This is a genomic window from Streptomyces sp. NPDC048269 (genome assembly GCF_040652395.1).
GTDB lineage: Bacteria > Actinomycetota > Actinomycetes > Streptomycetales > Streptomycetaceae > Streptomyces.
In genome coordinates, this window is the sequence record NZ_JBEZLW010000049.1 from 1 (window position 1) to 47,459 (window position 47,459).

Here is a 47,459-nt window from a genome sequence, read left to right on the forward strand (position 1 = left end):
TGTTGCCATCCCGCCTCCCCTGCTGGTTGGAAGCGACACCGCTTCCAACCAGCACAACGAGCAACCCGGTGAACCTATGCGGTCACAGCACTAGGTGCTCTTCCCCGCGCAGGCGGTCCAGGCCTGTATGGGGACCTGCGAGCCCCGCCACCTGTGGCGGGGCTCGTTTGGTACGGGCGAGTTGTCACGCCCTACGGAACAGCTCCGATGTCACCGGCCTGATCACTGGTGAGCCCCGTGGGCTATCACAACTGGGCGACGGCGCGGCCGGTGAGTCACCGGTGAGGTTCCTTGGGCCGTTAAGGAACTCCGCCGGCCAGGGGGAGCCCCCCGTAGTGCAGTTCCAGGCGGTCGGCAGCGCCCACCACCCGCAGGACCTCCAGGACTTGGCCGCTACGGCTGCGTACCACGCGCTCGATACACAGGACCGGTACCCGCTCCCCGATTCCGAGCTCTGCTGCCTCGGCCTGAGTCGGTGGCCGGGCTGTGACCGTCTCGTCGGCGGTAGCCGGATCCAGCCCGGCCGCGGTCATGGCCCCGAACACACCGCCGATGACCTTGCCCGGTTCGTCGAGTCCCGATGCGGCAGCCAGTCCGGCCGGATAGTAGGCGTCCTGGACCTGCACGACATCCCCGTCGATCACGGCGTGCCTGCTACGGCGGACAACAGGGGAGCCAGGTTCGATTTCGAGCAGCGCGGCAAGCCCGGCGGGCGCGGAGATGCGCTCCACAGATGAGGGAACGACGCTGCCGTCCAGGCCGACTGCGGCCGTTGCCGTCTCCCATGGCCCCTTGTCCCCGCCCGGGCGCAGCACGGCCCCGTATCGGCTCAACGGGACACGGACGCGTGAGCGGTTGCGGACCACCGTCCCGACCCGTGGCTTGCGTACAACGAGACCGCGGTCGACGAGCTCCCGGTAAGCCCGTTCAATGGACGGTTTTGACTCTCCCTCAGCCATCAACTCCACGGTGGTCGGCATCTTGGAACCGGGCGGAAACTCATCAGATGTGATGCGCTCCGCCAGGCGGTCGGCCAGGTCGCGCCATCGTTGCAACGGCATGGGCATCCTCCCTGTCTTGTAAAACCAGTACACCACATTAACCATGGTTGATTTTTTGGTTCCTGAGGGAACATCACTCCGGATACGTACCGGTTGCTCATTGGGGCCTTGCGTCCAGCGCTGACGGGGAGGGCGGCCGCCACTGCCGCGCGAGTGCGTGACACTGCGGCCGGTACGGGGGCGTGTGCGGCTGCGACCCCTGTGGTCCCGCTGCGCCGCCCGGACGTCTCGGCGTCCACAGCCTCCGACACCACCCGCGACCAGGCGGTCGGCCCCGGATCCGCCGCCGACGAAGGAACAGCCCACGATTACGGCGTAATACAGGCGGCGGATGCCAGTCAGGTGAGACCGTGATCTAGGAACTCAGAGCAGGCCCGACGAAGGAGGCGAACGAACGCGATGCAGCTGACTCGTACGCACCGGATTCTCATCGGCGTCGTGGTCGCCGGAGCCGTCGTCATCGCGGCGATCGGTTTCGCGGGCTCGTACTCCGCGGTGCGCGCGCTCGCCCTGCAGAAAGGCTTCGGCGACTTCTCGCTGGTGTTCCCGATCGGCATCGACGCGGGCATCTGCGTACTGCTCGCGCTCGACCTGCTGCTGACCTGGATCCGGATCCCCTTCCCGCTGCTGCGCCAGACCGCGTGGCTGCTGACGATCGCGACGATCGCCTTCAACGGCGCCGCGGCCTGGCCGGACCCGCTGGGCGTCGGCATGCACGCGGTGATCCCGATCCTGTTCGTGGTGACGGTGGAGGCGGCCCGGCACGCGGTGGGCCGGATCGCGGACATCACCGCGGACCGGCACATGGAGGGCGTCCGCATCACCCGCTGGCTCCTCTCCCCCGTCCCGACGTTCAAGCTGTGGCGCCGGATGAAGCTGTGGGAGCTGCGCTCCTACGAGCAGGCGGTCGGCATGGAGCAGGACCGGCTGATCTACCAGGCCCGGCTGCAGGCGCGCTACGGGCGCTTCTGGCGGCGCAAGGCCCCGGTGGAGGCGCTGATGCCGCTGAAGCTGTCCCGGATCGGGGTGCCGCTCGCGCAGACGGCCCCCAAGGGGCTGGCGGCGGCGGGCATCGACTCGGCATTGCTGCCCCCGGCTGCACCGGTGGTGTCGCTGGATCGCGAGCCTGTCGAGGAGCTGGATACGGGTGCAGCTCCGCAGACAGTCCAGGCGCTCGCTGCGCTCGGGCCGTCCGGGCCAGAGGGCGCCGAGTCGTCAAGGGGTCCTGGACAGGCGGTCCGTACGTCGGATCGGTCCGCGCAGGGCCTGACCGACGAGGAGTTGTGGGAGGCGTACCGCTCCTACTCTGCGGGCCTGGGCGAGTTCGCGGACGCTGCTTCGTTCGCCTGGCACCTCGCTGAGGCGTACGGAGTGACTGACCCGAAGACGGGAGGCCCGATGTCCCGGGCAGACCTGGAGCCGACTTTGGCTCGGCTGCACGCCGGGGCACACCCGTTGACCGGGCACCGGGTCGAGCCGGCTGTGACCGACGACGACCCGCTCGTGACCGCTCGAACCGCTCGACCGGTCTCCGGACCACCCGTCTCGCCGTCCCCGCCAGGGATCGGGGAGACGGCGACGACGACCGGCCCGCCGGTCCTCGCGCCGCACGTGCCCACCGAGGTTGCGTTGGAGGGTCGTGAGCCTGCTCGGGCTCTGACCGCGGCAGCAGCCGACGACCGTCGGGCCGACGGGGGAGGGCCGGGGCAGACGTCTCGGGCTGGCCTTCTCCCCATCCAGCCGGCAGATCCCGCTTCCGGTCAGACGAACGTGTGGGAGTCGACCGGCGGGGCCGACAGCGGAGCGGCTACCGCTCGCCTGCCCAGGCAGCAGGCTACGGATGAGTCTGAGCTCGATCCCGTGCAGAGCCAGGTGGTGACCGTCTCCGGCTGGCTGGCCGAGGCTGAGGAAGCCGGGCAGAAGTTGTCTGGAGCGGAAGTGGGCCGCCGTCTTGGCGTGTCCCCGAAAACGGGTCAACGCCGTCTGCTCGCCGCAACCGCCCACCTTGCCGAGCAACGCCGACAGCAGGATCGTCCGCGCCTCCGGGCAGTCCGGGGCTGATCCCATGCATCGTCACCGGAACGGTGACCGGCGATCCTGACCATGACCGGCTGGTGACCAGTGGCGTGACCGATCGGGGTTACTGACTCAAAGGCGCGGGGCAGCCCTGACCCATGCTTGTGACCGATCCAAGAATCGGTGACCGATCCGGGCGCGGGTCCGATGGGCAGCTCGTCGGTCATCGGTCATGACCGATTCCCACGTGACCGGTCACTGAGACCCGGACCGCCGGATCAGCAGCGTGGCCGTGGGCCTGGTGAGTGGTGCGGATCGGGCCGGTGATTGGTGGCCGATCGTCGTGACTGATCCGGCGACCGGTGACCGGACCGGTGACTGATCAGGGTCCCGGTGACCGGTGACCGAATGCCTCGTCGGTCACCGGTCATGACGATTCCCACGGCACCGGTCACCAGTCCCCGAGACCCCGACCACCGCCCCCGCAGCGGCCGTGGGGCGTGGTGACTGGTGCGGGGCGGGCCGGTGAGTGCTGGCCGATCGGCGTGACCGATCCGGTGACCGGTGACTGATTCGAGTCGCGGTGACCGGTGACCGATCGACGGCCCGTCGGTCATCGGTCATGACCGATTCCCACGTGACCGGTCACCACGACTCCGGACCCCGACCGCTGACCGCGCCGTAGGCCGTGGGCCTGGTGACTTGCGGGGAGCGGGTCGGTGAGTGGAGGCCGCTAGGCTGACTCGTCGCTGACTGGGGAGGCTGCGATGAGTTCGGTGCTGCGTGTCGATCCCGACGGTGGAACGACCCTGATGCCGTGGCCCGTGGATGAGCTGCAACGGGGTTTGCTGATCCGGGCTGGGGTCGGAGGCTCGGCGGATACCGCGGTCTACCACCGCCGTGCCGTGCTCCATGTTCACGGCAATGGGCAGTCCGCGCGTCTTCCGCTGAACCTGGCCGTGTGGGTGTTGGCTTCGGTGTGGCGGGGGATTGAGCTGCCGTACGGTCTTTACGGCACGGTGATGGTGACCGGCCCGCGGTCCCAGGAGCTGGAGACGGACCTGCTGGCGGAGGTTCAGGGCGTGTGCGTGGCGGTGGCCGAGGTGCGGGCCGAGTGGCAGGACCGGCCGCCGGCCGGCGAGGGCACGGCTCGCGCCGAGCTTCTCGCCGCGGCCCGCTACGCCAGGGATGCGCTGCGCGCTCCGACGGCTTGAGCGGCTGTAGGGCCACGGGATATACCCCGCGGCTGGCATGGGCGGCCTCTCGCCGCGCCTCCCCCTCCCGGTCCAGGCGCTGCGGCGGCCCGACGGCTCAGCTGAACAGTGCCTCGCCCCAGTTGGACCCGGGCGAACGCGGACGCACGAGGGTGGCGGATATGCGGCTGCGGTGAATCCCGCTGATGCCGATGCGGTTCTCCGGACAGAATGAGGCCCTGCTGGACACCGGCAGGGCCTCAGTGCGTCTACTGGAGCGGATTCAGACCTTCCTTGGTGAACCATCTGACGTCGCCGAGGGCGTCCTCCGCCCGACCTCCGAGAACCGGGTCTTCGAGCAGCGATTCGAGCCGGCTCACCAGCTCGGCGCTCACGGTCCCGTGGATGCGCCCCAGGTGTCCCATGCAGGTGATGGCCAGGGCGGTGATCTGCGGGTCGTTGTCTGGTTCCAGGCAGTCCAGCAGGATGCGTTCCATCCTGCTGCGGTCCGGATCATTCACGGTCAATGCGAGGAGAGCCCTGGTGGAGCGACTCGTGTCACGGCCGCGGAGGTCCGCCGCCATGGCTTCTCTCCACTGCCGGAGTTCTTCATCTGCGTTGTTCACTATGTTCTCTGTCATTGGATTTGATCCTCTTGCGCAGCCTACGGGCGCGCCGCGGTGTCAGGCCCGCACCGTAAATGGCGCGGCGGGGGCGGCGTTGCCGGTCAGGGCGTGGGTGATGGTGTCCTGGGTGGTGTCTTCGAGGGTGAGGTCGTAGGTGCGTGCCATGTGCTGGATGCGGGCGATGGTCCGGCGGATCGCGGCGTCGTTTCCTGCGGCCCGTTCGATGGTCAGCAGGTCGCGGTAGAGCACTTCGGAGGTTTCTTCGATGTCCAGGCCCTTGTGCACGGTTCGGCGGGCGGCATCCAGGTCGGGCAGGGGGCCGTCGGCATGCCAGCGGGCGAGGGTGTGCGCGGTGTCCGTGATCCTGGACAGCATGTCCTGGATGATCGGATCGGCCCAGGGCAGCGTCCGGCCGTCGAACGGCTTGCCGCGCACGAGCGCCATTGCCGCTTCCAGGTCTTCGATGCCGGCGGGCGGGCCTGCTGCGAGGCCCCGGCCGGCGTATTCCTGGAACTGTGCCCAGTCGGAGGTGACGGCCGGGTGGAAGGCGTATCCAGCTCCCGTCTTGGGGCGGGGGAGCAGCGGCTGGCCGTTGGTGTGGAGGCCGATGGCGTTGCGGAGTTCGGAGAGGCGTGAGTGCAGGGTCCGGGTGGACCACGGGTGGGCGAAGTCCATCGCTGCACACAGGGCGTCGGCGCTGCGGCCGGGCCGCAGGTGGATGTAGGCGGCGACGCTGGTGGTGCGCGGGCTGTGCGCGGTCGCGGCGCCGCCGCTGATCCGCAGCGGTCCCAGAACGTCGATGCGCACGCTGGTGTCTTCGGGGCCGGGCGGCTGGGGGAGCGGCGAGGCGTGCGGTGCGGGGACTGCTGCTGCAGGGACCTTGGGGGGCTGCTCTGCTGCTGCTGGGGCTTCGGCTTTCGTGCTGCTGTGTGTGTCAGGTGTGCCCGCCCCGGTGGTGTTCGCGGTTGCCGGGGCCGTGGCGCCGGTGTTGCCGGCCGTGGGAGTTGCGGGGGCGGGGATGCTTTTGGCGAGCAGGGCGGGGAAGGGGTTGCCGGGGTCGAGGGATCCTTCGCCGACGGCGTGAACGGTCAGCGTGGCGCCGCCGGCGGCCGCCCGGCTGTGGTCCTCGGCCTTCTCCCACGGCCCGGTCGCCGCCTTGGCGTCTTGGGTGGAGACGGTAAGGGCGTGGATGTACTGCCGGTACTGCTCGTCGGTGATCCGCTGAAGGTCCACTGACGTTTCCAGCACCGCGACCGCAGTGTCCTCGTCGTCGGTGACGGTGAGGACTTCGGCGTGGGGGAAGCAGCGGCGGGCTGCGGCGGTGGCGGGCAGGACCACCGCGGTGTCCAGGGTCCGGCCAGCGGCGAGGGCGTCGGCGAGCTGCACCACATGCTCGTCGTCCGTCTCCCCGGCCAGGACCGCGAGCCACGGCAGGACCTGTTCCCCGCTCTGGTGGGCTTCCAGCATCAGCTCGCCGAGGTCGGCGGCGACGGCCGGGAGGTGCGGCATGGTGCGGATGCGGCCCTGGGGCAGGAGTCCGGCGAGGCGGGCGCCGAGCCCGCAGGTGAGGATCTCGCTGTAGTCGGTCCATGCGCAGGTGCCCAGTTCCAGGGCGAGGGCACGCGCTACTTCCAGGATCTCCTCGTCGCTGCCGTCCAGGAGCAGGATCCGGCAGGTCATGAGGTCGATGAGGACCAGCCCGTCCGTGTTGGCGCCGAGGGTGACCAGGCCGGGGTAGGGGGCCTGGACGTCGGTGAGGTCTTCGGCGGCGAGGAGCTCGGCCTGCTCGTCGAGGATCCAGACACGAGGGGCCGGCCCGTCGGCGAACGGCGTGATGGGGGCGGCGGGTTCGTCCAGCAGCAGGGTCACCCCGGCCGCATCGAGGCGGGCACCGCGCAGGGCGGGCAGGGTGAGGTCGCGGTCGGCGGCGTGGTGGGCGAGGGTGCGCAGTGCCCCGTCCAGGAGTTCGATCCCTGCCGGTTCGGAGCCTGCGGCGAGGATCTGTTCCAGGGGGGTGGGTTCCTCGTCCTGGGCGATGGTCTGTCCGGCGCGGCGTTCACGCTGCTGCAGGATGCGGCGGACGCCGAGCGCTCCGGCGAGGGAGGCGGCCAGCAGGGTCCCGATCCCGGCGATCATGGCGACGTTCACCTGGCCGCTCGTGGCTCCTTCGACCGGGCTGGCGGTGGTCGGCGGGGCCGGCTGCGGGCTCTGTCCCGTCGCCGCGGGCGCGGGCGCCGGGGTAGCGGACGGTCCAGCGGTGGGCGCCGACGCCGTGGGGGTTGGCGTTGCCGATGCGCCCGGTGACGGTGCGGCCGACGTCGGCGATGTCGTGGCGTCCGGAGTCGCCGGCGCGGGCTTTCTGCCGGGGTCGGGCTTGGCCTCCGCTGGAGGGGCGGGGGTGGTGGTGGCCGGCTGGGGGAGGGTGAGGTGCTGTCCGGGGTGGATCAGGTTGGGATCGGTGAAGGCACCGCCGCCGGGCAGGTCACTGTCTTTGTTCAGGTCGAAGATCTCGCCGTACCGGTCGGGGTCGCCGAGCTGTTGGTCGGCGATGGTGGAGAGGCTATCGCCCTCGCGGACCGTGTACGTCGTTGCGGAGGTGCCACTGTTGTGGGGGGCCGATGGGCTCGCTTGGCCGTCCGGGCCGGGGCGGGCGTCGGTGGGGAGTTGCAGGGTCCATCCGGGCTGGATGGGCCGCTCGGCGTGGAAGACCAGCCCTGCGGGCATGGTGCGGCCCTCGTTGAGTGCGGCGATCTCCTCCCACCGCTGCCCGTCCCCCAGGGTCGTCTCGGCGATCGACCACAGGCTTTCCGCGGGCCGTGTATCGCGCACCGTGTAGGTGACCTGGCCGTGGCCGGTGTCGGAGGAGGATGCTGCCGGGCCGGCGGGGGAGTTGGTGGTGGCGGTGCCGGGGACGGCGGCCGCGCTGACGCCCGTGGTGGCGGCGGTCGCGGGTGCGGCGGAGGCGGGCAGAGCTAGCGCCGTGCCGGTGGGCAGGGCCAGGAGTACGGCGCTGATGAGGGTGGCGGCGGCCCGCTGTCCGACCAGGCCGCGGATCTGGGGTGCGGCCCGGCCGCGCAGCTGGGCGGGGATCTCCAGCAGCACCGCGCACGCGAACAGGGCCCAGCCGATCCAGCCGGCGACGGCAAGGGCGAGGAGGAAGACTTGCCCGGAGTCGTCGGTGGAGAACAGGGAGCCGAGCGCGGCCATGCCGGGCGGCCCGACCACAGAGGTGGCCCACCACAGCAGCATGGGCAGACCGCCCAGCAGGGCGAGCAGGACGGTCAGGCTGAGCAGGCCGCGCAGCACGGCGGCCGCCGTCTGGACATGGCCGCGGGCCGGACGCGGGGTGCGGGCCCTGGGGGTCTTCGACATGAGCGGGTCCTTCTCCCTACAGGGGGTTGTTACTGGGGTCCGGTCACGCCGTGCAGAAGGCGTGCCGATCCGTGGCCGGACACGCTGAGGGAGCCGATGCCCACGACGGACAGGAACTTGGTGGGGTAGGCGTCGGTGACGGTGACCGTGAGCTGGGTGCGGTCCGCGGACAGGGCGACGCTGCCCTTAGTGCCGGCGCGGGCGATGTAGGCGTAGGCGGCGGCCTGCGCGGCGTCGGGGTCGACGCGTACGCCCTGGCCGGTGACGGCTGAGGCGGGGTCGATGGCCTGGCCCGCGGCGCGGGCCGCCTCCATGGCGACGGCATCCGCGCGTTCGGTGGCGCGCAGTTTCCCGCCGCCGTCGATGGCCAGGCCGATGATGCCCAGCAGGGCGATGGTGCAGATCGCGGTGTAGACGGTGATCCCGCCCTCGTCGCCGCGTAGTCGCTCGCGCCTTCGGGCGCGCGGTGTGGGCATGGTCAGCCCTCCCTGGAGCGGTAGGCGTCCACGACGGAGGTGAACGAACTGGTCATGGTCTTGCTGCCGGGGACCCCGGGCAGCAGCAGGTCGGACAGTGGCACGGTGCAGGAGATCGTGACGGTGACGGTGCCGACGTCGCCGAGAGGGACGGCCAGCCCCGACGAGTCGACGCTGGTGGAGGTCGAAGAGCAGTGGATGCCCTGGTCGTTGAGGGAGCGGGCGGCCGCGGCGGCAGCCTCGGACTGGGCGCCGGAGTAGGTGCGCGAGATGGACGCGGCGCGGGCCGCGTCTTCTGCGGCCGCGTCGACTTTCGCGCCGGAAGTGACGATGCGTCCGCCGGCGATGGCCAGGCACAGCAGCATCAGCAGCAGAGGGGTGACGATGGCGGCCGCGATGGTCTCGCTGCCCCGGTCCTCGCGGGCAGCGGCCAGCCTCCGGGCCGCCCACGACGGCAGACATGTGCGGGTCATGGCGTGGTCCACCGTTCGCGGGGCGCGCCAGCGGACTGCGATACCGAGAGACCGGAGATCCCGGGGATCAGGGACGGGGCGTGGCCGGTGACGGTCACCCGCACTTCGGTGGCGGTGCTGCCGGACGTGCTGACCGTGCTGCCGGTGAGGCTGTCGCCCGCGATGCGCCCGAGGGTCTCGCGGGCTCGGGCGGCTCCCGCGCCTTCCGGTGACTGGTAGGTGCGGGCGGCGGCGACACCCTCGCGCGCGGCGGTCAGGGCGATGTTGCGGGCGTAGACCCACATGGCAGCCTGCACCACGGCGACGGTGACCAGGATGACGAACGGGAACACGATCGCCATCTGGATGGAGGACTCCCCCCGGTCGCCCAGCCGGCCCAGGTCCGGCCACCGGTGAGGACGGCTTCTCGCCCTGCGTGCCACTACGCCCCCCTCTTCTTCCGTGTCCTGTGCTGCTGTCCGGGGCTCAGATCCCGGACAGCTTGCCGTTGTACTTGGTGATGACGACGCCGAGTGTCCCGGCGATGGCCAGTGCCCCGGCGACGACGGCGACCCAGATGATGACCGTGGTGATGGAGATGTCCCCCCGGTCCTTGGCGCTGTGCTTCTTGATGTCCTCCCAGTGCGACTTGAGGGCGATCGACAGCCGGATGGCGTGCTTGGTCATGTCCGGGACTCCCTTGTGTGCGGGTCAGGTGTTGAGCATGCGGATGACGGCGGGGAAGGCGATCAGGAGCATGACCAGGACGGCGAGGAGCGCGCCGGGGGCGGTCATCTTCTCGCTGTCGGCGTTCGCTTCCGCCGCCTGCGCGGCGAGGAGCTCGGTGCGCAGGTTTTTGGCGCGTGAGCGCAAGGTGGCGTAGACGGACGCGCCGTCGTCGGCGGACTGCCGCATGATCGCGGCGAGGTCGTCCAGGACGGGCAGGTCCAGCTCGGCGGTCAGGCGGGCCAGTGACTCCCAGTGCGGGACCTTGTCGACCCGCGAGCGGGCCAACGCCCCCTGGATCCGCACGAACGCCCAGCCCTGCCCTGTCTGGGCGGCCTGCTCCATGGCCTGCTCCGCCGACACGTTCCCGGCCCGGCGCAGCGCGACCAGGTCGAGGTAGGCGGCCATGGCGTGCGCGAACTCGGCCCGCGCCCTCTTGGCCTTGTCCCGCAGCGCCAGGTCGGGGGTGAACCACAACAGGACGCCGGCCAGGAGCCCGACAATGGCGGGCAGGTACAGCGGCAGGCCCAGCAGCAGAAGCGGGATCGTGGACAGCGGCGGCAGCAGCAGACCGCCCCCGGCCAGCGCCACCTTGGTCAGCAGGAAGCGGGCTGGGGTGGTGCCGGTCAGCGCGAGATCCTTGTGGGGGATCCGTACGCCTGGCACATCGGCGAGGTGCTCCACCAGCCACCGGCCCCACCGCTCGTCACGGTCAACAAGCTCCTCGCTGGTGCGCAGGGGTGCGGGCTCGTTCAGGCGGCGCAGCGCCGGCCCGAGCGCGGGCGCGGGGCGCAGCATTTCACGGATCAGGAGCGCCGTACCGGCGCCGATCGACGCGCCTGCCAGGACCGCAGACACCGGAATCATGCGGACACCTCCGCGCCCTCAACATCGGCACGCGAGGCCAGTGTGACCGCGCTGCGGGGGTCGGCGACCAGGAAGCGGGGGACCGGCTTGGTGTCGGCGATCTGCCGCATCAGCGCGAGGACCCCCACGAAGCCGACGGCGAGGACGGCCAGAACCAGCTGCCCGATCAGCGTGCCGTACGGGGCGGTATACGACGGGATGAGGAAACCGGCTCCGACGACGCCGAGCGTGATGATGGTCATCCACCGCATCGTCGTACGGGGCTTGGCCCTATCCGCCTCGATCGCCCGCCGACGTGAGACCTCTTCATGTACGGACTCGGCGAGGTCATCCAGCGCCTGCGCGAGCCCGGGGCCCCGGTCAGCGGCCGACAGCACCAGGGCGGCGACGACCTTGTCGGCCGTCACGTCGTCCAGGGCATCCCCGAACAGGCGCAGCGCATCAGCCGGCCGCCAACCGACGTGCAGCCGGTCCACCAGGTCCCCGACCTCGGCAGCAATCTCGTCGGGACAGCCCTTCCGGGAGATCTGCAGAGCCTCGTCCAGGCCTCGGCCCAACCGCAGCACGTTGGCCAGGCGCTGCGTCCAGTCGCCCAGCGCCTCCAGCTTCCCGATCCGGGCCGTCGCCGACTTCGTCGGCGCCAGCAGCCACGGCACCCCGACCACGGCCAGGAACACCAGCGCCCCGGCGACGAACACCCCGGTCACCAGCCACAGCAGCACCCCGGCCAGCGCGCCGCCGACCAGGCGGGTGCGGCGCGCCATGCGCTGGTCCCGCCCGGCCAGGCGACGGCCCGCACGGACACGGGCGGCCACCGTCGGCCCCTTGGGCGCAGTCGTCCCGACGATCCCGCAGACAAGCCCCACCAGACCGCCCGCGAGCGCGAGACCGGCCAGTACCCACATCAGCAGCGCGATCACAGGCCCGCCCCCTCATCCACCAGCAGCGGCAGGGCCGTGCTCCACGCCCCACCCGTAACGTTGAGCAGCGCGGCGTCGAACCCGGCGCGGCGCAGGTCGTTGATGCACCGCGGATGCATGAGCGGAACCGCCCGGTGCTCACCCCACTCCGGGCGCGGCCCGAAGATCGCGTTCGTCTCCGGCCGCCCGCCCTCCCCGATCCCGGTGACCTCCAGGACGTGGGAGACGAACCGGTGGCGGTGACCACCGATCTTCGTCTCATCGATGGAGGAGACGAACACGATGAAGTGCAGGCCGTTCGCGGCCTGCCGGTAGGCAAGGGCCTCGGACATGTTGGCCTGCGCCAGCAGGTAGAGCTCGGCGATACGGTCGAACACCACGCTCGGGTGGATGGCGTGCAGGGTGCACAAATTTCCACCAGCGCCGTTCGTCATCGCCTGCAGCATCGCCACGATCTCCGGCCCGCGCACCTCACCGACCACGATCCGCGTCAGCGTCATACGCAGCGCCCGGTACATCAGGTCCATGAGCGTGATCTCGCCGGCCGCCTGCCCTGCGACCATCTCACCGTTGGACTCGCGCGCTTCCATCGGCACGACCTGGCGGTGGTGCCCGTTCTCATGGGCGAACAGCTCGTACTCGGTCTCCAGCGTGGCGAACCGCTCGTCGGGGTCGATCTCGCGCAGCAGCGCGCGCAGCAGCGTGGTCTTGCCCGCGGCCTGACCGCCGACGACCATGACGTTCTTCTCCGCGCGTACGCACGCCCGCAGAAACTGCTCCAGAGTGGTGTCGAGCATCCCCCGGTTGACCAGCGCGGGCAGATCGGCGTGGCGCATGCTGTGCCGGCGGATCGTCACATAGGTGCCCGGCGTGACATCGATGACCGCCTGCAGGCGGGATCCGTCCGACAGCCGCAGGGCGAGGAACGGGTCGGCGGTCGACAAGCTGCGTTCAGCCTGTCCGGTCGTCCTGCGCGCGAGGTCGCGCAGAAGTTCGCGCAGCTCCTCATCCGAGTCGGCGACCGGCGCCACCCGCACGCGGCGGCCGTCGGTGAAGTCCAACCACACGTCGGCGTACCCGTTGATGAAGATGTTCTCCACCAGCGGGTTGTCCAGGTGCTGCTGGAGCCGGCCCGCACGGAACTGCAGGTCGAAGACAGCCTGGGCGATCGCCGCGTCCTCGGCCGCGCTGGTGGCCGCACCGCGCTTGACGGCCTCTGCATCCGACCACACTGCCACCTGCTCATTGATCAGATGCCGGCCCTGCTGCTCCTGCGCTGCCGGGCTCATACCCGGACGGGCCCGCAGCAGGTCGGTGAGCCGCTCCCCGACCTCCTTCTTGATCAGCCGTACCGCCCCATAGTCCACCACAACAGCCGGTGCGCCCGCAGTTGCAGGCTTGACTGTGCCGGGGAGCGCCGACCGCGCATCAACGCCCCCCGCGCCGACTGCGCCAGCCGGGGCGGGCACGGCGGGGAGGTGACGCGGGGCGACGAGGCGGGCCTGCAGCGAACCGGCAGCCGGTGCTGTGACCTGTGGATCATTGTGCAGGGGGTTAGCGCGCACCGTTCACCACCCGCCCCAGCGTGGATGCGGGAGGCGGCGGGGCGAGGCGCGAGCGGCGGATCGCCACCAGCTCCTGCACCCGCACCGCGGCCGACCGCGCCGACCGCATCAGCTCGCTCGACTCGAACCGGCGGGGCTGCTCCGCTCCGTCGGACAGCACCTTGGCTTCCTTCGGCCGCCACGGCAGCACCGCCGTGACTGGGACACCGAGGGTCCGGCGGACCTCCTCCTTGGAGAACGGGCCTTCGTCCACGAGAAGCAGACCGAGCTCGGCGCCCCCGCCGACAAGCTCGCGCAGCGCGTTCAGCCGTACCTGGGCACTCTGCAGGCTGCGCAGGGTCGTACGGGCCACCATCAAGACGACATCCGCACGCTGGGCGAGAACCGCGGACGCTCCGAACCCACCGCGCCGCCCCAGGTCCACCAGGACGTCGTGCTGGTGCGCCTCGATCCCGGCGAACATGTCCGCGAGAGGCTTCCACACCGGTTCCATCGCGGAGGCGTGCGCAGGGTCGTAGAGACCGGGCAGCACCAGCCGGTCGCGGGTCCCCTCATCGGTGACATCGACCAGCTGTCGCCAGAACGCCTCACCCAGCTGACCCTGGCGCCCCGCCACCGCGAGGTTCCGCATCCCGTGGGAATTGTCCAAAGTCCCTTGCAGCGCGCCCGGCAGGATCGCGCCGCCGTCCGGGTCTGCCTCGGCGAGTACCACCCGCTGGCCCTCCGCCAGCGGCCACGTCATCAGCAGCGCCATCGCCGCCGTGGTCACCCCCGGGGCACCCAGCCCCCCGACCAGCGCGACGACGGCCATCAGCTGCCCTCCTGCGGTGCCAGGATCAGCGCGATCGCACCCGTCGCTACCCGAGCGGCCAGTGCCGGCCCGTCGCTGGACGGCACGGCCACATCCACCACGACCACGCCTGTCGCGGGCGCGGGCGTCCCTACGGCAACCACGGTCGCCGACAGCGTCTTCGGCGCCGCCGTCGGCTCGGCGCCCTTGCCCGCAGTGCCGGCCTGGGCCGGATCTGGCGTCGACACGATCAGCACCTTCTGGCCGGGCGTGAGACGGCTCGCCGGAAGCTGTGACGGCTTCAGCGCGACACCCACCAGCTGCTCACCGGCCTTGACCAGCGAGACGGAAGTGACCTGTCCGGGGGACAGGAGCGAGCCCGCCTTCAGCGCGACCGCGGCACGCTGACCCACGACGTCGGCTTTCTTCGCGAGGGGCACCGCATTGACGGCCGGGTCCAGGGCCAGCGACGCCGGCGCCAGGTCCGCGTCGGTGACCGACGCCCCCACCGGCACGTCACGGGCCACCACCAGCACTGCGGACCGCTGCCCCGACGCGGTGAACAGCAGCGCGCCGGACAGGCCTCCCGCCGCGATCAGAGCGACGGACAGAGCGATCAGGCCAGGCCTGCGCCGGCGCTGGCGCACGACGCGCGGGGCGGCCGCCGGCTCGGCTCCCGGACCGCGGGGCGCGGGTACGGCGGCACGACCCGGTGTTGTGGGCGTGGTGGTGGTACTCACGTGCTGTGCCTCCTGGAGAGGAAAGGAAGTGCGGTCGCTCGGCCTGCTACTGGCCGACGACCTGGAGTTCTCCGATGCGCACCGGAACCTGCGAAGTGCGGGTCGTGGTCAGGTCGCCCTGCTGGCCCCCGCCGACCCAATGCACGGCCCAGGTCGTCGTCGCGGTCACGGCGTACTCGCCGACGCGGGAGTAGCCCGGCATGCCGCACTGCCCGCTGGCCGTGTTGGGCGGGTTCAGCCCGAAGGACGGGCTGTACGGCGTTCCCGGGAACGGGCAGGACACGGTGGAGCCGTTCCCGAAGTTCCACACGACGTTCTGCACGGTCGCCGTGGCCGTCACCGTCACCCCGAGCGCCGTCGCGCTCGCCGACGTCGGACCGGTGGTCTGCGGGCTGGGCCCGTTCCACACCCAGACGGGAACTCCGACCGTTCCGGTGCCGCCCTGCTTGGGGGCGACACCGATATCGGCGCCGAGCAGCCGCATCTTGGTGACCGCCTCCTCGGCCAGGGCTGCCAGGTTCGGGCCGCCGCCGTATCCGGGAGGGGGGTTCTGGAACCAGCGGAGCCCGCCCATCAGCGGCTGGCCCGGGCACTGGCCGTTGTAAACAGCGCCGTCCCCCGGCGTGTGTCCGGCCCAGACCGGATCATTGGCGGCCGGTGGTGGCTCCAGAAGGCGCCAGTAGCAGGAGCTGGACTGGTCGAACCAGCCCGACTCTTCATCGTGACAGGGAACCTCGAACGTCCCGCCGGAGCCGTCGCGAGCCATGCATTTGGCCGAACCGCCCCCGCCGCCCCCGCCGCCGTCATCTCCCGGCTTACCGTCATCGCCAGGCCGACTGGGCTTCGGGGGCTTCTTGCCGCCGGAGTAGACATCGCAGTCTGCGGCACCGGGCGGGCAGTTGGTGCCCGGCTTCGGCTCGTCTGCTGCCGCAGGAACGGCGCACAGGGATACAGCGAGTAACAGCGCGGTTGTGGCCATGCGTCCCGTGCCGCTCAGCACAGCTGGTCCCGGGAGATATCAAAGTCGCGGATCTGCCAGGCTCCGCCGACTTTCAGAGCGGTGTAGGTGGCGGCGTGGCGACGGTTCTTATCCATCGTCTCCACAGGCTTGCCGCTCTGCTTCTCCACCTGGATGTAGTTGGTGCTGTCGATGCAGTCGGTGATGCTCGCCTTGGGCGGAGCAGCCGCCGAGTCCAGAGCCGTGACCCTCGGCGACAGGTTCGGGGCGCCAGTCATGACGAAGTCGTTGTCCCTGTAGTAGATCTGGGTCGCCTGGACCTTCGCGTAGGCCTTGTCCACGCCTACGGATTCCATCCCGGTGTTCTTCATGGATCCGGTGGAGTAGGCCTTCAGCGAGGCGTCCCAGAAGGCGCGGTACACGCCGAGGAGGGCGGCCTTCTCGGCTTCCTGAGGGTCGGCCGAGGGGCTGGGCGACGCGGTGGGACTGGGCGGCGGCGGGGCCGCCTTGTCGTCCTTGGAGCAGCCGGCCGTGACGGTTGTGACGGTCGCTGCGATGGCGGCGGCCGCGAGCAGCCGGCGATGCCGTGCGGTGCGGGTGTGGTGCTGGCGTGTGGTTGTCACGTGGATACCCCCGGTTGTCACCTCGCCGGGTGGCCGGTCCGGGCCGTCCACCTGGGCCACGTCGTCGCTGTTGCAACGCGTTTGGGTCGTCGCGGTGTGTTGTACAGCGCACCCTACGACGTCAACGCCACAGCTTCTATGGGGTTCTTGAGGCACAGGTGATCCATCGTCACGCTTTGCCCATAAATGCCGGTCAGTCATATGCCAATACTCTTTCCCGGGCTGTCGCCCGTCCCGGATCGCGGGATGATTCGAGCGTGGCCCTGCACCTGCGTGCGCGTGGCCGAAACTCGACTGCCTGGCTTGTTCTTTGCTGTTGATAAGGGTTCGTGGAGTAGCGGTACTGCCCGGTTCCTGATCAGAAGGGCGGGTCCCACGCGCGTGCCTCCGCGGTCCCGCGCGGCCGGGCCGCCGGCTGGGAGCCGGGCGGTCCGGGCGCCGTCCGGGGCGGGCGGCCCCAGGTGAACGTGTACTCCGAATAGGAGTCGATCAGGCCTGCCTCGATCAGGGCTTCGCGGTCGGCGAGCTGCGCCATGAGGCCGTCGTGGTCGCGCTGGCACTCCTGCCAGTCGGCCGTTTCCGCGGCGGACAGACCCTGGTGCCGTGCGGGACGGCCGGTCACAGCTGGGTCCAGCCGCGAGGCTCGGCCGCTCCGGCGAGCGGTGTCCAGACGGCGGCGCTTGGCCCGTGTGCTTCGAGGTCTTCGAGGACGGCGGCGCCGAGGGGGACGCGGGTGGCGAAGCGGGTGACGAGGTCGTGGTCGGCGGTCATGCGGCGCAGGTCGGCGATGCGGTTGGTGAGGGTGGTGCGGGGTGCGCCGGTGAGGATGAACAGGACGCGTGGGAAGCGCGGGTAGAAGCGCTGCCAGGCGAGGTGGGCGGTCTGGTCGGCGACGGTCTGGCGGCGTCCGGCGGGCTGGGGGGTGTAGTCGTGGAACCGGGCGTAGGTGATGAGCTTGCGGGCGAGGCGTTCGCTGCTCATGGTCGTGCGGTCGATTTCTACGAAGGCCCGGTAGTGGAGCCGGCGGGGCTGGATGGCGGTGTAGTGGAAGACGGCGTCGGCGATGAGGCGGTCTTCGCCGCCGGTGTCGGGGAGGCGGTGGGTGACCTCGGGCATCCAGTCCAGAGGCTGGTACTCGTCCTTGCGGGTCCGGGCGTCGGTGAGGAAGGCGAGGTGGGCGCGGACGCCGGTGAGGGTGTGGGCGGCGCGCAGGGCGGCTGCGGTGGGTGAGGTGATGGGGTTGGCGTGGCGGCCGCGGAGCTCGGGCCAGTCGCTGACGGCCTGGATTCCGGCGGGGGTCAGGAAGTGGGCCTGCAGGCCGCTGCGGCCGCCGAGGACGGTGTGCGTGATCAGGCCGTCGGCGCGCAGGGGGCTGAGGACCTTGTGCACTTTGCGCGGTGGGGTGTGGGGCATGAGCATCTGGTGGAGCTGGGTGGTGGCCAGCAGGCGGTGCTGGGCGATCAGGGCGAGTGCCTGATGGGCGTAGGTGTCGCCGGCGGCGGGCTGGATCACGGCGGGGCTGGTCATGCGAACTGCTCCTGGCTGTGGTCGGTGGCGGGGGGTGTCAGGCCGGTGAGGAAGCCGCTGACCGTCTGCTCCTGTGCGAGGGCGAGGGCGGTGAGTTCGGACAGCGGCCGGGCGCCGGCATTTTGGAGCGCGGCCTTCTTCAGGGCGCCGGCCCGGGCCGGGCGGGCGAGTGTGCCGAAGACCTCGTCCAGTTCGGGGCCGCGGATGCGCAGGGGGCCGACGCGCGTGCCGGCGACGGTGAAGGAGGCGTAGTGCTGCCACCGGTCCAGTTCGGCGACGTCGTCGGCGGTGATGGTGGTGGCGGGCCACTGGCTGGTGATCTGGGAGATCGCTTCGGTGGAGCCGGCAGTGGTGGACAGGCAGGAGGCGTTCTGCAGCAGGGCGGCGCGGGTGGCCGGGTTCAGGCGGTGCAGGAGCTGGGTCATGCCGTGCAGGCGGCAGCCGAACTTGCGCAGCTGCTCGGTGATCTCGGCAATAACGGTGGAAGCGCCGCTGTCGAGGGAGATCAGCTCGTCCAAGTAGAAGCGGAAGGGGCGGCGCTTGGCCGTAGGCAGGTCGCGGCGGGACAGGCCCGCCCGCAGGAAGTCCCGCACGATCAGGGTGATCAGCATCCGGTCGGTGGGGCCGGTCCCCGGCGGGCAGATCCACACGACGTGTGACTCGTCCATGGCCCGGCGGATGTCGTACCCGCTGACCGGGCAGCCCAGGAACGCCCGGGTCACCGGGCTCGCCCCAAGCCGCTCCAGCGGGTTGAGGACGGTCAGCAGACCGTCCTTGGGCAGGTCGGGGAAGCTGCTGGTCCACCACCGCCGGGCCTCGTCGTCCAGCGCCCGCAGGACCAGGTGGCGGAAGGACGGGGCGGTCAGCAGCGGCCGGATCTGGAAGATGGTGGCCTGCCCCTCCGGCTTCCCGGCGGCGACGGCTGCGGTGTTGACGGCCACCAACGCCTCGACGGCCTTGGTCAAGATGGTGAGCGCACGCGGAGCTGCGATGTCGTCCCAGCCCAGCGCGGTGGCAACCGCGTCGACGACAGCGGCCGCCACGTCATACGGCCGCTGCCCGCCGGCCATGTCCAGCAGATTCCAGCAGGCCAGCAACTCGTCATCGCGCCACACGGTCAGGTCGAACAGGGCGATCCGGTCGATGATGTCGTCGTGGGCGAGGTAGCGGGCGACCTCGGCGAACGAGTCGCCGTGCGGGTCGACGAAAGCGAGCCCGCGCCCGTTGTGGGCGCTGGCGACGGCGTGGACCTGGGCGCGCATGGTCTTGCCCCATCCGGCCTTCCCGGACTGGACCTCGAAGAGAGTGTCGTCCTCGTGGGTGGCCAGCAGCCGCTCGCGGCCGTCGCCCCCCTGGTACCAGCCCTGCGGCAGCAGATCCTTGCCCCGCTCATAGGTCGGCATCTGCGTTTCCGACACCGGCATCCGCGCGGCCGCCGTGGGCGGCTTCAGCAGGCCTGCCAGTTCCTCGATGCGCGCCCACCCGCTGCGGGCGGGCCGCATCAGCGCGCGTGTCCACTGCTCGTCGAAGCGGGTCCGCCACGGCCACGCGTCGGGACCGATCCGCACCGGCCCCAAAGACCAGCCCTGCGAGTTGAGGCGGGAGGCGCCTGCGTAGACATCCATGGAGGCGTTGACCAGTGCGAGGAGTTGTTCGGCGCGGCCCGCGGTATCGGAGGCGCACCGCACCAGGACCTGCACGCGCATCAGCCCGGCGTCCTCGGCGAGGTTGCCCAGGGCGCGGTCCCGGTCGATGCGCTGGGCGCGCGGAGGCAGCAGCACAGGGCCGCGGCCGGCGGGGTCGAGCAGCTGGCCCAGGCTGCCGGCGGACTCGGTGCTCAGCGACCGCGCCTCGCGGGCGGCTTCACGCCGGGCCCGGGCGCGGGCCTGCTGCAGGAGCTGCCGCCGCCGCAGAGCAAGGTGCCAGCGCGGGGCGGGGGAGAGGTCTACGCACACCTCGGCGAGGTCGCCGAGTTCGGCCCGCAGACCGGCGACCGCGTCGACCAAGGGCTGCAGGGGGTCGGGCTCCAGCGGTACTTCTCGCAGCCTGGATCCCGGCTTCCCGTTCAGTGCCAGGACCGCCCGCACGACGTGGGTGCGCTTCTTGTCCGCGAGGGGGGCGGCCCGGGTGACGGTGACGCGCGGCCCGAACGGGGAGCGGACCAGCAGAGCGCGGGCGCCAGCCGGTGCCTCGATCCGGTAGGTGAGGGGCCAGCTGCCGTCGGCCCGCAGGCGCAGCCGCAGCGTGCGGGCGCGGCGCGGTGTCCACCACGGTCCTGATCCGGCGGCGCGGATCAGCTGCATGCCGTGGCGCCAGATCTCCTCCTCCCCGGGCGAGAACTGGCCCGACGGCACCAGCTCGACACAGGTGCGCTCGGCGAGGGCCTTGGCGGCCAGGCGGCGCTGCACGGCCTCCCAACCGCCCAGCAGCAGGCTTGCGATCAGCGCCAGCCACCACACGTTGGCGCACGCCCATGCCCCGGCCGTCCACAGGGCGGCGAGGACGCCGCCGGCCATGTCGAAGGCATCGGCCGCGGACGTCATCAGGTCCGGTTCCATGTTCCGTCTCCGTTCTGGGTGAAGTGGACGGCGGCCGGGCGGCCGTCCAGGAAGGTGCCGGCGGGGTCGGCCCCGGCCCACACCAGCCGCACCACCGCCCCAGCACCGCTGTTGGGGTCGCGGCGGGCGGTCGCGGCCTGGATCCGTACCTGCGTGTACCGGGCCGTCTCGGCCAGCCACACGGCCCGCCCCTGACGCAGCAGCAGCGCCTCGTCGGCTGCTGGGAGGTCGCGCGGTGCGGCCGCGTCCATGACCTGCTGGATGATCGGGTCAGCGGCCTCCCCGGATCCGGGGGGTGGCAGCTCCCCGGGCCCGGACGGCGTCGGCGACGCCGCGGCCGTGTTGCTGGAGCTGGGACCGGCAGCCCCGGCCCCGTCGACCTGCCCAGGCTCGCCCGTTGGGCCCGCCGGACTCGGAGTAGGCCCGGTGGCGCCGGTCGTCCCACCTTCGCCCGCCGGCTGTACCGTCACGGATGCGAGCGGCGTGGCGGTCCGCACGGCTGCTGGGGCCTGACGCAGTGGCGCCCCGGCCTCGGTGTGCGGGCGCATCCCCGCATACAGCAAGACGGCGCCGGTACAGGCCAGCAGGGCGGAGGCGGCGAGCAGGCGGCGCCCGTTGGCTTCGGTGCTCATAGGAGGCGTGTCCCTCCCGCGTAGTCGGGCAGCGCGGTGACGGGGTCGATGCGCACCGGCTTGCCCGGCCGGGGGGCGTTGATCATCTTTCCGTCGCCGAGGTAGATCCCGACGTGGTGGATGCTGGCATCGGATGTGGGGTTGTAGCCGAAGAAGACGAGATCGCCGGGGGCGAGCGCGCCCAAGCCGGCGGAAGCGGGGATCCGTCGGCCTGCCCCCGCCTGGGCGGCGGCGGTGCGGGGCAGGCTGATGCCGGCCTTGGCGTAGGCGTAGAGGGTCAGGCCCGAGCAGTCGAAGCCCCGAACGGTGCGGCCGTCCTGCCCGCCGGGGGAGCAGCAGATGCCGGTGGACGGCCCGTCGGCGTCGCCGCCGCCCCAGGAGTAGGGCTGGCCCTGCTGGGCGAGGGCGGCCTGGATGACGGTGCCCGCATTCCCCAACGGGACGGCCGCAGCAGTGCCGAGAGAGTCGTACTGGTCGATGCCCGACAGCACGTCGTCCACGTACGCCCACGACTGGTTGTAGGTGTGGACCGCGGCGCGCAGCTGGTCGCGGTCGGTGAGGTCGCGGCCCTTCCCGCACAGGTAGACGGCGGCCGATGCGGCGGCGTCGTCCGCGTTGTGCGGAGACACCTCGCCGTCGCCGTTGCCGTCCTTCCCGTACGCGCTAAACGTTTCGGGGAGGAACTGGAAGGGGCCGACGGCGCGCTCGAATTCGGCGTCGCCGTCCCAGCGCCCGCCGTCGGTGTCCCGGATGGCGGTGGTGTTGCCGCCGGCTCCGGAGCCGTCAAGGCGCGGGCCTGTGATCGGCGGGGTGATGTCGCCGCCCGCGGCAACCTGACGGCCTGCGGCGTGGTCGGACTCCACCCGGGCGATCCCGGCGAGGATCTGCCAGCGCATCCCCTTGCAGGCGGGGACGTGCGCGCCGATCTGGGAGGCGCCGGTGAGGTAGGCGGCGAACATCCTGGCGGGGATCCCGGCCGCCGCCGCATCGACGCCGCCCGCCAAGTCGCCGGCCCGGCTCCGGGCCGCCGCCGATAACAGAACGGGCCCGGTGCAGCAGGCCGCCGCCAGGATGAGGAGTACTCCGAGGCAGCCCATCTTCTTCCACCGCTTCATGACTCACCGCCACTCTCGCGCCGGCGGCGCTCGGCCTCGGCTACGCGCCGTTCGAACATTCGCCGCAGCCGTTCCCGGTTCGCCTCCTCTGCTGCCCGCGCCTCGTCCTCACTTCGGGCTCCACCCGGTGCAGGACGCTGTGCCTGCGGGCGAGGCCTCGGCTGCGGCCATGGCTGGGGCTGCGGCCGTCGGCGCGAGGCCGGAGCAGCCATACCGCTGCCCGCCGTCCTGCCGCCGGCCGTAGTCGTCCCCCCGTCGGGAGCCGCGGCCCGGCCCGGCGCCGTGTTCCCGTCCCGCGATGCCTTCGCGCGGCGGCCGGAGGTTCCCCCCGCGCCCGGCGTGGTGGGCGTGCTGCCGGACAGCGGGCGGCTGACCGAGGTCCGCGCCATTGGCCGGGCTGCGTCGGCGAGCGGGGCGGTCGCGATCGTCGCGGCGATGGCGGTGTCGCGGACTTTGCCTGCCGGGTCGTGGACCTGCCACTTGGTGGCCAGGACCTGCCCGGTGTGGTCGACCCGGTCACGGACCGCGCGCCCGCCCTGCGCCCACGCGTAGCCGTCCTCGCGGGCGTGGTTGGCGGTGACGCCCAGCTGCTGGCGCACGTCCTGCGTGAACTCCGACCCCGTGGAGCGGGCACGGTGCAGGGTGCGGGGCAGGCCCAGGGTCGCCCCGTAGGCGATACGCGCGGTGCGCGATGCGATGCGGTAGCCGCGCAGCCGGGACGCACGGGCGTGGATCCGGCCGCCGAGCAGAGGACGGTCGGTCGCCGGATCGTGCAAAACCTGGCCGGTCTCCTTGTCCACCACGACTGCGCCGCCGTTCGGGCCTTGGCCGCCGGTGCCGGCGTGGGCGTGCAGCTGGGCGGCCGCGGGATGCTGGCCTGGCTTGGGGCCGATGAGCGCGGCGTGGGCGCCGCGCAGGGCCAAGGCCAGCGGTGCGATGCCGCGCCGCCCCTCGGCCATCGCGTCGCCGAGCAGCCGGCTTGGGGAGAACTGCATCCCGGGGCCGTCGAGGGCTGCTATGCCGCCCAGGGAGCGCAGGCGTGCCCCGAACGCCCCGTGCACGGCGGATCCGCCGCCCAGAGCGCCGATGCCGGGTGTTGCGGAGGGGCCGTGCATGGCGAGCGAGGCTCCGAACTCGCTGTTGTCGCCGCGCAGGTGACTGCCGCCGATCTTCGCAAAGCGCATCCGGGTCGCCATGCGCTGGCCGAACCCGGACGTGGCGGCCAGGACCCGCCGGTGCAGGATCAGGAACGCGACGGCGAGGGCGTCCAGCAGCAGCAGCCGTTCCATCATCTGCCCGGGGCCGGCGTCAGCGAGCAGCGCGTCCACGGCGATCCCGAACATGGGCAGCACCATCGCGGCCACGAACGCGACCAGGGCGGAGACGATGAACACGCCCAGCCACCGCCACAGCAGCATCCGGGACGGTCCGGGCAGCATCGCCCACACCCAGGCGATCGGTCCGCCCGCTGCAGCGGCCGCGTCCGCGCCCTGGGCGCCGAGCATGACCACCGACATCGAAACGATCATGAGCGCGACGACGATGACGGCGACCAGCAAGGCCAGCACACCCCACACCCGGTCCCACGACGGCTTCTGCGCGTACAAGGCGGCCGACTTGCCGACGGGCCCCGCCCCGTTCAGCTCCTTGATCAAGGCCGGGAAACCCTCGTCGCTGGTGACCAGCTCGCGGCACCGCTTGGCGGACTGCGGGTCGAGGAGCTCGCAGTTCTCCAGCTTCTTCTGCCGGGATTCGCAAGTCTTCTTCGAGTCGCTGTCCAGCAGCTCGCACGCGTCCTGCCCATCCTTCGCCGCATCCGCCTGGGGCGCATTGCCCTGCACCCACTTCAGGTGCGCCTTGTACGCGGCGGCCTCGTCGGGGACTTTCGGGTCCAGGACCCGGCCGTACTGCAGGAGCATGTAGGGCCTGACGACCAGGGCGTCGGTCAGCGCGTTCTGGATCGGCGTGGCGACCGCTTGGCCCTGGACCTGCTCGTTCACACATGCCTCGTGGGCCGGGCCCACCGCACTGTCGCAGGGCCGCCCGCCACGGCCCGGGCTGTCGAAGTAGGAGCTGGTGGAGATGGACGCGACCTCGATGGCAGCCCGATGGGTCTGCGCCAGGGGCCCGTCCTGGCCCAGGAGGTAATCGGGACGCACGAACGCGGAGGCAGCCAGGGCCGCGATGACCAGGGTCAGCGCGATCTCACCCAGGCCTTGTCCGACCTTGCCGCGGACGAACGCGATCAGTCCGAACACGAACGCCCAGGCCAGCAAGAGCCCGTGCAGGCCGAGGACGTCGACGACGTTGCGCTGATAGGCGTCGGCGAGGTTCTGCGCGGGATCGGTGAACAGCGTCAGCAACGGGAAGTCGAAAACGAAGCGGAGCAGCCAGCAGCATAGGCCGACCAGCAGCCGCACCAGGGTGAACAGGCCGCCGATGAGGAGCCGCTGGGTCTCCCCGGCGATGTCGAAGGGACGGGTCCCGGTGACCACGCTCCCCACGACCTCGCCTGTCGAGGGGGCCTCCACGTTGCTCTCCAGCTGGTAGCTGGAGAGCGGCACACCTTCACGGGTGGGGATGTCCAGGGGGCTCAGCAGGCCTCCGCCGGGCGCCGATCCGTCGGCGGCGGCTGCCACCGCCGTGTTCGTCACCAGGAACACAACCGTGAGCAGGGTGACGAATCCCGCAGAGCGCAGGGTGCCGCGGTCGACCTGGATCCGCCTCATCGCATCCGCCGCTCGACGCTCAGGGCAAGGCCTACGGCCCCGCCGATCGCGGCGGTGGCGAACAGCATCAGGGCGACGCGGCCGTCCAAGCCAGCGGGTACGCGAATGACGGCGGCCGCCGCGGAGGGGCCGGCGACCGTGGCGGCCGTGTTGGGACTGGCTGCCGAGGGGGTGCGGGTGCAGTAGTCATGGGCCGGGCCGACGACCATGTCACAGGGACCGGCCTTCGCCGCCGCAGGCAGAAAGGTGGCTTGCAGTGGCTGGCTCTGGGGGCTGGCCCATGCGGCGACCGTGCAGGTGAGCAGAAGCAGGGCGAGGGCGCCGGTGAGCAGCAGCCGCAGGTGAGTGTTCATCGCAAGGTCTCCCCGTCGGCCGTTGCGGTACTCGCGCGGCCGGGTGTCGTGAAGATCGATTTCGTGAGGCGGGGGACGGGCGGGACCACGACCTTGATCCGGCCGACCTGCATGCGCGGATCGCGCAGCAGCATTTCGCCCTCGCGGCCGGCCTGGCCGATGGGGGCGAGTCCGGTGGTGACCAGCCGCAGCAGGTCCTCGTCCTCGCCGTCCAGGCCGAGGAAGGCCAGGCCGCGGGCTGCCCGGGCTTGGTCGCTCGTGCGGGCCAGGAATCGGTAGGCGATCAGCCCGGCGTCCTTGCCGAGTTCCGTCTCGTCGTGGGCGCCGAGGAACACCCCGGCGCCGTGCTTGCGGCCGTCGTGCAGGATCTCGTGGACGAGCGCGGAACCCTCTGCGGATGAGGTGAGCCAGTAGCACTCGTCCATGGAGACCAGACAGAACCGCTCCGGCTCGGTGAACGCGGCCTGCCGGGCGATCGCTGCGACCAGATACAGCACGGCCCGCCCGATCAGGGCCTCCAGCGGCTGCTGGCGCAGCACTTCGACGTCGGCGAACGCCTCACGCGGCGGCAGGGTCAGACCGGCGGTGGTGATGACGACCATGTCGGCGCCCAGGTCCCCGCCCAGGGTGACCGGCGGCAGGTCCGGGTCGAACACCATCGCGGCCAGGGGGTTCGTGCGGACGATCCGCAGTAGGTCGGCCATGGTCGCCGCCGCGTCCGCGCGGCTGGTGCCGCTGGTTTCAGCGAGGGCCGCCAGGACGTCCAAGACCTTGCCCATGGACGGCTCAGGCCCCCCGGAGACCTCTTCCACGGCGTGATGGAGGACGGCGCCGGCGGCGCTCATCGCCCCCACCCCCAGCTGCAGGGTCAGGTAGGAGAGCGCGTAGTGGGCGCCGACCGGCCCGCCGAACACACGCAGCGGGTCGATGGAGATCCGGGCCTGGGCGGCGTCGATGACCTGGCACCGCTCACCAGCCGCGGACCGGGCGAAGGTGGCCCATTCCCGGATCGGGGTCCGGTCGATGACGATGGCACGCCCGCCACGGTCCACGACCGCGGAGGTGACCAGCTTCTCCAGGACGCTCTTGCCGCCGCCCAGGTCACCGATCACCGCGCTCGACGCGCTCGCGTTGACCTGCGGAGCGTCCGCCGGATTCAGCAGGACCGGGCGGATAGTGCCGCTGTCCAGGTCGTGACCGATCATCATCCCGGCCGGATCCCCCACCCGCGACAGGGTCAGCGCACCACTGGCGGCCCAGTCCTCCGACAGCTGATGCTGGGTGAACTGCGTGAGCTTCGGGGACCGCAGCGATCCGGGAAGCGACAGCGCGAACAGTTCCTCCTGCATCCCGACCGGCCGCACCGCCCGGTAGTCGGCCCCCGACAGAGCCGCGGACAGCTCCCGGGCCCGGGCGTCGCACGTTGCGGCATCCGGCGCCCACACGGTCAGCACTGTCACGGACTGGACCTCGACCTCCACCGACGTCCGCGCCATCCGGGCATCCTGCTCGGCCAGATCCCCGGCAGCGTCCGGCAGCGAGTGCGGCATCCCGGTCGGCTGCGCCCCGTACTGCCCGGCCTGGTCCAGCAGTTCACGCTTCTTGCGCTGCACCTGCGCCCGAGCCCTGTTCGCGGGCACCACTCGCAAGTCCACGGCGACATCGACGGGGAACGGCATGCCTTCCAGCTGGGCCAGGACATCCGCGCTCGCTACCGACACTGCCGGCGGGAGCTCGGCGAGGACGAGGTGGGCCTGGTAGCCGGTACCGGCATCCGTTTCGACCTGAAGCCACTTGCGGCCGACCGGCGAAGCAGTCGCAGCCGACCGCCACCACCCGCCCGGCCCCGTCCAGCGCGCCTTCGCGCTCTGCGTGTCCTCCTTGGGCTGGCCGCCCTCGGACAAGCGGACCTGGCCCAGGTCGGCGTAAGAGGGGGAGAGGAGCTGTCCGTCGTGGACACGGCTGCCGTACAGAGGGCTTGCCACGGCGTCGGACAGGAGAGGCTCCTCCAGCCCCCGGTGCAGGGCGTGCTGGACGATCCACACGATCGCGGCCGGGGACGCAGGCCGCAGCCCCAGACCGCCGCCAAGCGAGGCCTGCAGACGCTCGGCGTCCTTCTGCGCGGCCAAGACCTCGGCCTCGCCCACCGCCACCGGCGGCACGCCCAGGACGGCGGACAGTTCCGCGTACAGGGCCCCGAAGGATCCAGCGGCCGCACCACCCTTACGCGGCAGGGGCACGGCCAGCCACAGGGTCCGCTCGTGCATCTCCTGACCGGTCAGCAGGTCCACCGTGGCCGCGCACGTCTCCGCCCACGCGGGCATCTGCTGCCAGGCCACGCCTTCGACCATCCGCTCGGCGACCTCGCCCGGATCGGTCCGCGCGGCCAGCGCGAAGATCCGCGGCTCCATCGCCGGCATCGACCGGACGAAGGAGGTGATGCGGCCGAGGAGTTCGTCGCGGACGCGGGCGGGCTGGTAGCCCCCCGAGAGCGGAGCCACCCGCCACACCGCCCACACGGTGCCGGACGTGGACCACAGCAGATGACCGGCGATGTGCCGGAACGGAAGCCTCATCACGCAGCCTCCTTGGCCGCAGCCGCCTGCTCCAGCAGACGCGACAGCCCCGACCCCGCCACCACACCCCGCCCCGCCACCGGCGTGAGCGCAGGCCTGCCCGCCGGCACCTCCTCCACCGAGGACAGGACCGAGGACACGGGGGCCTGCTCGATGACGAACTGGCCGACCAAACGCGACGGGCGCCGGTCCCGGGCCACACGGCCGCCGATCCGCCCGGCAGGATGCCGCAGCAAAACCACCAGCACCCCGGCAAGCGCCGTGAACGGGTTCTGCCCGGCAATCTGCGCACCGCGTACCGCCCACACCGCACCGACCCACAACACGACAGGCACCGGCCCCGCCCACGACCACCAGTCAAAGGTCTTGATCAGCGAGAACGCCCCACCGCCCAGCACCACCAACTGCGCCGGGGTGTACGGGCCGAACGGCACCACCCAGTCCCCGAACTTCCCCAACACCCACGGATGGCGACGCGCACTCGTGTAGACCCGCGCAACGCGCGGCTGAACCGCGGCGCTCACAGCACGCTCCCCGTCACCGGACCGGTCCCAGCCTCGCCGTCGGGGCGAGGACTGATGACGACCGTGGACGGACCGGCCCCCTTGGCCGGGTTGTTGATCTCGCTGGTGACCTTCCCCGACAGGGAATCCCGGGCGCTGTAGATACCGAGCGCGATGATCATCGCGAGCAGGGCGCCGATCGCGGCCTTCAGGGAAAACGTGCGGGCGACGATGACGAGCACAAGCAGGACGAGCACGGCTTTGAGGCCCTTGTCGGCCCAGTCAGCCACGGTTCCGATCAGGGAGTCGCCCAGGGCGTCGAGCTCGCCCGCCAGCAGCACGGAGGGGACGGCACTCATCGGGCACCGCCCGTCAGGGCCGTGGCCGTGGCCGTGGGGGCGGGTGAGGCCGTGCCTGTGGGCGGGCCGGTCACTCCGGCCTCCAGCGCACTGATCTCCCACCGTCCGGCCCGCGCGGTGACCTCCGCCCGGTAGAGCAGCGGCCAGCGCACGCCCTGCGTGTCTTCGCCGGTCACCCGGATCCGCACCCTCGCCTTCGCCCCGTCCGCGGGCACCGCCTGACCGGCGGCGACCTCAGCGTCCGCAGCCACGTCCTCGACCTCGACCCGCGCATACGGAGCAGCCTTCGGCGCCGCCACCCGCAGCCCCGGCGACAAGTACCGGTCCAGACCCGCACCCTGTCCACCGCCGAGATACGTCCGGACGAACTCGCCCAGCGACGTTCCCAGCGCCGAGGTGGCCGGGACGGGGCGGTTGAACTCCGAGGCGGGTACCGGGGGCGCGTCCGGGGCGGCGACCTCCGCCGGCCCTCCGCCGATCACGAGCGGACCGCCGTCCTTGCCACCGGTCCCGGACACGGCGAAGTACCGCACCTGCGCCACCACAGCGCCCGGCCCGCTCGCCGCCGGCGCCGGTTCGCTCTGGTCGCGGGCCGCCGCCACCATTACCGTCCACGTGCTGCCCGGCCCGTCGGCGGTACGGAGTGCCACCACCGGCGCCGGTGCAGGCGCGGTGCCGGTGGTGCGGGGCCGCTTGGGGAGTTCCACCCCAGGGGCGATAGAGCGCAGCGCCGCGGCGGCCGCGCTGTCCGGGGCGGCGGCGTCGGCGCGCAGCCACAGATCCACGAACAGCTCTGCGATGCCGCGCGGGTCGGCCGGGGGCCGGACCGCTTCGGCGGGGCGGTGCGCCGGTGCCGCCTGGGCCGCCGGAGTCCTCGGGAGCCCGACAGCGACGGCGAGAGCGAGGGGTCCGGCCGCGAGCGCGGCCCAGACACCCACCCGGGCGAAGCGCGGCCCGCGGGAGACCGCCTGCCCGGCCGGGACGGTCTCCGGACGGCTCGTACGCAGCGCCTGAGCCGCCGCGGAGGGCCTGGCCGTGCGGCGGCGGGGTGGGGGAGTGGGAGTCATGGTGACGCCTTCCGTGGGAGGGGTGATTGCTCTGCCCACGACACGGCGACGACCTCACCGGCTAGATCACCACGGCCACCCCACCGACATCACAGGTGGACAACGGGCTGCGGTGGTGACTCACCGGTGACTCACCACAACCTCCCCACCGCAGGTCACAGCCACTGCCCACCGGCTACAGGCGACGTCACTGGTGAGGTTGCGCGGCAAACGCACCCGGACTGCCCGCCTGCACAAGGACCGCAGCAAGGACCATGCAGAGGCGGCGGGCTGCGGCTCGCTTGTCGGGGGGTGGACTTCCGTGTGGGGCCGTGTCGGGCCCCGGCCCTTGGTCCAGTCTCGTTGGGGATGCCATGTGGAAGATCGTTCATCTGAACGCGGCGAGTGCCCTGGCGGCCGCGTTCGTCCTCTCGGCGGCCGGGCCACTGCCGCTGACTCCAGTGCCTGCACGCATCACCTCTCAGGCCCGCAGGTCTGAGTGAGGCTGGACCGCGAATTGCCGCAGCAGTTCGGCGCCTGGTCGACCATCCACAACCCTTCCGGCAGCCGACGGTCAGCTGACCGAGTTGCACGACTGCGCTCCACGTTGCAGTCGGCCCACACCGCAGCCGCTGAGGGTGATCCCGCGTCTGCACGCGACTTGGTGACCGAGATGTACTACGACGCCCGAGAAGCTAGCCTTCCCTGCGCTCCCGCGCTACCTGGCCCCTGCGCCGCGGACCGGCAGGCTCGCGACTATGCCAAGGACGAACTACGGCAGGTGCTTCCTGTGGACCTGCGCGAGGAACTCGACAAAATCGCGCTCTTCCTGCGCGTCACGGACCGCCGTCTTCAGACGGCCCCCGGTCTCGATGCCGCCACCCGCCGGGACACGGTCTGACCCCCTGCCACTGCCGGTCGACGCACGGACGCGGCCGCCCAGGCAGCGTTCAGGGTGGCAGCGGGGCGTACGACAGGTCGGAGCGGGGCGCCCTGCGCGGCCGGGCAGAGCGTTCGGCCCTGCGGTCGGGAGCCTGCCGTGCGTACTGAGACTCGCCCGGCGCCTCGCGGGCCGCGAGTGCGGGACGGGCCGGCGCGGAAGCACGACCGGCTTCGGGAAAGGCGCCGGCCGCAGGTGGGGCCGCAGACTCGGCCCCCGGGTCCGGTCGTGCGGGCCGGGGGTCGACGGGGTACTTGGGGTCTTCCGAGACCGCAACATGCGCGACCCCGGCGGGAGGGCGGTGTGGTGCGGGGTGGACGGTGGCGCACTGTGGGGCCGGGTTGGCGCGGGCAGGCCCTGGTGAAACCCTCCACGCCCGGCTCGTCATCGGCGCCGACGGCAGCGCCAGCCGCGTCGCCCGCTACGTCGGAGTCCCTGCACCCAAATTGATCTCGCCCTGGAAGCCGAAGTACCGGTCGACGCAACCACGGCCGACCGCTGGCGCGGCCGGATGCTGATGGAATGGGGCCCCCTGCCCGGCTCCTTCGGCTGGGTTTTCCCCAAAGGCGACGTCTGCACCGCCGGCGTCGTCGCCGCCCGCGGCAAGCCTGACGCCCTGGGCGCCTACAAGCGAGACTTCCTCGACCGCCACGGCCTTCTCGACCCCCGCCCCCTCCACGACAGCGGCCACCTGACGCGCTGCCGCCACCCCGACTCCCCCCTCGCCCGCGGACGCGTGCTGGTCGCCGGCGACGCAGCAGCGCTTCTCGACCACTGGTCACGCGAGGGAATCTCCTATGCCCTGCGCTCCGGAAACCTCGCCGGTCTCACCGCGGTGCGCATCTTCACCGGCGGCGGCGAAGCGGACGTGAGCACGGCCACCACCCACTACGCGCAGCAGATCAATGCCAGCCTCGGCGCCGAGATGCGCGCCAGCGCCCCCCTCATGAACCTCTTCACCCTCAACCCGGCATCATCCACACGGCCATCACCCGCCTGCCACCGGCATGGCGTCGCCTCGACGCCTAGATTGCCGGCCGCACCAGCGTCGCCGGCATCATGACCACGCCCCTGGCACGTACCGCCGCCGCCCTCACCTCCTGGCTGCCGCCAAGACCCGCAAAGGTGCTGGAGCGCACGCCGGACCCCGTCTGAAGCCAAGCGTCGAAACCCCAACCGTGCTGGGGCTCCTACACCGGAAACCCGGCCCGCCGCGACGAGTTGAGCTGCCCCGGGGCACGGTCTGGGTGCGCGTGTTGACGGACATGCGGACGAGTTCCACGCAGACGCGGGCTTGGGGGAGTCGATGGGCATAGCAAGGCGGGAGCCGAGGCGGAACCGCAACTCGCCGCTCTACTCTCACTGGCGAGCATCTCGCGGCGTGCGTGGGCGCCTGACGCCCGGGTCGGGTCCTCGCCCCGCCAGCCCCTGCCGTCCGCGGGGGGTGGGCGGGGTTGCGAGGATGCGCGGATGGATCTCGACACGTTCCAGATGCTGCTGACCGACGAGGGCCAGGCCGTGCTGGCCGCCGTAGGTGACTGCGACCCGGTCACATGGCCGGCCACACTCACCGCGCTGCGCTGGGACCATCCGGCGCAGCTGGTGACGGCTGCGATTGAGCAGGTCCGCCTGCGGCAGGAGGCGGAGGCAAAGTTCGGCGCGCAGGCGCGGCGAATGTACTTCACCCGGGAGGGTCTGGAGCGGGCCTCCCACTGGGAGGTGGCGGAGTACAAGCTGGGCCGGGTCCTCGACGAGATGGGTGTGGTGTTCCTCGACGTGTTCGACCTGGGTGTAGGGGCCGACGCGCTCGCGCTGGGATCGGGGCACGCCGTCACGGCCGTCGACAGTGATCCGTTGAACGTCGCGATCACCACGGCCAACGGTGAGGCCCTGGACGCGCTGTCGATGATGTGGATCAAGCAGCAGGACCTCACGGCCTACCGGCCCCGGGGCGAGGCGGTCTTCATCGACCTCATGCAGTGGGGAGCGCCGGTCGGCGGTACCGGCGCGCAGGCCGGGGCGCCGTCGCCGCTGGCGTGGGCGCTGGACACCGTCCGCGCGATGGGGGCGGGGTCGATCCGGCTGAGCCCGGAGGTTCCTTACGGGAGCATGCCGGAGGGGCGCGGGGCCGACGAGGCCGAGTGGATTTCATGGGAGGGCGAGGTGCAGGAGGCCGTCCTGTGGTGGTGGTACGGGGAGATGAACCCCGCGGTGCGGGCACCACGCCGGGCTACCCTGTTGCCCGGCGGTGCCACGCTGGTCGGCCGGGGGCTGGCGGACCCGGCCGTGCGGCCGCCCGGTCGCTATGTGTACGAGGTGGACGCGGCTGTTGTCCGGGCCGGTCTCGTGGCTGAGGTTGCCGAGGATGTCGGCGGTGGTGTGCTGGATGCGGCCGTCCCCGCCTGTGTCACCTCGGACGAGGCGCACGCCACGCCGTTCGCGACGGCCTACGAGATCATCGAAGCCCTGCCGTTCGAATCCGCCGGGTCCGCGGTGCTGCTGCGCGGGCGTGAAGTGGGCGAGTTGACCGTACTGCAGCACGGCTGCGCTGCCGAGGCCGCGGAGCTCAGGCGGGCCTTCGTCCCTGGGGGCGCGGGCGCGGCGACAGTGTTCCTGACCCGGGTGGCCGGGGAACCGACCCTGCTGCTCGTTCGCCCCGCGACTGATCCACAGGCCGCCCTTCCATCCCGAAACCGCACGTCACCTCCTAGCTGAGCGGAACAGCAAGCCGGGCGGGCTCTCGGATCATGTACGCACCACGGGGGAACTGACCCCGCCGCGGCCGCAAGGGCTGGCCAAGTACAACGCTCAGACTGTCCAACTGTGGGGTTCTGACCGCGCTTCCGTGACGACTCCGTCTGGAGCGGGATGCAGGCCGTGGAGACTTCTAAGGACATCCCAAGGCCGATGTCACCCAGCTTTCGGAGGGCGGTGCGTCTTGGGCCGCGCCGTTCACGGCCACGAATCGTTCCACTCGACGTTCCACACCTGGCCTTGCGCGTTCTCGAACTCCACGAAACTCCCCGGAGCGCCTTCGAGGAGCGAGAGCTCCCTGAGCAGCACGTCGTGCGTGGTGAACCCACGGGACGGGCCCCCACTGCCGCCATTGGTCCAGGTGTTCTCGGATCTCAGCCGCACGTATGGAACCGGGGGCCGAGAGATGATCGCCGGCCGCAGCATGCGGTTGAACCGCAGAACGGCTTCCTCCAGGCTCTCGTCTCCGCGCAACTCGCACTGGTACGCCGGGAAGACCGCTGAGACGACCTTGTTCAGGGCCTCGTTTCGCCCATGGTGATAGCCGTGCACGGGCGGCGCGGCCGCTGCCACCGCGTCGAACCGGTAGGCCCCGTAAGATGGGAAGACGCGACTGTTGCGGCGCGGGCGAGCCCTCGGCTCCCTCCCGCTACCCCGCCTTACCGGCCCGGCTGACCGCCGAGACGCCGGGGCCCGATCGCGAGGTCGCGGGCCTGCCTGACGAAGCTGGAGGCCGGGATGATGCGGCCGCCCACGTGGATTCCGGACGAGAGGCGGCAGTCGCGGCCGACCGCTAGGCCAGGGCCGAGGGTGAGGGTGCTGCCCGTCTGTGTGCGGTCGCCGATCAGGGCGCCGAAGGCGGGGGCCTTGCAGCGGTACGGCTCGTCATCTCCGTCGGCCCGCAGGACGATCTCCGTGATCGGGTGCCGCATGTCCGCGTTCAGCAGGCTGATGGCTGCCACGACGACCTGCGCGGATAGGTGGGCGCCGGCGCCGATGACGGAGTGGCCAACGCCGACGGAGTGTCCCAGCCGCGCTCCATCGCCGACGAACGTCTGCGTCACCTCGCATCCGAACCCGACCGAGGCCCCGGCACACAGCACCGAGCCCCTGCGGACCGTCGAGAACTCGTAGACCCGTACACCGGGGCCGACGATCACGTCCGGTCCGATGTTCGCCGTGGGGTGGATGACCGCCGAGGGATGGATCCGGTCCGGCAGCGAGAGCAGGGCGTCCTCGTGGATTGCCTTCCAGTCGCGCAGGAATGCGGACAGCTCGTAGTCCTCCAGCCTGCCGTAGGCGGTGTGCGCCATGCCGGCCTGCTCGGGGCTGCTGACGTAGTCGCCGATGCGGATCAAGCTGGGCATGTGCTGCTCCTTGATATGTCGTCATGGGCGGGTAGCGGTGGGCGGGTGGCACGGCGGGCGGGCTAACATCGCCTGCATTCGTCATGGAATGGGAGGGCTGCCCGTGCCCGGTCCGCGTCTCGGTGTTGCCGTCATCACGATGGGGACCCGTCCCGCCGAACTGCTCGCCTTGCTTGATTCCGTGCGCGCCCAGGACGGCGAGCCGGTCCGGATCGTCGTCGTCGGGAACGGGTGCCGGCTCGACGGGCTCGGGCCGGACGTCGAGACGGTGGAACTTCCGGAGAACCTCGGGGTCTCCGGCGGGCGGAACGTGGCGCGGAAGACGCTGCGGGCACACGGTGACGTCGATGTGGTCGTCGATCTCGACGACGACGGACTGCTGCCCGATCCGGACACCTTCGCCCTGCTGCGCAAGGCCCTGGCCGACCCGGCCGTCGGCATCGTGAGCTTCCGGATCGCCGACGAAACCGGCTTCACTCAGCGACGACACATCCCGCGGCTCCGGGCCGCCGACCCGATGGCGGCCGGAGAGGTGACCACCTTCCTGGGCGGCGGCCACGCCATCCGTGCCGAAGTCTTCGAGCAGGTTGGGGGATGGCCGACGGAGTTCTTCTTCGCGCACGAGGAGACCGATCTCGCCTGGCGGGCCATCGACGCCGGATGGCAGGTCCGCTACGAGCCCGGGCTGCTGCTCCAGCACCCGCGGACCAGTCCGGCCCGTCATGCGATGTACTTCCGGACGAACGCCCGCAACCGCGTATGGCTGGCGAAGCGGCACCTGCCCGCCCTCCTCGTCCCTGTGTACCTCGGTGTCTGGACGGCACTGACCCTCGTACGCCGACCCCCGGTCGCCGGACTGAAGGCCTGGCTCGGAGGATTCGCGGAGGGCGTCCGTACGCCGTGCGGGCGTCGCAAGCCGATGCGCTGGCGCACGGTGGCCCGTATGACGCGCCTCGGACGCCCACCGATCGTCTGACCGGGGGCCGTCAGGCGATGACGGCGCTGTCAGCCCGGTGCCGCTCGGCCTCCTCGCGGAGGAAGTCGGGCAGCGCGCCCGGGGTCTGGTCCAGCCAGGCGACGTAGCGGGCCACTCCCTGTTCGACGGAGATCCGAGGCTCCCAGCCGAGCGCGGCGGACATGCGGGTGGTGTCGGCGTAGCCGCCCAGGGGGTCGCCTTCGGGCAGCGAGCGGGTTTCCACCGGAGCGTCCGGGTAGTGCTGGACGACCATGTCCGCGATCTCGCGGATCGAGGTCGCCCGGCCGGTGCCCACGTTCAGCACCTGCCGGTGGGCTGCCGGGGCGAGCACGGCGCGGATGGTGGCCTCGGCGACGTCGTCGACGTGCACGAAGTCGCGGACTTGGCCGCCGCCCCCGTTGAGGAGCAGCGGCAGCCCGAGCTTCGCTCGCATCGCCAGCCACGCCACCACCCACGAGTGACTGTGCTCCTTCACGGTCTGCGGTTCGCCGTAGACGCTGAAGTAGCGCACGGCGGCGTGCGACACGTTCGCGGCGTTCAGCACCAGCGCGGTCTGGTGCTCGCCCCACACCTTGGTGTTGGCGTACACGGAGAGCGGAGCGAGGGGCTGCTCCTCGTGCCAGGACCGGATCTCCTGCCGCTTGGGATCGCCGTTGCCGTACACCGCCGCCGAGGAGACGAAGACGAACCGACGAACCTTGGCGGTGTGTGCCCGAACGGCTCCCAGCAGGACCTGCGTTCCGTGGACGTTGGTCTCCAGTGCGGCGAGCGGGTTGCGGGTGCAGGAGGCGACGTCGGCGAGGGCCGCGGCATGGATGACGTAGTCGCTCTGCCTGACCATCGCGTTCATGAGGGCCTCGTCGGCGATGTCGCCCACGACGGTGTCGCGGTCGCCGGCGTGGACGCCGAAGAGGTCGCTGTAGACGCGGGCCGGGTACGCGTCGAGTTTGCCGACGGCGATGACGCGGGCACCGGCGGCCCGCAGGTGGCTGGTGATCCGGCTGCCGACGAGCCCGCCGCCGCCGGTGACCATGACCGTTGCGCCGGATACGGCAGAGCGCAGGTCGTCGTCGATGCGTGAAGCGGGTGAAGAGGGTGAATAGGGCATGGTGTATCTCCCGTCCTTGAGGTGAGGGTGAGGCCCGGGCGAGGTCTGGGGGACCCAGACCGGCGTCGGGTCGGCCGGGCGGCTCGGGCGCGGGCCGTTGCTCTGGATGCGCAGGAGCTGTCGGGCCAACGCTGAGAGGAGCGTGAGCTGGGCCGCGGGGCTGCGCATGGAGCCGGCATCGGCCTGGAGCAGTACCGAGCGGCTGTGCCCGATGGTCGCGCGCAGGATGTCCGCCGTACGGTCGTCGGGCGCTGCGGCCAGTACGGCTTCGGCGGCCGGGAGCAGGGCCCTGACCAGCCGGACGGGTTGGACTGTGACCTCTCGTAACGGTTCCCGTGCCGCCGTGCACGCCCCGGCATGCCGGACTTCCTGGGCCCGCCCGGCCAGCAGGTCGGCGCGCTCCGAGGCGGCCACGACGGCGGCGGCCAGGACCTCGACGTGGGCGACCTGCCTCGCGGACGGCCCGGGCGGCCTCGTGCGTCGGTTCACTTCCATCCTGGTCATGGCGACCCCTTTGTGGGTGGGTAGGGCACCGGCCCAGGGCATGACGAATCGCCTGGCCGGTGCCGCCGCGCCGGGTGTGGCGCGTCTTCAACCGTCAGTGGGAAAAGCCCCTTTGAGGCGTTGACGAGCCGAACCTACGGCCGGTGCAATGGGGGGAACACTCACTGTGAGTACGAGATGCGATGCCGGAGCGCGATCGGGGAGTGCCATGGCAGCCAGCACCCGGGGCATGGGGCTCATCGCGGGCTTCGTGCTCCGCACCGCGCGGGAGAGTATCCCCCGTTCGCAGGAGGAGATGGCCGAACTCCTCGGCGTCGGGGTGGGGACGTACCAGGGCTGGGAGTCCGGCCGTCGGCCTGTCTCGAACATGCGCGGCGCGGACCTGCTGGGCCTGCGCCGCCGGTTACCCGCGCTGGGTGCTGACCCGGACGTCGTCGTCCTCCTGGACGCCGCGATGGACGCCGACCGCGTCATCGAAGCGGCCCTGGCATCCGCCAGGCCCGGCGTGCCCCACCCGCTCTCCGAGTGGGTCCACACCAGGGACACGGCGCACATGATCGCGTGGGCGGTTAACGGTTCCGCTCCGCCCGCCCTGCGTCGGCGGCCCGTTCCCGCCCGGCGAGGCCCCGTCGCCCCCGCTCCGCGGCTCGCCCCGACGGAGCGGACCATGTTTTTCGCGCACCTGCGCGACAGCGCCGAGGCCGCCGTGCGCAGGGGCGGCGAGGGCGCGCTCCTGCACCGCCAAGCCCTGTACCTGACCTCGTACGACCGCGGGCCCGACGCCGCGTCGTGGACGGCCCATGCCCTCCATTCCCGCCGCGGAGTCCTCGTAGGACGCGGCTGGACACCCCACTGGGCCGAGGCGCGCTCCACTGCCACGGCCCTGGCCCGGCTGGGTGATCCGCAGCCGCTGTGGGACTTCATCGAACGCTCGATTGCGGACAGCGACGATGGCGAGGTCGCCAACCTCAACTACTGGGCCCTGTGGCTCGGCGCGATACAGCGGCCGCAGGCCAGCGACGCCTTCATGCGCGACCGCCGCATGACGGACTGGGACCCGGTCACGCTGCTGCGCCGCCTGGTGCAGGGGCTCCACCAGGCGCCCGGTTTCGTCGACCTGTACGCGCACACCGTGTGGGCCCTGCTGGAGGCCCACGCATGGCTCCCGCTGGCGGCCGCCGAACTAACGCGGACCCTGGCCCGCCGCACCACCCAACTGCTGGACGGAAACGCCTTGTCGGAAAGATCCAGGCGCGAGCTGAGCACAGTGCACTACCGTCTAGGCGAGCACGACTGATCACCTCGGAGGGCACCACATGGCAGACCAGACAGCCCATGCAGAGGGCACCGCGGGCTTCCTGTTCGAGCTCGGCGTACTGAAGCGCGAGCGCCGGTCGGGATGGTGGCACACCGGGGTCCGCGATCCGGAGAGCATCGCGGAGCACAGCTTCCGCGTCGCCGCGATCGGAGCCGTCCTGGCCATGATGGAGGGCGCCGACGCCGCCCGCGTCACACTCATGTGCGTCATGCACGACACCCAGGAAACCCGCATCGGCGACATCCCCCACATCGGCCGCCGCTACCTCAAGGCCGCCTCGAACGAGGAGATCACCGCCGACCAGCTCGCCACGGCCCACCCCGCGGTCGCCGCCGGCCTCCAGGCCGTCGTGGAGGACTACGAGCACGGCACCGACCCCGAGGTCGTCATCGCCCACGACGCCGACAAGCTGGAATGCCTGATCCAGGCGGTCGAGTACCGCGAACAGGGCAACGTGAACGTGCAGAACTGGATCGACTCCAGCCTGGGCTCCCTGAAGACGACCTCGGCGAAGGCTCTGGCCGAGGCCGCCCTGAACATGTCGTCGCTAACCTGGCGCCAGACCTTCCTGCCGAGGTGACGGGCCCTGCTTCCTCGTTCCCCGCGCCTGCGGGGATGGCCCCGACGTGGTTGTGTGAAGACACACGTCTCGCGCCTGCTCCGACGACTTGGACTGGAGCATCGGATCCAGGCCGCGGTCCTCGCCTGGGAAGCCGGGATTGTCGGAGGGGACGGATTGCCGCAGGCGGCCGGACTGGCTCCCTGCGACGCTCACAGACACCCGGCCGCGGCTCATCCGTCCGGCGTTCCGCGGTGACGGCCGGCCCTTGCCCGGTCTGCGCGGCGGCGAGGGCGGAGGCGACTCGGGGATGCAACCGTCCGGCGCGGCAGGGCGCGGCGTGCGCGTGAATGGCCGGGGCGCGGTCTAGAAGTAGCCGGCGCGCGTGTGCTGCGTGAGGTTGTCGAGGATCTCACGCAGCCACGGGCTGCGGATGTCCGGCAGCCGGACCAGGGTGTGCCGGAAGGTTTCCGGGTCTGCTCGGAACAGGTGGCGGGGGCGCGGCGCGGGTGGGTCGAAGTCGTCGCGGAGGACGCCTTCGGGGAGGACGCCCGACGTAGGGACGGGCGGGTCCGGCGCAGGGAAGGCCAGCCACAGCCACACCCCGAACGGCAGCGGCACCGGGTAGGCCGCCGGGTCGGCCGGGGACCAGACCTCCCCCGTCTGCGGATGCGTCGGCACGAGGAGGATGTCGGCGTCGCCGTCGGGAGCAGGTCGTCCCGGTCCGGCCAGGACGGCGCGCCGCGTCGGCGGACCTGCGGGCAGCATGGCGTCGAGCGCGCGCCGGAACACCTCCGCGGCCAAGCCGTCCGGGACCATCACGGGCCGCCCCTGCGAGGCGGCCAGCAGGTGGGCGAGTGCTCGGCCAGCCGCTGCCTCCCACTGCGGGCTCCACGACCACCAGTGATTCGACCAGTGGCCCGCTCCCAGCCGCGACCCCCACCTGGAGATCGGCTCGAACGGGGGTGTGCCCTTGCCCTCCGCAATCAGATCCGCCCAGGAAAGCGGTGTGCCGTCGGCGCCGTCGACGGGGCGGCGACGTACGGCGTTCGGGGCGAGCCACATGGCCTGCCAGAGCGAGCAGTCGTCGATCCGGCTCGCCACGGGCAGACCACACGCCACACAGGCCACGTTGGGGCCGGCGGCCCCGTCGAGCCCGCAGCAGTAGCGGCCTCCGCGATTTTCCGGGATCAGTACGGTGCCGTGGGCGTCGCCGGGTGCGATGACGGTCGCGCCAGGCGCTCCGTCGGACAGGGCGTAGACCGGCGCGTGGACACCGCGGACGGCTGCCTCGTCCGGATGGATCTCCTCCCACTTCCGCCACGGTGGTCCCCAGGGCTCCGATTCCACGGCGAACGTGCCCGACTCCATGAGCACCGGGAGCTGGGTCCCATTCCCGTACTTCTGGTGGGCGTGGACCGGCAGGGCGACCTGGGACAGCGGGATGGTGAGCTCAGCGCCGCACCCCGCACACACGAAAACGAACAAATGCCCTCCGCCTGGGAAACAGAGGCATCATCGCAGTCCGGCAGCAGCAAGCCAACCAGTTTCGGGCGGGGCCGGAGGACAGTCATCTGTCACGCAGCGTGCGTGTCCACAGAAGTTGAGCCAGAACCACAACCAGTGAAGGGTGTGTCTCCTGCCGGACGCTGCTCGCAGCATGGGGGAAGGTATGGGGGGACACGCATGGGCGACGCGTGGGGGAGACCCAGGGAGGGATGCATGGCGGGAAGGTGCAGCGCCATCGGTCCAGTATTTCCCCAGGTAACCGCCGCTTCTGAGGCTGGTGACTGGCCAGACTTTAGGTCTGGTGGTGGGGGAGAGGCTGTGGGGTGTTGGTCGGAGGTTCTGTTCTGGGGCTGGCGTGGTCGGGCTTGGGTTTGAGCTTGTCAGGTGTTGATGAGGGTTGCTGTGGGGGCTGAGAGTCGGGTTGGTCGGGAGGGGGGGAGCAAGGGAGCGGAGGCAAAAGGAGAGTGGCAAGGGAGAGGCAGAGGGGCGGAGGCAGGAGAGGAGAGGGCGTGGGGCGAGGGAAGGCCCGGTGTGGGTGAAATAGATGTGGCCGACGCCCACTTCCGCTGAGAGCGGGTGGCAAGGGCGCCGGCCGACCGAAGAACACACCACGAGAGAACCCGCATGCGTCATCAGGGCGAGCATAGCGCCCGGGCGGGCGCGGACGCGCCCCGCGCTGCGCTTTTAGTGCGGTATATTTTTTGCATCGGTGCGGGTGAATCCGCCGGCACGCTCTGCCCATCGAGAGGTCGGACCCATGATCCGCGCTGGACGAACGGCCGTGGGGCGGCAAGAGCTCGCCGACGTCCTGGGCATGAAGTGGGCGGCCTTCCGCCGGGCCAAGCCCTACAGCGCGGAGGGCTTCCCCGCGCCGATCAGCTCCCCGGAGGCCAAGGTCCTGCTGTGGGACCTGGAGCAAGTGGAGGCCTATCGCGAGGGCCGGCCGCAGCCGGCGATCCCGGCGGGCGAGGACGAGGAGGACCTGCTCGACCGCCGCGAGGCGGCCGCCCTGCTGCAGGTGCAGGCGCGCAGCGTGGACAGCTACAAGACCGACCCCCGCCTCGCCGACCATGTCGTGGTGGTTGGCGGGGCTGAGCACTGGCCGCGTGCCGCGGTGCGCTCGTACGCAGCCGGCCGCGGCGTCATGAGCGCGCCCAGCGGCCGGCCGAAGGGATCCGGGGACATGGTCCCCAGGGACCTGCTCCCCGGCCGGATCGCCGAACTCCTCGACGCCGACCCCGCGGTGACCGCTGCCCATGCCGTCGACGTCCTTGGCATCTCGGTCTCGGCCGCGCAGAAGCACCTGCAGCAGGAGCGCGCGGCGCGCATCGCCGCGCTGATGCGCACGGAGGCGGGCCTCGGCGTTGAAGAGGCTGCGGACCGCCTCGGCTATCCGCCGGCGGTCCGCCGTACGGCCCTGAAGGTCGCTCAACAGCTCTACGACGCCCCCTAACACCCAACTTTCCCTTGAGGGGGCCATAGCCGTCCGGCTGGGGCTCCCTCAAGGGTTTTCAGCCCGGTGGGGGGCGGGCGTTGCGGGTCCGGTGCCGACGGGGTGGGCGGCTCCGCTGCGCTGCGCCGCCCACCCCGCCTGGGGTTGTGGCGGGGGCCGCGGCCGGAAGGCGTGCCGGACTCCGCTGCGCTGCGTCCGGACCGAGCGCTCCGCGCTCTCACGCCTCCCGCCCGCGGCCCCCGCCACAGCCCCAGGGCCGCGGGCCGCACTCCGCTGCGCTCCGTCACTCCGCTGCGCTCCGTAGAGCGCCCACCCGGCTCCGCTTCGCTGCGCCGGCCGTGCCCCCTTGGCGGCCCGCGCTGCGTGGTGGGGTGGCGGGCAGGCCCGCCACCCCACCCCTTGCCCTCCGCGCTGCGCGCTCCGGGGCCAGTCGGCACCGGACCCGCAATGCCCGCCCCCCACCGGGCTGAAAACCCTTCTGACCTGCGAATACATCACTCTTTTGGGTCGGTCGGAGAAGCCGTTTCGACCCCTAGGCGCGCCAAAACTGCGATAGAGTTCTCTTGTCGCTGGGGGATGTGGCAAGAACCCACCGGCACCGAAGGACAGCAACCCACCCCGACCGTAGGGAGACCCATGTCGACCACCGGCACGGCCCGGCCTTTCGCGCTGATCATGCAGACCGACGGCGGGTTCGTCCTCGCCGACTGGACCCCCACTACCAAGCCCGCCGACTCGATCGATCACGAATCGGCTTACAGCGCCTTCCGGATGCGCCCGCTCCCGGTCCACCCCACGGTGACGCTCTGGGGCGACGACCATGCCGCATGGCGCGGCCTGCCGGTCAACGATTCCGCCAGGCGCCTGCTGCGCCTGCTGGGCGCCCCGCAGTTCTTGTTCTGCGGCCCGGTCCTGCTGACCGGCGCCATGACCTACAGCATGGACGGCTACGCGGAAGGGCTGACGGAGGATCAGGCGCTGCAGCTCATCGAGCTGTACCTGAACTGCAGCCTGCACATTCCCACGCAGCGCACGCGCTGACACCCGCCACGGTCGGCCGGGCCTCCCCTCTCCCCTTGGCCGACCCGCCCCGTCTGCGGGGCCGGGAGTGGCACCCGGCCCCGCAGGCCCGCCGAAGAACCCACCATGAAGGGAACCCCCATGACGCGGAACATCTCCCCCAGGCAGCGCGCCGAGAACCTGCTGTACAGCATCTTCGACGCGGCCGAGGACGGCTGTCACGTCATCACGGCCAGCGCAGGCGGTCCCACCGCCATCATCCGCTTCCACAACGAGGGCCGCCGGACCTACCTCGCCCGGGGCGTCGACATGAACGACGTCGTCAGCACCACGGCCGCCGCCCTGATGGGCGAGGTGTGTGGCGTCGTGCTTCGCAGCAGCGAGAGGGAGGGGGAGGACCGCGCGTGGGGCTGGCGCCTGCGTGGCCTGGTCGCCACCCCGCTGACAGCCGATGAGCTGCGCTCCGCCTACTCCGTCGACGAGCAGACCGGCGGGGCTCTTTCGCCGGTGGCGGACGAGTACTACGACGACGCGCCTCACATCAGCCTGAGCTAGCAATCCGCCAGGGCTCAGTGACTGTGCTGCGGGGCCGGGAGTGGCACCCGGCCCCGCAGGACGACCGCAGAACATCCACAGAAGGAGCTTGCCCATGACCGACCTTCCGGCATCCGACCCCCGCGCACTTGACCGGCGTAAGCTCGCCCGTCGATCCATGATCCTCGTCCGGTCCATCGCGCGTGCCGCCGGTGAGGGCGTCCATCACTTGACCGTAGCTCTCGCGACCCCCGCCCAGTACGGGCAGGCCGAGTGCATCATCGACGGCCCCGTGCCGAACGAGGACGACCCGAACGATCCCCTTGTGAAGGTCGCATTTCTGCTGGCCGTGACCACGACGGGCCTCAACGCCATGCTTGTCACGCGCACGATGCACTGGGACGGCACCGTGACGTTCATGTCCTGGATGATCAGCGACCTCACCGCCTACCCGGCCACGGCGGACCAGAGCCGTATCGCGTACGCCATTGGCGAGGACCGCGACCTCACGGACCCGGCGCCGCCCGGAGTGATGTTCGTGGACGCGCCCGAACTCGTCTGAACCGCCCTCCCGGCCCGGCCGCCCCCCACCCCGGCGGTCGGCCGTCCGGGCCAGCATCCCGGCACCCCCACATCACCCACCCACGGCGGGGGAGTGGCACCCCCGCCGCATCCGCAGAACACGAAAAGGACAGATTCCCATGGCACACGAGATCGAGCAGTTCAGCGACGGCACGGCCGCGTTCGTGAGCCCGCGTGAGAGCGCCTGGCACAGGTTGGGAACCGTGACCACCGACGCCCTGACCGCCGAGGACGCGATGCGTCTGGCCGCCCTCGACGGATGGGACGTCCGCCTGGTCGGCCTGCACGCGACCGAGATGACGTCCGAGGGCACAACGCTGCTGGACGTGCCGAACCACCGGGCGAGCGTGCGTACGCACCCCAAGACCGGGCTCCCCGAGACGCTGGGCGTGGTCGGCTCCGACTACATGCCCGTGCAGAACGAGGAACACGCCGAGTTCCTGAACTACCTGGTGGACGAGTCCGGGGCGCACTTCGAGACCGCCGGATCCCTTCGAGGCGGCCGACAGGTTTTCCTGACCATGAAGCTGCCGCAGTCCCTGACCATCGGCCAGAGCGACGAGGTAGACCTCTACATCGCAGCGTTCAACTCGCACGACGGCAGCAGCGCATTCCGGATCGTCGTCACGCCCGTCCGCGTGGTGTGCGCCAACACCCTGCGCGCGGGACTCAGGAACGCCAAGAGCAGCTACACGGTCCGCCACACGTCCGGGGCACGCGGCCGCATCGCACAGGCCCGCCAGGCCCTGGGCCTCACGTTCAAGTACGCCGAGGAGTTCGAGAAGGCGGCCCAGTGCATGCTGGACGCGGAGATGACCACCCCCATGCTGCGGTCGGTCGTAGAGCAGCTGTGGCCCGTCGCCAACAACGACAGCGCCCGCAAGAAGACGAACCAGGCCACCAGGTGGACCACCATCCGCAACCTGTTCGAGCAGGCGGACACGCAGGCCGGCATTCGGGGAACGGCCTGGGCGGGCTACAACGCGATCACCGAGTACGCCAACCACGTAGCCCCGGCACGCGGAACCAGCCCGGATCTGAAGAACGCCGCCCGCGCCGAGCGGGTGATCACGGGCACCGCCGACGACGTCATGGAGCACGCGTTCCGCCTCATCACCGTCTGACCCGCAGCCAGCCCGAAAGCACACCCATGGGGCGGGAGAACCCTCCCGCCCCACCCACCCCCGGACTTCAGGAGTCATCATGAGCATCCACAGCGCGGCCCAGCTGATCGGCGGACGCTCCCACCAGTGCGACGCTACCGCGACCTACACCCACCAGGGACACCGCGCCTACGCCCTGCTCGACGGGATCGGCAGCGACGAGGACATCCAGCAGTGGACGCGCACGGCCGCGCGCCGACTGGCCCGCGCCGCCGCCCGCGCCGGGGCCCTGGAGGGCCTGCGGGAGATCCACGCCGCACGGGCCGCTGAGCTGGCCGAGGAGGGGTGGCGCGCCCGGGACATGCCCACGGCGGTCGCCGTCGTGGCCGTCGCGGAGCCCAGCAAGCCGCTCGAAGTGGCGTGGTGCGGCGACGCCCGCGCCTACGTCCTCCCGCCCTCCGGCGACCAGCTGAAGCGCTTGACCACTGACCACAACATGCGGCAGGTCCTCTTGGACCTGGGGCACGAGCCCGGACCGAACGCCCGCAACCGGGTCACCTCTTACCTGGGCGACACCAGCACCCACGCCCCGATCGGATCGGTCACGGTGCCCAACAGCGGCAGGCTGGTGCTGGCCAGCGACGGAGCATACGAGCCGCTGGAGGACGCCGAACTGGCCATCACCGACTACGTGACGGGCAGCCCGCGCCGCGCCGCCCGAGCCCTGGTCGAAGCCGCCATCGCCCACGCCGACGGCCGGGCCGACAACGCCACGGCACTGATCGCAGACCTCGCCGGATGGCACACGCACGCATCACGGCCGCTTCCCTGTAGCGCCCGGAAGTCCTGAGCGCAGCCACACGCTGCGCCCGCCCGCGGCGGGGGAGTGGCACCTCTGCCGCGCCGTCTGAACACCCGGAGAAGGGAATCTCATGACCTACGTGGACGAGAGTGAAAGTCAGACCGTCAGCACCCTGACCCTGTCGGCCCGTATCTCGGAGTCGGGCCGCATCACGTCCCTCCCGGAGACGATCCGTCCCGTCCGCTGGACGGACCTGTGGGCCCGCGCCGGGCAGTCCCTGGAACGGGTCGTGCAGCTCCGTGTGAAGGCGTGGGTGGACCCGTTGTTGAAGGCGGCCGAGACCGAGACCATGCCAGCCGATTCGGCGCACCTGTGGAAGTCGGAGGAGCACTGGCGGGCCGCGACGATCTGGGAGACCCGCCGCAAGGCCAGAGACCAGGCCCAGGCGCGGGTGACCGGCGAGCTGCGCCGCGAAGCGCTCGCGGCGATCGATGCCGAGGGCTCCGGCTTCTGGCCGATCCGGTGGGAGGAGTCCACGAAGGTGTTTCTCGTGCAGGGAGAATGGACCGTCACGGTGTCCGTCAGCGGGAGCGACCACGCGGCCGTCAGAGCAGCTTACGCAGCCGACCTGCCCGCCAGGATCGCCGACATCGTCGCGGACGCTCAGAACCGCATCCCGCGCCCCAAGAAGACCCGCCCCGCCCCCGCCTCGACCGACACCCCGGCCAAGGTCCGCAAAGCCTGGCGGCGAGACCGTCTGAAAGGGACGGCACCCAAGGCCGCCAACGGCGCCTACGTCCCCGGAAGCTGGGTCACCTGGCAGAACCCGGAATCGGGCCGCACTCTCAATGGAATCGTCACGAAATGGATCCCGGGACAGAACCACGACAGCCGCAAGCGGGGTGTCATCCCGTCAGACGGAAGCGATCCGATCGTGATGCAGCTGGATTCAGCGGGGAACCCCTGGAAAGGCCCTTGGAGGGTGTCCTACGGGGAAGGAATGACCTCGCTCGTGGAGCCAGGGGCTGTGCAGCTCGAACTGACGTTGTGAAGTGTCGCCGCTCAGTGAAACTGCGCAGTCGTCATGCTTCTGACCTTGTGTTGTGCAGGTTGGCTGAACGGGTTGGAGGCTGCGCTGGCTCACTTA

Annotated in this window: 43 protein-coding genes; 14 read left to right on the forward strand and 29 right to left on the reverse strand. The window is 71.3% G+C overall.

Annotation, left to right across the window (positions count from 1 at the left end; genetic code table 11):
- Window positions 1-299 precede the first annotated feature (299 nt).
- Window positions 300-1,106 (reverse strand): GntR family transcriptional regulator, encoded by an 807-nt coding sequence (locus AB0D48_RS31780; protein WP_362404785.1) that lies wholly within the window; start codon window positions 1,104-1,106, stop codon window positions 300-302.
- 354 nt (window positions 1,107-1,460) lie between these two features.
- On the opposite strand from AB0D48_RS31780, the gene AB0D48_RS31785 reads away from it, so the two are divergent.
- The gene (locus tag AB0D48_RS31785) at window positions 1,461-3,122 is read left to right on the forward strand and encodes a DUF2637 domain-containing protein (protein WP_362404787.1); all 1,662 of its coding nucleotides are present in this window, start codon (window positions 1,461-1,463) and stop codon (window positions 3,120-3,122) included.
- 722 nt (window positions 3,123-3,844) lie between these two features.
- Entirely contained in the window at window positions 3,845-4,291 is a 447-nt protein-coding gene (locus tag AB0D48_RS31790) for a hypothetical protein (RefSeq protein WP_362404790.1), read from the forward strand.
- 248 nt (window positions 4,292-4,539) lie between these two features.
- Here the strand turns inward: AB0D48_RS31790 and AB0D48_RS31795 are convergent, their stop codons facing one another.
- From AB0D48_RS31795 to AB0D48_RS31910, 24 genes are all read right to left on the reverse strand, one after another.
- Complete coding sequence (locus AB0D48_RS31795; RefSeq protein WP_362404793.1) at window positions 4,540-4,911, reverse strand: hypothetical protein; 372 nt, start codon at window positions 4,909-4,911, stop codon at window positions 4,540-4,542.
- Window positions 4,912-4,953: 42 nt separating this feature from the next.
- Window positions 4,954-8,268, reverse strand: coding sequence for a LysM peptidoglycan-binding domain-containing protein (locus tag AB0D48_RS31800; protein WP_362404796.1), 3,315 nt, complete (start codon window positions 8,266-8,268; stop codon window positions 4,954-4,956).
- Between the two features lie 29 nt (window positions 8,269-8,297).
- Window positions 8,298-8,744, reverse strand: coding sequence for a pilus assembly protein TadG-related protein (locus AB0D48_RS31805; protein ID WP_362404798.1), 447 nt, complete (start codon window positions 8,742-8,744; stop codon window positions 8,298-8,300).
- A 2-nt stretch (window positions 8,745-8,746) separates the two neighbouring features.
- Window positions 8,747-9,217, reverse strand: a complete 471-nt coding sequence (locus tag AB0D48_RS31810) for a TadE/TadG family type IV pilus assembly protein (protein ID WP_362404801.1) — start codon at window positions 9,215-9,217, stop codon at window positions 8,747-8,749.
- Complete coding sequence (locus AB0D48_RS31815) at window positions 9,214-9,558, reverse strand: TadE family protein (RefSeq protein WP_362404804.1); 345 nt, start codon at window positions 9,556-9,558, stop codon at window positions 9,214-9,216. The genes AB0D48_RS31810 and AB0D48_RS31815 overlap by 4 nt, the downstream gene beginning before the upstream one ends.
- A gap of 124 nt (window positions 9,559-9,682) precedes the next feature.
- Window positions 9,683-9,883 (reverse strand): hypothetical protein, encoded by a 201-nt coding sequence (locus AB0D48_RS31820; RefSeq protein WP_362404807.1) that lies wholly within the window; start codon window positions 9,881-9,883, stop codon window positions 9,683-9,685.
- A gap of 24 nt (window positions 9,884-9,907) precedes the next feature.
- Window positions 9,908-10,789: a type II secretion system F family protein gene (locus tag AB0D48_RS31825; RefSeq protein WP_362404811.1), complete on the reverse strand. Its 882-nt coding sequence runs from the start codon at window positions 10,787-10,789 to the stop codon at window positions 9,908-9,910.
- A complete protein-coding gene (locus AB0D48_RS31830) occupies window positions 10,786-11,694 on the reverse strand; it encodes a type II secretion system F family protein (protein ID WP_362404904.1) in 909 nt (302 codons plus the stop codon). The genes AB0D48_RS31825 and AB0D48_RS31830 overlap by 4 nt, the downstream gene beginning before the upstream one ends.
- An 11-nt stretch (window positions 11,695-11,705) precedes the next feature.
- Window positions 11,706-13,079 (reverse strand): CpaF/VirB11 family protein, encoded by a 1,374-nt coding sequence (locus AB0D48_RS31835; protein ID WP_362404814.1) that lies wholly within the window; start codon window positions 13,077-13,079, stop codon window positions 11,706-11,708.
- Between the two features lie 184 nt (window positions 13,080-13,263).
- Window positions 13,264-14,085, reverse strand: a complete 822-nt coding sequence (locus tag AB0D48_RS31840; RefSeq protein WP_362404817.1) for a hypothetical protein — start codon at window positions 14,083-14,085, stop codon at window positions 13,264-13,266.
- Window positions 14,085-14,804, reverse strand: coding sequence for an SAF domain-containing protein (locus tag AB0D48_RS31845; protein WP_362404820.1), 720 nt, complete (start codon window positions 14,802-14,804; stop codon window positions 14,085-14,087). The genes AB0D48_RS31840 and AB0D48_RS31845 overlap by 1 nt, the downstream gene beginning before the upstream one ends.
- 46 nt (window positions 14,805-14,850) lie before the next feature.
- The gene (locus AB0D48_RS31850; RefSeq protein WP_362404823.1) at window positions 14,851-15,570 is read right to left on the reverse strand and encodes an ATP/GTP-binding protein; all 720 of its coding nucleotides are present in this window, start codon (window positions 15,568-15,570) and stop codon (window positions 14,851-14,853) included.
- A gap of 227 nt (window positions 15,571-15,797) precedes the next feature.
- The gene (locus tag AB0D48_RS31855; RefSeq protein ID WP_362404826.1) at window positions 15,798-16,385 is read right to left on the reverse strand and encodes a hypothetical protein; all 588 of its coding nucleotides are present in this window, start codon (window positions 16,383-16,385) and stop codon (window positions 15,798-15,800) included.
- 358 nt (window positions 16,386-16,743) lie between these two features.
- The gene (locus tag AB0D48_RS31860; protein WP_362404829.1) at window positions 16,744-17,007 is read right to left on the reverse strand and encodes a hypothetical protein; all 264 of its coding nucleotides are present in this window, start codon (window positions 17,005-17,007) and stop codon (window positions 16,744-16,746) included.
- Complete coding sequence (locus AB0D48_RS31865; protein WP_362404832.1) at window positions 17,004-17,912, reverse strand: replication-relaxation family protein; 909 nt, start codon at window positions 17,910-17,912, stop codon at window positions 17,004-17,006. Before AB0D48_RS31865 ends, AB0D48_RS31860 begins: the two co-directional genes overlap by 4 nt.
- A complete protein-coding gene (locus AB0D48_RS31870; protein ID WP_362404834.1) occupies window positions 17,909-20,470 on the reverse strand; it encodes an ATP/GTP-binding protein in 2,562 nt (853 codons plus the stop codon). The genes AB0D48_RS31865 and AB0D48_RS31870 overlap by 4 nt, the downstream gene beginning before the upstream one ends.
- Entirely contained in the window at window positions 20,455-21,102 is a 648-nt protein-coding gene (locus AB0D48_RS31875; protein WP_362404837.1) for a hypothetical protein, read from the reverse strand. The genes AB0D48_RS31870 and AB0D48_RS31875 overlap by 16 nt, the downstream gene beginning before the upstream one ends.
- Window positions 21,099-22,217 (reverse strand): C40 family peptidase, encoded by a 1,119-nt coding sequence (locus tag AB0D48_RS31880; protein WP_362404841.1) that lies wholly within the window; start codon window positions 22,215-22,217, stop codon window positions 21,099-21,101. The genes AB0D48_RS31875 and AB0D48_RS31880 overlap by 4 nt, the downstream gene beginning before the upstream one ends.
- Complete coding sequence (locus AB0D48_RS31885) at window positions 22,214-24,946, reverse strand: hypothetical protein (protein WP_362404844.1); 2,733 nt, start codon at window positions 24,944-24,946, stop codon at window positions 22,214-22,216. The genes AB0D48_RS31880 and AB0D48_RS31885 overlap by 4 nt, the downstream gene beginning before the upstream one ends.
- Window positions 24,943-25,299: a hypothetical protein gene (locus AB0D48_RS31890; protein ID WP_362404846.1), complete on the reverse strand. Its 357-nt coding sequence runs from the start codon at window positions 25,297-25,299 to the stop codon at window positions 24,943-24,945. The genes AB0D48_RS31885 and AB0D48_RS31890 overlap by 4 nt, the downstream gene beginning before the upstream one ends.
- The gene (locus AB0D48_RS31895; protein ID WP_362404848.1) at window positions 25,296-27,875 is read right to left on the reverse strand and encodes an ATP-binding protein; all 2,580 of its coding nucleotides are present in this window, start codon (window positions 27,873-27,875) and stop codon (window positions 25,296-25,298) included. Before AB0D48_RS31895 ends, AB0D48_RS31890 begins: the two co-directional genes overlap by 4 nt.
- Window positions 27,875-28,399, reverse strand: a complete 525-nt coding sequence (locus AB0D48_RS31900) for a hypothetical protein (RefSeq protein WP_362404851.1) — start codon at window positions 28,397-28,399, stop codon at window positions 27,875-27,877. Before AB0D48_RS31900 ends, AB0D48_RS31895 begins: the two co-directional genes overlap by 1 nt.
- Complete coding sequence (locus AB0D48_RS31905; RefSeq protein WP_362404853.1) at window positions 28,396-28,737, reverse strand: hypothetical protein; 342 nt, start codon at window positions 28,735-28,737, stop codon at window positions 28,396-28,398. The genes AB0D48_RS31900 and AB0D48_RS31905 overlap by 4 nt, the downstream gene beginning before the upstream one ends.
- The gene (locus AB0D48_RS31910; RefSeq protein ID WP_362404856.1) at window positions 28,734-29,804 is read right to left on the reverse strand and encodes a conjugal transfer protein; all 1,071 of its coding nucleotides are present in this window, start codon (window positions 29,802-29,804) and stop codon (window positions 28,734-28,736) included. Before AB0D48_RS31910 ends, AB0D48_RS31905 begins: the two co-directional genes overlap by 4 nt.
- A 1,430-nt stretch (window positions 29,805-31,234) precedes the next feature.
- Between AB0D48_RS31910 and AB0D48_RS31915 the strand changes: the two genes are divergently transcribed.
- Together AB0D48_RS31915 and AB0D48_RS31920 are read left to right on the forward strand one after the other, a co-directional pair.
- Entirely contained in the window at window positions 31,235-31,786 is a 552-nt protein-coding gene (locus AB0D48_RS31915) for a hypothetical protein (protein WP_362404859.1), read from the forward strand.
- Between the two features lie 407 nt (window positions 31,787-32,193).
- Window positions 32,194-33,438: an SAM-dependent methyltransferase gene (locus AB0D48_RS31920; protein WP_362404862.1), complete on the forward strand. Its 1,245-nt coding sequence runs from the start codon at window positions 32,194-32,196 to the stop codon at window positions 33,436-33,438.
- A 237-nt stretch (window positions 33,439-33,675) separates the two neighbouring features.
- On the opposite strand, the gene AB0D48_RS31925 is transcribed toward AB0D48_RS31920, so the two are convergent.
- Both AB0D48_RS31925 and AB0D48_RS31930 read right to left on the reverse strand, forming a co-directional pair.
- Window positions 33,676-34,050 carry a hypothetical protein gene (locus AB0D48_RS31925; protein ID WP_362404865.1) on the reverse strand — a complete coding sequence of 125 codons (375 nt, stop codon included), beginning with the start codon at window positions 34,048-34,050 and terminating at the stop codon, window positions 33,676-33,678.
- 86 nt (window positions 34,051-34,136) lie between these two features.
- A complete protein-coding gene (locus AB0D48_RS31930) occupies window positions 34,137-34,844 on the reverse strand; it encodes a transferase (RefSeq protein WP_362404868.1) in 708 nt (235 codons plus the stop codon).
- 103 nt (window positions 34,845-34,947) lie between these two features.
- On the opposite strand from AB0D48_RS31930, the gene AB0D48_RS31935 reads away from it, so the two are divergent.
- Complete coding sequence (locus tag AB0D48_RS31935) at window positions 34,948-35,820, forward strand: glycosyltransferase (protein ID WP_362404870.1); 873 nt, start codon at window positions 34,948-34,950, stop codon at window positions 35,818-35,820.
- Window positions 35,821-35,830: 10 nt separating this feature from the next.
- Here AB0D48_RS31935 and AB0D48_RS31940 read toward each other — a convergent pair whose 3' ends face one another.
- Window positions 35,831-37,432 carry an NAD-dependent epimerase/dehydratase family protein gene (locus tag AB0D48_RS31940; RefSeq protein WP_362404873.1) on the reverse strand — a complete coding sequence of 534 codons (1,602 nt, stop codon included), beginning with the start codon at window positions 37,430-37,432 and terminating at the stop codon, window positions 35,831-35,833.
- 208 nt (window positions 37,433-37,640) lie between these two features.
- Between AB0D48_RS31940 and AB0D48_RS31945 the strand changes: the two genes are divergently transcribed.
- Both AB0D48_RS31945 and AB0D48_RS31950 read left to right on the forward strand, forming a co-directional pair.
- Complete coding sequence (locus AB0D48_RS31945; protein ID WP_362404876.1) at window positions 37,641-38,729, forward strand: helix-turn-helix transcriptional regulator; 1,089 nt, start codon at window positions 37,641-37,643, stop codon at window positions 38,727-38,729.
- Between the two features lie 19 nt (window positions 38,730-38,748).
- Complete coding sequence (locus AB0D48_RS31950; RefSeq protein WP_362404879.1) at window positions 38,749-39,330, forward strand: HD domain-containing protein; 582 nt, start codon at window positions 38,749-38,751, stop codon at window positions 39,328-39,330.
- A gap of 345 nt (window positions 39,331-39,675) precedes the next feature.
- Here the strand turns inward: AB0D48_RS31950 and AB0D48_RS31955 are convergent, their stop codons facing one another.
- Window positions 39,676-40,797, reverse strand: coding sequence for a hypothetical protein (locus AB0D48_RS31955; RefSeq protein ID WP_362404882.1), 1,122 nt, complete (start codon window positions 40,795-40,797; stop codon window positions 39,676-39,678).
- 802 nt (window positions 40,798-41,599) lie between these two features.
- On the opposite strand from AB0D48_RS31955, the gene AB0D48_RS31960 reads away from it, so the two are divergent.
- From AB0D48_RS31960 to AB0D48_RS31990, 7 genes are all read left to right on the forward strand, one after another.
- Window positions 41,600-42,271 carry a hypothetical protein gene (locus tag AB0D48_RS31960; protein WP_362404885.1) on the forward strand — a complete coding sequence of 224 codons (672 nt, stop codon included), beginning with the start codon at window positions 41,600-41,602 and terminating at the stop codon, window positions 42,269-42,271.
- A 636-nt stretch (window positions 42,272-42,907) separates the two neighbouring features.
- Window positions 42,908-43,312 (forward strand): hypothetical protein, encoded by a 405-nt coding sequence (locus tag AB0D48_RS31965; RefSeq protein WP_362404888.1) that lies wholly within the window; start codon window positions 42,908-42,910, stop codon window positions 43,310-43,312.
- A 120-nt stretch (window positions 43,313-43,432) separates the two neighbouring features.
- Complete coding sequence (locus tag AB0D48_RS31970; RefSeq protein ID WP_362404891.1) at window positions 43,433-43,846, forward strand: hypothetical protein; 414 nt, start codon at window positions 43,433-43,435, stop codon at window positions 43,844-43,846.
- 94 nt (window positions 43,847-43,940) lie between these two features.
- Window positions 43,941-44,387: a hypothetical protein gene (locus AB0D48_RS31975; protein WP_362404893.1), complete on the forward strand. Its 447-nt coding sequence runs from the start codon at window positions 43,941-43,943 to the stop codon at window positions 44,385-44,387.
- Window positions 44,388-44,526: 139 nt separating this feature from the next.
- The gene (locus AB0D48_RS31980; RefSeq protein WP_362404896.1) at window positions 44,527-45,531 is read left to right on the forward strand and encodes a DUF932 domain-containing protein; all 1,005 of its coding nucleotides are present in this window, start codon (window positions 44,527-44,529) and stop codon (window positions 45,529-45,531) included.
- Between the two features lie 79 nt (window positions 45,532-45,610).
- A complete protein-coding gene (locus AB0D48_RS31985) occupies window positions 45,611-46,360 on the forward strand; it encodes a protein phosphatase 2C domain-containing protein (RefSeq protein ID WP_362404898.1) in 750 nt (249 codons plus the stop codon).
- A gap of 91 nt (window positions 46,361-46,451) precedes the next feature.
- The gene (locus AB0D48_RS31990) at window positions 46,452-47,363 is read left to right on the forward strand and encodes a hypothetical protein (protein WP_362404901.1); all 912 of its coding nucleotides are present in this window, start codon (window positions 46,452-46,454) and stop codon (window positions 47,361-47,363) included.
- Window positions 47,364-47,459: the final 96 nt, after the last annotated feature.

What these genes read in the sequence shown, in the direction of transcription:
- AB0D48_RS31800 (WP_362404796.1), bottom strand. Translation starts at nt 8,268, where the DNA reads ATGTCGAAGACCCCCAGGGCCCGCACCCCGCGTCCGGCCCGCGGCCAT.
- AB0D48_RS31820 (WP_362404807.1), bottom strand. Translation starts at nt 9,883, where the DNA reads ATGACCAAGCACGCCATCCGGCTGTCGATCGCCCTCAAGTCGCACTGG.
- AB0D48_RS31875 (WP_362404837.1), bottom strand. Translation starts at nt 21,102, where the DNA reads ATGAGCACCGAAGCCAACGGGCGCCGCCTGCTCGCCGCCTCCGCCCTG.
- AB0D48_RS31950 (WP_362404879.1), top strand. Translation starts at nt 38,749, where the DNA reads ATGGCAGACCAGACAGCCCATGCAGAGGGCACCGCGGGCTTCCTGTTC.
- AB0D48_RS31970 (WP_362404891.1), top strand. Translation starts at nt 43,433, where the DNA reads ATGACGCGGAACATCTCCCCCAGGCAGCGCGCCGAGAACCTGCTGTAC.
- AB0D48_RS31795 (WP_362404793.1), bottom strand. Translation starts at nt 4,911, where the DNA reads ATGACAGAGAACATAGTGAACAACGCAGATGAAGAACTCCGGCAGTGG.
- AB0D48_RS31915 (WP_362404859.1), top strand. Translation starts at nt 31,235, where the DNA reads ATGCTGATGGAATGGGGCCCCCTGCCCGGCTCCTTCGGCTGGGTTTTC.
- AB0D48_RS31895 (WP_362404848.1), bottom strand. Translation starts at nt 27,875, where the DNA reads ATGAGGCTTCCGTTCCGGCACATCGCCGGTCATCTGCTGTGGTCCACG.
- AB0D48_RS31810 (WP_362404801.1), bottom strand. Translation starts at nt 9,217, where the DNA reads ATGACCCGCACATGTCTGCCGTCGTGGGCGGCCCGGAGGCTGGCCGCT.
- AB0D48_RS31905 (WP_362404853.1), bottom strand. Translation starts at nt 28,737, where the DNA reads ATGAGTGCCGTCCCCTCCGTGCTGCTGGCGGGCGAGCTCGACGCCCTG.
- AB0D48_RS31890 (WP_362404846.1), bottom strand. Translation starts at nt 25,299, where the DNA reads ATGAACACTCACCTGCGGCTGCTGCTCACCGGCGCCCTCGCCCTGCTT.
- AB0D48_RS31865 (WP_362404832.1), bottom strand. Translation starts at nt 17,912, where the DNA reads ATGACCAGCCCCGCCGTGATCCAGCCCGCCGCCGGCGACACCTACGCC.
- AB0D48_RS31815 (WP_362404804.1), bottom strand. Translation starts at nt 9,558, where the DNA reads ATGGCGATCGTGTTCCCGTTCGTCATCCTGGTCACCGTCGCCGTGGTG.
- AB0D48_RS31870 (WP_362404834.1), bottom strand. Translation starts at nt 20,470, where the DNA reads ATGGAACCGGACCTGATGACGTCCGCGGCCGATGCCTTCGACATGGCC.
- AB0D48_RS31780 (WP_362404785.1), bottom strand. Translation starts at nt 1,106, where the DNA reads ATGGTTAATGTGGTGTACTGGTTTTACAAGACAGGGAGGATGCCCATG.
- AB0D48_RS31785 (WP_362404787.1), top strand. Translation starts at nt 1,461, where the DNA reads ATGCAGCTGACTCGTACGCACCGGATTCTCATCGGCGTCGTGGTCGCC.
- AB0D48_RS31840 (WP_362404817.1), bottom strand. Translation starts at nt 14,085, where the DNA reads ATGGCCGTCGTCGCGCTGGTCGGGGGGCTGGGTGCCCCGGGGGTGACC.
- AB0D48_RS31980 (WP_362404896.1), top strand. Translation starts at nt 44,527, where the DNA reads ATGGCACACGAGATCGAGCAGTTCAGCGACGGCACGGCCGCGTTCGTG.
- AB0D48_RS31940 (WP_362404873.1), bottom strand. Translation starts at nt 37,432, where the DNA reads ATGACCAGGATGGAAGTGAACCGACGCACGAGGCCGCCCGGGCCGTCC.
- AB0D48_RS31975 (WP_362404893.1), top strand. Translation starts at nt 43,941, where the DNA reads ATGACCGACCTTCCGGCATCCGACCCCCGCGCACTTGACCGGCGTAAG.
- AB0D48_RS31825 (WP_362404811.1), bottom strand. Translation starts at nt 10,789, where the DNA reads ATGATTCCGGTGTCTGCGGTCCTGGCAGGCGCGTCGATCGGCGCCGGT.
- AB0D48_RS31885 (WP_362404844.1), bottom strand. Translation starts at nt 24,946, where the DNA reads ATGAGGCGGATCCAGGTCGACCGCGGCACCCTGCGCTCTGCGGGATTC.
- AB0D48_RS31790 (WP_362404790.1), top strand. Translation starts at nt 3,845, where the DNA reads ATGAGTTCGGTGCTGCGTGTCGATCCCGACGGTGGAACGACCCTGATG.
- AB0D48_RS31985 (WP_362404898.1), top strand. Translation starts at nt 45,611, where the DNA reads ATGAGCATCCACAGCGCGGCCCAGCTGATCGGCGGACGCTCCCACCAG.
- AB0D48_RS31805 (WP_362404798.1), bottom strand. Translation starts at nt 8,744, where the DNA reads ATGCCCACACCGCGCGCCCGAAGGCGCGAGCGACTACGCGGCGACGAG.
- AB0D48_RS31965 (WP_362404888.1), top strand. Translation starts at nt 42,908, where the DNA reads ATGTCGACCACCGGCACGGCCCGGCCTTTCGCGCTGATCATGCAGACC.
- AB0D48_RS31850 (WP_362404823.1), bottom strand. Translation starts at nt 15,570, where the DNA reads ATGGCTCGCGACGGCTCCGGCGGGACGTTCGAGGTTCCCTGTCACGAT.
- AB0D48_RS31930 (WP_362404868.1), bottom strand. Translation starts at nt 34,844, where the DNA reads ATGCCCAGCTTGATCCGCATCGGCGACTACGTCAGCAGCCCCGAGCAG.
- AB0D48_RS31945 (WP_362404876.1), top strand. Translation starts at nt 37,641, where the DNA reads ATGGCAGCCAGCACCCGGGGCATGGGGCTCATCGCGGGCTTCGTGCTC.
- AB0D48_RS31880 (WP_362404841.1), bottom strand. Translation starts at nt 22,217, where the DNA reads ATGAAGCGGTGGAAGAAGATGGGCTGCCTCGGAGTACTCCTCATCCTG.
- AB0D48_RS31910 (WP_362404856.1), bottom strand. Translation starts at nt 29,804, where the DNA reads ATGACTCCCACTCCCCCACCCCGCCGCCGCACGGCCAGGCCCTCCGCG.
- AB0D48_RS31920 (WP_362404862.1), top strand. Translation starts at nt 32,194, where the DNA reads ATGGATCTCGACACGTTCCAGATGCTGCTGACCGACGAGGGCCAGGCC.
- AB0D48_RS31830 (WP_362404904.1), bottom strand. Translation starts at nt 11,694, where the DNA reads ATGTGGGTACTGGCCGGTCTCGCGCTCGCGGGCGGTCTGGTGGGGCTT.